This is a genomic window from Paenibacillus sp. BT-177, from assembly GCF_025846815.2.
Lineage (GTDB): Bacteria > Bacillota > Bacilli > Paenibacillales > Paenibacillaceae > Paenibacillus > Paenibacillus polymyxa_C.
This window is the reverse complement of the sequence record NZ_JAOYTP010000003.1, coordinates 576,073-633,743: the sequence shown is the minus strand read 5'-3', so window position 1 is coordinate 633,743 and position 57,671 is coordinate 576,073. Positions and strand designations below refer to the sequence as shown.

The 57,671-nt window shown below is 45.9% G+C and carries 50 protein-coding genes and 1 pseudogene (2 of these 51 only partly in view); 36 read left to right on the top strand and 15 right to left on the bottom strand.

Features of this window, described 5'->3' with window-relative positions; translation table 11 throughout:
- The 7 genes and pseudogenes from OIU26_RS13325 to OIU26_RS13295 all read left to right on the top strand — a co-directional run.
- On the top strand, nt 1-326 hold the final stretch of the coding sequence (locus tag OIU26_RS13325) for a hypothetical protein (protein WP_025679371.1). 331 nt of this gene lie to the left of the window's left edge; only the last 326 of its 657 coding nucleotides appear in the window; its start codon lies beyond the left edge, outside the window; the stop codon is at nt 324-326.
- 310 nt (nt 327-636) lie between these two features.
- Nucleotides 637-2,160, top strand: a complete 1,524-nt coding sequence (locus OIU26_RS13320) for a M23 family metallopeptidase (protein WP_264217100.1) — start codon at nt 637-639, stop codon at nt 2,158-2,160.
- A gap of 232 nt (nt 2,161-2,392) precedes the next feature.
- Nucleotides 2,393-3,124 (top strand): response regulator YycF, encoded by a 732-nt coding sequence (yycF, locus tag OIU26_RS13315; protein ID WP_264217099.1) that lies wholly within the window; start codon nt 2,393-2,395, stop codon nt 3,122-3,124.
- Nucleotides 3,121-4,881 (top strand): annotated as a pseudogene (walK, locus tag OIU26_RS13310) (cell wall metabolism sensor histidine kinase WalK); the annotation flags it as partial. The gene yycF and the pseudogene walK, both read left to right, overlap by 4 nt.
- Before the next feature lie 65 nt (nt 4,882-4,946).
- Complete coding sequence (locus OIU26_RS13305) at nt 4,947-6,287, top strand: YycH family regulatory protein (RefSeq protein ID WP_040102465.1); 1,341 nt, start codon at nt 4,947-4,949, stop codon at nt 6,285-6,287.
- Nucleotides 6,288-6,305: 18 nt separating this feature from the next.
- Nucleotides 6,306-7,070: a two-component system regulatory protein YycI gene (gene yycI / locus OIU26_RS13300; RefSeq protein WP_013373885.1), complete on the top strand. Its 765-nt coding sequence runs from the start codon at nt 6,306-6,308 to the stop codon at nt 7,068-7,070.
- Nucleotides 7,071-7,076: 6 nt separating this feature from the next.
- The gene (locus tag OIU26_RS13295) at nt 7,077-7,883 is read left to right on the top strand and encodes an MBL fold metallo-hydrolase (RefSeq protein ID WP_058712154.1); all 807 of its coding nucleotides are present in this window, start codon (nt 7,077-7,079) and stop codon (nt 7,881-7,883) included.
- Here OIU26_RS13295 and OIU26_RS13290 read toward each other — a convergent pair.
- A complete protein-coding gene (locus OIU26_RS13290) occupies nt 7,852-8,058 on the bottom strand; it encodes a hypothetical protein (RefSeq protein WP_013373883.1) in 207 nt (68 codons plus the stop codon). The genes OIU26_RS13295 and OIU26_RS13290 overlap by 32 nt on opposite strands.
- Before the next feature lie 503 nt (nt 8,059-8,561).
- Between OIU26_RS13290 and OIU26_RS13285 the strand changes: the two genes are divergently transcribed.
- Nucleotides 8,562-9,797: a S1C family serine protease gene (locus OIU26_RS13285; RefSeq protein ID WP_013373882.1), complete on the top strand. Its 1,236-nt coding sequence runs from the start codon at nt 8,562-8,564 to the stop codon at nt 9,795-9,797.
- A gap of 86 nt (nt 9,798-9,883) precedes the next feature.
- Here the strand turns inward: OIU26_RS13285 and OIU26_RS13280 are convergent, their stop codons facing one another.
- Nucleotides 9,884-11,605, bottom strand: coding sequence for a cellulase family glycosylhydrolase (locus OIU26_RS13280; protein ID WP_264217098.1), 1,722 nt, complete (start codon nt 11,603-11,605; stop codon nt 9,884-9,886).
- A gap of 206 nt (nt 11,606-11,811) precedes the next feature.
- On the opposite strand from OIU26_RS13280, the gene OIU26_RS13275 reads away from it, so the two are divergent.
- From OIU26_RS13275 to OIU26_RS13260, 4 genes are all read left to right on the top strand, one after another.
- Entirely contained in the window at nt 11,812-12,576 is a 765-nt protein-coding gene (locus tag OIU26_RS13275; RefSeq protein WP_165082253.1) for a class I SAM-dependent methyltransferase, read from the top strand.
- 105 nt (nt 12,577-12,681) lie between these two features.
- On the top strand, nt 12,682-12,849 hold the full coding sequence (locus OIU26_RS13270) for a CxxH/CxxC protein (RefSeq protein ID WP_013373879.1): 168 nt from the start codon (nt 12,682-12,684) through the stop codon (nt 12,847-12,849).
- A gap of 80 nt (nt 12,850-12,929) precedes the next feature.
- Entirely contained in the window at nt 12,930-13,838 is a 909-nt protein-coding gene (locus tag OIU26_RS13265; RefSeq protein WP_264217097.1) for a helix-turn-helix domain-containing protein, read from the top strand.
- Nucleotides 13,839-13,865: 27 nt separating this feature from the next.
- Nucleotides 13,866-14,354: a DinB family protein gene (locus OIU26_RS13260; RefSeq protein ID WP_264217096.1), complete on the top strand. Its 489-nt coding sequence runs from the start codon at nt 13,866-13,868 to the stop codon at nt 14,352-14,354.
- An 83-nt stretch (nt 14,355-14,437) separates the two neighbouring features.
- Here OIU26_RS13260 and OIU26_RS13255 read toward each other — a convergent pair whose 3' ends face one another.
- Both OIU26_RS13255 and OIU26_RS13250 read right to left on the bottom strand, forming a co-directional pair.
- Nucleotides 14,438-14,782 carry a helix-turn-helix domain-containing protein gene (locus OIU26_RS13255; protein WP_264217095.1) on the bottom strand — a complete coding sequence of 115 codons (345 nt, stop codon included), beginning with the start codon at nt 14,780-14,782 and terminating at the stop codon, nt 14,438-14,440.
- A gap of 57 nt (nt 14,783-14,839) precedes the next feature.
- On the bottom strand, nt 14,840-15,184 hold the full coding sequence (locus OIU26_RS13250; protein ID WP_264217094.1) for a helix-turn-helix domain-containing protein: 345 nt from the start codon (nt 15,182-15,184) through the stop codon (nt 14,840-14,842).
- Between the two features lie 165 nt (nt 15,185-15,349).
- On the opposite strand from OIU26_RS13250, the gene OIU26_RS13245 reads away from it, so the two are divergent.
- Both OIU26_RS13245 and rlmH read left to right on the top strand, forming a co-directional pair.
- The gene (locus OIU26_RS13245) at nt 15,350-16,168 is read left to right on the top strand and encodes a DNA-binding protein (protein WP_264217093.1); all 819 of its coding nucleotides are present in this window, start codon (nt 15,350-15,352) and stop codon (nt 16,166-16,168) included.
- Nucleotides 16,169-16,336: 168 nt separating this feature from the next.
- Nucleotides 16,337-16,816 carry a 23S rRNA (pseudouridine(1915)-N(3))-methyltransferase RlmH gene (gene rlmH / locus OIU26_RS13240; RefSeq protein ID WP_264217092.1) on the top strand — a complete coding sequence of 160 codons (480 nt, stop codon included), beginning with the start codon at nt 16,337-16,339 and terminating at the stop codon, nt 16,814-16,816.
- 117 nt (nt 16,817-16,933) lie between these two features.
- On the opposite strand, the gene OIU26_RS13235 is transcribed toward rlmH, so the two are convergent.
- A complete protein-coding gene (locus tag OIU26_RS13235) occupies nt 16,934-17,821 on the bottom strand; it encodes an NAD(P)H-binding protein (RefSeq protein WP_264217091.1) in 888 nt (295 codons plus the stop codon).
- A 148-nt stretch (nt 17,822-17,969) separates the two neighbouring features.
- On the opposite strand from OIU26_RS13235, the gene OIU26_RS13230 reads away from it, so the two are divergent.
- On the top strand, nt 17,970-18,515 hold the full coding sequence (locus OIU26_RS13230) for a TetR/AcrR family transcriptional regulator (RefSeq protein ID WP_064797525.1): 546 nt from the start codon (nt 17,970-17,972) through the stop codon (nt 18,513-18,515).
- Nucleotides 18,516-18,866: 351 nt separating this feature from the next.
- On the opposite strand, the gene OIU26_RS13225 is transcribed toward OIU26_RS13230, so the two are convergent.
- On the bottom strand, nt 18,867-19,469 hold the full coding sequence (locus OIU26_RS13225) for an isochorismatase family protein (RefSeq protein WP_264217090.1): 603 nt from the start codon (nt 19,467-19,469) through the stop codon (nt 18,867-18,869).
- 142 nt (nt 19,470-19,611) lie between these two features.
- On the opposite strand from OIU26_RS13225, the gene OIU26_RS13220 reads away from it, so the two are divergent.
- Nucleotides 19,612-20,451, top strand: a complete 840-nt coding sequence (locus OIU26_RS13220) for a helix-turn-helix transcriptional regulator (protein WP_264217089.1) — start codon at nt 19,612-19,614, stop codon at nt 20,449-20,451.
- 104 nt (nt 20,452-20,555) lie between these two features.
- Here OIU26_RS13220 and OIU26_RS13215 read toward each other — a convergent pair whose 3' ends face one another.
- Nucleotides 20,556-21,245, bottom strand: coding sequence for a DUF421 domain-containing protein (locus OIU26_RS13215; protein WP_264217088.1), 690 nt, complete (start codon nt 21,243-21,245; stop codon nt 20,556-20,558).
- 130 nt (nt 21,246-21,375) lie between these two features.
- Nucleotides 21,376-21,570, bottom strand: coding sequence for a hypothetical protein (locus OIU26_RS13210; protein WP_264217087.1), 195 nt, complete (start codon nt 21,568-21,570; stop codon nt 21,376-21,378).
- A 263-nt stretch (nt 21,571-21,833) separates the two neighbouring features.
- Here OIU26_RS13210 and OIU26_RS13205 point away from each other — a divergent pair, with 263 nt between their 5' ends.
- From OIU26_RS13205 to OIU26_RS13165, 9 genes are all read left to right on the top strand, one after another.
- Nucleotides 21,834-23,552: a HAMP domain-containing methyl-accepting chemotaxis protein gene (locus tag OIU26_RS13205; RefSeq protein WP_264217086.1), complete on the top strand. Its 1,719-nt coding sequence runs from the start codon at nt 21,834-21,836 to the stop codon at nt 23,550-23,552.
- 548 nt (nt 23,553-24,100) lie between these two features.
- Nucleotides 24,101-26,065 (top strand): elongation factor G, encoded by a 1,965-nt coding sequence (locus OIU26_RS13200; RefSeq protein ID WP_264217085.1) that lies wholly within the window; start codon nt 24,101-24,103, stop codon nt 26,063-26,065.
- Nucleotides 26,066-26,238: 173 nt separating this feature from the next.
- Nucleotides 26,239-27,618 (top strand): FAD-binding oxidoreductase, encoded by a 1,380-nt coding sequence (locus OIU26_RS13195; RefSeq protein WP_264217084.1) that lies wholly within the window; start codon nt 26,239-26,241, stop codon nt 27,616-27,618.
- A 673-nt stretch (nt 27,619-28,291) separates the two neighbouring features.
- Nucleotides 28,292-34,435 carry a DUF7601 domain-containing protein gene (locus OIU26_RS13190; protein WP_436449145.1) on the top strand — a complete coding sequence of 2,048 codons (6,144 nt, stop codon included), beginning with the start codon at nt 28,292-28,294 and terminating at the stop codon, nt 34,433-34,435.
- 19 nt (nt 34,436-34,454) lie between these two features.
- Nucleotides 34,455-35,234, top strand: coding sequence for a class B sortase (locus tag OIU26_RS13185; protein ID WP_165082203.1), 780 nt, complete (start codon nt 34,455-34,457; stop codon nt 35,232-35,234).
- A 203-nt stretch (nt 35,235-35,437) separates the two neighbouring features.
- Complete coding sequence (locus tag OIU26_RS13180) at nt 35,438-36,031, top strand: uracil-DNA glycosylase (protein WP_264217134.1); 594 nt, start codon at nt 35,438-35,440, stop codon at nt 36,029-36,031.
- Between the two features lie 176 nt (nt 36,032-36,207).
- The gene (locus OIU26_RS13175; protein ID WP_264217083.1) at nt 36,208-36,768 is read left to right on the top strand and encodes a DUF4303 domain-containing protein; all 561 of its coding nucleotides are present in this window, start codon (nt 36,208-36,210) and stop codon (nt 36,766-36,768) included.
- Nucleotides 36,769-36,801: 33 nt separating this feature from the next.
- A complete protein-coding gene (locus OIU26_RS13170; protein WP_264217082.1) occupies nt 36,802-37,443 on the top strand; it encodes a hypothetical protein in 642 nt (213 codons plus the stop codon).
- A 142-nt stretch (nt 37,444-37,585) separates the two neighbouring features.
- On the top strand, nt 37,586-38,122 hold the full coding sequence (locus tag OIU26_RS13165) for a hypothetical protein (protein WP_264217081.1): 537 nt from the start codon (nt 37,586-37,588) through the stop codon (nt 38,120-38,122).
- 67 nt (nt 38,123-38,189) lie between these two features.
- On the opposite strand, the gene OIU26_RS13160 is transcribed toward OIU26_RS13165, so the two are convergent.
- The 3 genes from OIU26_RS13160 to OIU26_RS13150 all read right to left on the bottom strand — a co-directional run bounded on the left by OIU26_RS13160 (nt 38,190) and on the right by OIU26_RS13150 (nt 42,028).
- Nucleotides 38,190-38,570 carry a hypothetical protein gene (locus OIU26_RS13160; RefSeq protein ID WP_264217080.1) on the bottom strand — a complete coding sequence of 127 codons (381 nt, stop codon included), beginning with the start codon at nt 38,568-38,570 and terminating at the stop codon, nt 38,190-38,192.
- A 207-nt stretch (nt 38,571-38,777) separates the two neighbouring features.
- Entirely contained in the window at nt 38,778-40,772 is a 1,995-nt protein-coding gene (locus OIU26_RS13155; RefSeq protein WP_264217079.1) for a serine hydrolase, read from the bottom strand.
- Between the two features lie 167 nt (nt 40,773-40,939).
- Nucleotides 40,940-42,028, bottom strand: coding sequence for a GntR family transcriptional regulator (locus OIU26_RS13150; protein WP_264217078.1), 1,089 nt, complete (start codon nt 42,026-42,028; stop codon nt 40,940-40,942).
- Nucleotides 42,029-42,318: 290 nt separating this feature from the next.
- Here OIU26_RS13150 and OIU26_RS13145 point away from each other — a divergent pair, with 290 nt between their 5' ends.
- The 5 genes from OIU26_RS13145 (at nt 42,319) to OIU26_RS13125 (ending at nt 48,788) form a co-directional block, all read left to right on the top strand.
- The gene (locus OIU26_RS13145) at nt 42,319-43,932 is read left to right on the top strand and encodes an FGGY-family carbohydrate kinase (RefSeq protein ID WP_264217077.1); all 1,614 of its coding nucleotides are present in this window, start codon (nt 42,319-42,321) and stop codon (nt 43,930-43,932) included.
- A gap of 1 nt (nt 43,933) precedes the next feature.
- Nucleotides 43,934-44,629, top strand: a complete 696-nt coding sequence (locus OIU26_RS13140; RefSeq protein ID WP_264217076.1) for an L-ribulose-5-phosphate 4-epimerase — start codon at nt 43,934-43,936, stop codon at nt 44,627-44,629.
- 41 nt (nt 44,630-44,670) lie between these two features.
- Nucleotides 44,671-46,095: an L-arabinose isomerase gene (araA, locus tag OIU26_RS13135; protein WP_016822498.1), complete on the top strand. Its 1,425-nt coding sequence runs from the start codon at nt 44,671-44,673 to the stop codon at nt 46,093-46,095.
- A gap of 95 nt (nt 46,096-46,190) precedes the next feature.
- The gene (locus OIU26_RS13130) at nt 46,191-47,054 is read left to right on the top strand and encodes a hypothetical protein (protein ID WP_264217075.1); all 864 of its coding nucleotides are present in this window, start codon (nt 46,191-46,193) and stop codon (nt 47,052-47,054) included.
- 156 nt (nt 47,055-47,210) lie between these two features.
- Nucleotides 47,211-48,788: a sigma-70 family RNA polymerase sigma factor gene (locus tag OIU26_RS13125; RefSeq protein WP_264217074.1), complete on the top strand. Its 1,578-nt coding sequence runs from the start codon at nt 47,211-47,213 to the stop codon at nt 48,786-48,788.
- 31 nt (nt 48,789-48,819) lie between these two features.
- Here the strand turns inward: OIU26_RS13125 and OIU26_RS13120 are convergent, their stop codons facing one another.
- On the bottom strand, nt 48,820-49,167 hold the full coding sequence (locus OIU26_RS13120; RefSeq protein ID WP_264217073.1) for a hypothetical protein: 348 nt from the start codon (nt 49,165-49,167) through the stop codon (nt 48,820-48,822).
- Nucleotides 49,168-49,722: 555 nt separating this feature from the next.
- Between OIU26_RS13120 and OIU26_RS13115 the strand changes: the two genes are divergently transcribed.
- The 5 genes from OIU26_RS13115 to OIU26_RS13095 all read left to right on the top strand — a co-directional run bounded on the left by OIU26_RS13115 (nt 49,723) and on the right by OIU26_RS13095 (nt 54,291).
- A complete protein-coding gene (locus tag OIU26_RS13115) occupies nt 49,723-51,222 on the top strand; it encodes a malate:quinone oxidoreductase (RefSeq protein WP_264217072.1) in 1,500 nt (499 codons plus the stop codon).
- Between the two features lie 369 nt (nt 51,223-51,591).
- On the top strand, nt 51,592-52,170 hold the full coding sequence (locus OIU26_RS13110; protein ID WP_264217071.1) for a TetR/AcrR family transcriptional regulator: 579 nt from the start codon (nt 51,592-51,594) through the stop codon (nt 52,168-52,170).
- An 80-nt stretch (nt 52,171-52,250) separates the two neighbouring features.
- The gene (locus OIU26_RS13105) at nt 52,251-52,811 is read left to right on the top strand and encodes an NAD(P)H-dependent oxidoreductase (protein ID WP_264217070.1); all 561 of its coding nucleotides are present in this window, start codon (nt 52,251-52,253) and stop codon (nt 52,809-52,811) included.
- A gap of 21 nt (nt 52,812-52,832) precedes the next feature.
- On the top strand, nt 52,833-53,543 hold the full coding sequence (locus tag OIU26_RS13100; protein WP_129548457.1) for an SDR family oxidoreductase: 711 nt from the start codon (nt 52,833-52,835) through the stop codon (nt 53,541-53,543).
- A 172-nt stretch (nt 53,544-53,715) separates the two neighbouring features.
- Nucleotides 53,716-54,291, top strand: a complete 576-nt coding sequence (locus OIU26_RS13095) for a histidine phosphatase family protein (RefSeq protein ID WP_013373844.1) — start codon at nt 53,716-53,718, stop codon at nt 54,289-54,291.
- A gap of 93 nt (nt 54,292-54,384) precedes the next feature.
- On the opposite strand, the gene OIU26_RS13090 is transcribed toward OIU26_RS13095, so the two are convergent.
- Nucleotides 54,385-55,449: a DUF4367 domain-containing protein gene (locus OIU26_RS13090; RefSeq protein WP_264217069.1), complete on the bottom strand. Its 1,065-nt coding sequence runs from the start codon at nt 55,447-55,449 to the stop codon at nt 54,385-54,387.
- Nucleotides 55,410-56,000 carry an RNA polymerase sigma factor gene (locus OIU26_RS13085; protein WP_090737581.1) on the bottom strand — a complete coding sequence of 197 codons (591 nt, stop codon included), beginning with the start codon at nt 55,998-56,000 and terminating at the stop codon, nt 55,410-55,412. The genes OIU26_RS13090 and OIU26_RS13085 overlap by 40 nt, the downstream gene beginning before the upstream one ends.
- A 271-nt stretch (nt 56,001-56,271) precedes the next feature.
- Here OIU26_RS13085 and OIU26_RS13080 point away from each other — a divergent pair, with 271 nt between their 5' ends.
- Nucleotides 56,272-57,063: an elongation factor G gene (locus OIU26_RS13080; protein ID WP_264217068.1), complete on the top strand. Its 792-nt coding sequence runs from the start codon at nt 56,272-56,274 to the stop codon at nt 57,061-57,063.
- Nucleotides 57,064-57,126: 63 nt separating this feature from the next.
- On the opposite strand, the gene OIU26_RS13075 is transcribed toward OIU26_RS13080, so the two are convergent.
- On the bottom strand, nt 57,127-57,671 hold the end of the coding sequence (locus tag OIU26_RS13075) for a DEAD/DEAH box helicase (protein ID WP_165082169.1). 901 nt of this gene lie beyond the right edge of the window; only the last 545 of its 1,446 coding nucleotides appear in the window; its start codon lies off the right edge, out of view — the gene reads right to left on this strand; it ends in the stop codon at nt 57,127-57,129.

Genomic DNA, 57,671 nt, shown 5'->3' with positions numbered 1-57,671 from the left:
AGGAAGGGGCCACATCGGTGGGAACACCAGGCAGCGAGTCGCGTCAGCAGGCAGAAGGTACAGCTACACCCGAAACGAGTATCGAAGGTCATGATTTGGTCATTACGCCCGACCATCTGACAGAGAAAAAGAACAATTTACCGGCGGCTCAGAAGCAGGAGATTTTTACGATTCTCATGAATAAACTACCGCCGGAGGAGATGCAGAAAATATCAGCCGCCATGGAAGGCGGTCTCACCGAGCAGGAGCTGCAAGATATTCAGCAGGTGCTTGCGAAGTATTTGACCAAAGAGGAATATAACAAGTTGATGGGTATGCTTAAATAATGCATAAATAAAACGCATGAAATGTATGGGCAATGTTAATGCTCAAAACAGGACTGTAGAATCCGCGCCAGGCGCGGATTTTTTTGCGTGTTAGGAAGTAATTGGGGTGTAGTTGAATTCTTTGTAAAAGCTATGTTAAAGTAAACTGTGTTGTGAAAAGGTTAAATTTTTGAAACCTTTTACGTAACTATGCAATGCTAGATAGCGACTATTATCATAGATAAGCTTGTAAAAGGGCTACTTTTATCATGTGAAAAAACAATAATGAACGCATTTAATAGAGATAGGATATGCTGAAAAGGAGAGAACCATGGAGGTTTCTAAGGGGAAGTTATCACCAGACCACAGGAGTGGAAATTCAAGTGTTGAGGGCAATTCTGCTGATAAAGCAGGGAAAATAGCAACATGGTGGAGCGGACGGAAAAGATGGTTAAGTTGGGCGGCAGGCGGCATTGTGATTGTTGGCGGTCTTATTTTTGCTAGCAATCAGTATGTTGGAGCCAATACAGTTCCTTATTATAAAGTGTATGTTAAAGGCGTTGAGGTCGGCAGTATCCTGAATGAGCAGCAGCTTAAGCAGCTGTATACAACGAAGAGCAAACAGTATAAAGACAAGTATCCTGACGTGGAAATGGTGCTCAATACGAGCGCAGTAACGACGAGCACGGAAAAGGCATATAAGGCGGATATCGATAGCGCAGCCACGCTGAAGAAGCTGGACGGCATGCTGACTGCCTATGCCAAAGGAGTAAAAGTGAAGGTCAACGGACAGATGGTTGGCATTGTAAAGGATAAAGCGACTGCACAAGCGGCTTTAAAGCAAGTGCAGAAGAAATACACACCTGCAGGTGAAGGTACGGCGACAGGCATCAAGGGGCTGGTTCGCAAAACATCCGTGGGGAGTAGTCATGCTAGCGCAAGCACTAAGGCGCCCAAGGCATGGTTGGAGTCTGCCAGCATCCGTGAAAAAATTGCGTATGAGCCGGTGAAAGCAGATCCGAACAAGGTGCTGACAGAGGCAGAAGCGGTTAAAGTACTAACCGAGGGGCGTGAAGCGCCTATAACGTATACAGTGCAGGAAGGCGATTCTTTGTCATCCATTGCTGCTAAATTCGATATGACGGCTTGGGAGATTAAGCAGAACAATCCTGGCTTGCGTGAATTGTATTTGCAAATTGGGGACGAATTAAAAGTCACGGCTCCAAAGGCACCTGTTACGGTACGAACGGTAGAAAAGGTCGTCGAGCAGATCGCCATCGAGCCTGAAATAGAGATTCGCCAGAGCGATGAATTGAAGGCAGGAGTTACGAAAGTCGTCAGACCGGGACAAGCAGGTCTTAAAGAGATGGACTATCGTTTGACCAAGGAGAACGGTGAGGTCGTGCAAGAGGAATGGCTTGGTCAAAAGGTGTTACAGCCTTCTGTTACCGAGGTGGTTCTGAGAGGAACGAAGGTCGTGGGAGAAGGTTCCGGACAGTTCGCTTGGCCGGTGTCTGGCGCTACGATGTCGAGTAGCTTTGGCGCACGCTGGGGACGTATGCATGAGGGCGTCGATTTGGTTGGCAGTCCTGATATTCACGCATCTGACGAAGGCGTAGTAACATTTGCAGGCCAGCAGAATGGATACGGCAATGTTATTATGATCGATCATCGCAACGGCTATCAGACGGTGTACGGGCATTTGAGCAGCATTGGCGTTCATGTAGGACAGGTTGTTCAACAAGGTGAGTCTATCGGAGTTATGGGGAGCACCGGACGCTCGACAGGAACGCATCTGCATTTTGAAATTCGCAAAGATAATACGGCACGCAATCCCATGACGTATTTAAGATAGATTTGATGCTTATATCGTTAGCTACATGATTGACGAAGAACAAGGAGAAAGGCCATGTTTTTCTGCATGCTTAACAGCAGGTGCAGGCATGGTTTTTTTCTGCGTAAAGAAAAGGGTCTGGAAAAGTAATGGAATAGCGTATGGGTATGATAGAATAGAATAAGCATCTTATGGGCGCTAACAAACGAAAGTTAATGATAGATGATGATCCGTGAGAAGAGGTGAACGCTGTATGCAGGGGACAATTCTAGTAGTGGATGATGAACAACCTATCGCTGATATTTTGAAATTTAATTTGGAAAAAGAGGGCTACCAGGTGATTTGTGCCTTCGATGGAATCAGCGCGGTGGATATCGCGGTTAAGCAACAGCCAGACCTGATTTTGCTGGACCTGATGTTGCCGGGCATGGACGGTATGGACGTATGCCGCGAGGTGCGGGGACATCAGCTCCAGACGCCCATTATTATGCTGACTGCCAAGGACGGGGAAATCGACAAAGTGCTAGGGCTGGAGCTGGGGGCGGACGATTATGTGACGAAGCCGTTCAGCACACGGGAATTGCTGGCACGGGTGAAGGCACAGATGCGTAGACAGCAACGCGGCGTGGCGGGCACGCCGGAAAGCCGCCCACAGGAGGATAAGCAGGGGCTGCGCGTAGGCGATCTCTTTTTTGATGCGGATATGTATACAGCCTATAAAAACGGAACTCCACTTGACCTGACGCATCGCGAGTATGAGCTTCTATATTATATGGCGAAAAATGCAGGCAAAGTCATGACTCGCGAGCATTTGCTTCAAGCAGTATGGGGATTTGAATACTACGGGGATGTGCGGACGGTAGACGTGACGATCCGGCGGCTGCGCGAGAAGATTGAGGAAAACCCGAGCAAGCCGGAGACCATTCTGACACGCCGTGGCCTCGGATATATCGTTAGCGGGGGCAAAGGTGGCCTGCGGGCATGAGATGGCTGTCTTTCTTTCGCACCATTCATGCCAAGTTGATTATTATCTATGTACTGCTTATTTTGGTGGCCATGCAGTTGATTGGAGTCTATTTTGTCAGCTCGATGAAGAACTCTTTGACGAGTAATTTTACGCAGGATTTGCAAGCACGGGCGGAAATGCTGTCCGTGCTGGCGGAGCAGGATCTGAGCGGCAGTGATGGCAAAATGGAAGAAGATAGCGTCGAAAGTCTGCGTGCACGCGTAAATAACTTGTTTGATTTCAGCGGCGCGGAAATTCAGGTGCTGGATGCCAGTGGTAAAGTACTGATTACTTCTCAAGGCTCCCACGCTGACTATGTCGGACGTAAAAATACGCAGACAGTGGTTAGCCGCGCACTTCAAGGAATCCGTGATAACGAGGAATATATGGTGGACGAGGATAACGTCCGCAAGAAGGTCGTCGCCAAGCCTGTCATCAGCCAAGGCAAAATCGTCGGTGCGGTGTACATCGCTGCTTCGATGGCTGAGCTGTACGATACGATGAAACGCATTAACAATGTGTTTCTCTCAGGTATGCTGATTGCACTCGCGTTGACGGCTGTGCTGGGCGTGGTATTGGCCCACACGATTACGCATCCGATCAAAGTGATGACACGTCATGCAACAGAGGTCGCTGAGGGCAAATTTGACCAGCAGATGCCGGTGTTTGGCGAAGATGAAATCGGTAGGCTGAGCGTGGCCTTTAACTATATGACAGGACGTCTGCGTGAGGCATTGTCGCAGAATGAGGAGGAGAAGGAAAAGCTCTCCTCCATCTTGACCAATATGAGCGACGGTGTGGTCGCTACTGACGATCATGGCCGGGTCATTCTGGTCAATCGCCGCGCCAGCGCCATGCTGGGCGTGAACGAGAATGAAATGACTGGCAGACATATTGCGGTACTACTGGGGATCGACCCCGAGGAAACTGAGGCTCTGTACAGCGGCTCGTCCGCTTCTACGCTCTTGCAGCTGGAGCCAGCCGGTCAGGATGAACCCATCGTCATCCGTGTGACCTTTACGCCGATTCATCGGCGTGAATTTGGCATTACGGGTACGATTGCCGTGCTCCAAGACGTGACAGAGCAGGAGGAAATGGAGACGACGCGGCGTGAATTTGTCGCTAATGTATCCCATGAGCTGCGCACACCGCTGACGACGATCCGCAGCTACGCTGAAGCGCTGGATGACGGCGCGATGGCTGAGCCGCAGCTCGCAGAGCGTTTTGTGGGTGTTATACGCAATGAGACGGAGCGTATGATCCGGTTGGTTACAGATTTGCTGCATCTGTCGCGGCTCGATTCCAATGAAGCGCCTTTGCGGATGCAGCCTGCCGATGTGATGGAGATGCTGGACGAGGTCGCGGATCGGTTTTCTTTTCAGATGAAGGAAAATCACATTCGCTCAGGCATGTTCGTAGAGCAGGGGATTGGCAAGGTCGTAATCGACCGCGATCAGATTGATCAGGTGCTGGACAATCTGATGTCCAATGCATTGAAATATACGCCAGAAGGTGGAAGTATTCGGATCGAAGCTCGCCGCAACAATGAGGGCATGCTGGCTATTTCGGTGCAGGATACTGGAATTGGCATACCAAAAAAAGATTTGGACCGGATTTTTGAACGGTTTTATCGTGTGGACAAGGCGAGATCGCGCAATATGGGTGGCACGGGACTGGGGCTGTCGATTGCCCGGGAAATTGTAAAGGCCCATGGAGGTCAGATTTTCCTGGAGTCCGAATATGGTCAGGGAACTTGTACGACTTTTACGCTGCCTATGTCGGGTGAAGGGAGGGAAGCACAGTGAAGGAACGTTTGAAGTCCTGGACGCTTGTTTTGCTGGTGGCTTCCAGCCTGGTTCAGACTTATTTTTTGATCTACCGTCTTCCGGGCAGTGATTCTGTAATCACCTCAGAAACGAACTATGTCAAAACCGAAAGCATGGGGCAGGAGAAAAAGATTGAAAATCTTGTATTCCCTGATAGGATGCTAATTCATCAAGGTGAGAAGAAACATACCGTTTTTTATCCGGGGGTTACTTTTTACGATTTAATTTATACACGGCTGGAAAGCCGAAGTTTTAACAATTTCCAACGTCGGAGTATCCAATCAGCGGACTGGGCACGGATTCGCAGTGAGAATGAGGGGATCGAACTATCATTTTCAGGCGGAGTTCCGGTTTCATTACTGGAACGGGTTATGCGTCTGACGCCGGATTCGGTGTTTCAGGGAGAGACGATTAACCGCATCTGGATCTATATCGACGAAAAGAATGCCAAGCCGCACGCGCTCTTTTTTAGTGCTAGAGGCGATGTGGTGTATGAGGCGAACCAGTTCGATATGACGGTAGAAGACATTCGGCAGCATGTGAATTTTGGGAAAAATGCTCCGTTGTACAAGCTGGTGAATAATCAGTACTACATTCCCGTGAATGACCTGGAGACTGTACAGCCTGTGGTATATGCCGGGTTGTTTACGACGGAACAGATGCAGCGAAATTTATTTTTCGATCCAGGCATTACGCGCAATATTCAGGAAAAAGATGGTTCCCAAATTTATACAGATAGCAAGCGTAGTCTACAGATCAAGCAGGATCAACGTTGGATGAGCTATACCGATCCCAGTGCACCAGGGGCAGATGGAAGCAGTCCGATTAGGGACGTATTGGCCGCAGTTGATTTTGTAAATCAGCATGGCGGTTGGGATGCTTCATATCAGATGAAATTGAGGAGCAGCGATGAAAATCGCACAAGTGTGATGTTCCAGCAGTATTATGGTGCTTACCCGGTGCTGGACACGCCATCGTTCCGCTTTGGTACGATTTCATTGCAAATCCAGCAGGAGACGGCATCTGTCTATGATCGTTCGCTGCTATATCTCAAGGGCGGGGAGCAATCCTCGAGAAAGGTGTTGCTGCCAGGTGGCGAAGCCTTGGAGAAGCAACTGCAAATGGTAGGCGATGGCAAGTCGATTAGGGATCTGACTCCTGTATATCAGCCGGAGCTGATCAATGACGGATTGAAGCTTGTCCCTGAGTGGCGTGTTACGTTCAGCGATGGTTCTGCGGCAGAGATTCATGCTGTTCCTGTAACGACAGCATCCAATACAACACCAACGAAATCAGACCAAGAGACAAAGCGATGATAGGAAGGGGGAATGGGAATGGATTGGAGCCGCGCTAAAAACGTACTGATCTGTACATTTTTGCTGCTCAATGTGGTATTGGGTTATCAACTGTGGCATGATGCGCAGGAAACGGCCGGGCCGAATCTGGATTTTACTTCACTGGATGAAAACACGCAGCGTTTAATGGAAGAGAAAAGCATTCAGGTGTTGGCTCCGATTCCCGGAGATACCCCGCAGCTGCCCAAGCTGTCTTACACCTATGTCCATAGTGGAGAGAAGGATGAACTTGTGCAGTTGCTGAGACCGGTGGACAGCAAGCTGGTATTCACTCATGATGCGCTAGTGGAGGCACTGGAGCCGCAAATCAAGGACATCGATAGCTACCAGTACGATCCGCTGGATGTTCAGGAGGAGCTCGTATCTGGACAGGCAGATGCTTTTGTGCTACATCCGTTGGTACAGGGCAAGTGGCCGCTCTTTAATGTGAAGCTGGCTCTGTTTTACAGCAATCAGAAGATTACAGGGTATCGCAAAATTCAGGTGGAGCTCCAGCCCTCGGATGAGGCAAAGAAAATGCTGCCTGCGTCCAAAGCATTGGCGAGGTTGATCGACGGCTATTTGCCGCGTGACTCCGTAGTGAAGGATATCCGGCTAGGGTATTACGGACAGACCTTTAACTCCGATAGCCAGGTGGCTGCCCCGGTGTGGCGGTTTATGCTGGACAACGGAAAAGGTGTGTATTATGTACAGATGAACGGAGATGTCATTAGTCCAAAGACAGAACATACAGAAGGGTCTTGAACAGATATGGGGATTTCTTTTACCGTGCTGTCGAGCGGTTCGACCGGCAACGCTACCGTTGTGCGGAACGAAGACACGACATTGCTCATCGATGCAGGTCTCAGCGCAAAGCGTATTGACGAATTGCTGAAAGAACGCGATCTGAGCGGAGAAGAGTTGGATGGTATTTTGGTCACACATGAGCATTCCGATCATGTTAAAGGACTAGGCGCCATGGCGCGTAAATATAATTTACCTATATATGCTAACGAGAAGACATGGTTTGCCATTAGCAACGCTGTTGGGCAAATTGCGGATGATAACCGCAGAATATTGGAGACAGGCGCGACAAGGGAATTTGAGTCATTGCGTGTAGAGTCTTTTGGCATCTCCCATGATGCGGCTGAGCCCGTAGGGTACAGCTTTTATGATGGGGCAGAGAAGCTTAGCGTAGCAACCGATCTCGGCTATGTCAGTGATAAGGTAAAACAAGCGATATCAGACGCAGATGTATTGGTGCTGGAGGCTAATCATGATGTAGAAATGCTGCGTATGGGTCGTTATCCTTGGAACATCAAGCGCCGTATTCTCAGTGATATCGGCCATTTATCCAATGAGATGGCAGGAGCGATTCTTAGCGAGCTGTTGACCGGACGGACAAAGCGAACGTATCTGGCACACTTGAGCCGCGACCACAATATGATGGAACTTGCGAAGATGACTGTACGCGATGCGATGGAAGACCGCGGCTGTTTTTACAAGGATAGTGAGTTTCGATTGTGTGATACGTATTATGATCGTCCTACACCTTGGGATAAGGTAAGTGAGCCATAAAGCTGTCCAGCTCGGCGGCTTTGCGCTCGACCTCTTCACGGGTCACTATGCCTTTGTCCACCAGTAGTTCAATCAATGTACTTAGCGCCAGTGTATTCCGGTAGTGCTCGTCTTTCAAATCCGCAAGCTTGGCTGCCATGCGAACTTCATCCATAGCGGAACGATGGGAGTTCATCTTATATTCCTCCTGTAAAAATATTTTTAAAATGGCGTGCAATAAGCTTGGTTCTGCCTGTGGTTTTGCCAGGTGCTGTGATACAATAAAGCTAACAACAGAAAGCTTTCTGAAGGAAGGCTCTCATCGAAAGTATAGGCTGCTTTAAGCGGACGGGAACAAGCCAGAACGTCTCTATGAGACGATCATTTTGTAATAGAATAGAAGACTTGTTACTATTGTAGTCCATTGGTTTGGAAATCATTCCTCTTTTTCCCTCTATTCGGGGTCAAATTTGGCGTGTATGCTAATTTATGAGATTTGGTTGCTTAGGAAAGTGCTATTTGTGGTGATTAATAAGTAGACCGAAACGATTAGTTGCTGAATTCCGATGGTGGGGGATATTCAATCCATTTGTGATGTTCAACGGAGCAGGTTCTCTGTAGCATAGGTTGGCGCAAGCCCGAATAGCCCTAATTTTTTAGTGAGTGTCGGTGCATGACAACGAAGGGGAGAGGATTAGCATGGGCTTGTTTGAAGATGATTTTTATTCAACGAAGGTGTCCACACGTGCGGCTAAAAAAACAGCATTTAAAGCACGTCGCGGAGGACGGGGACGTTGGCCGCACAGGAATCGCCGGGTAAGTCCGGTGCAGGCTGCTGTCATCAGCGGTGCGGTTAGTGCAGTGGTTGCAGTGCTGCTGTTCAGCTTTATTACAGGTCTCCCCTCCACTACAGCAGTAACCGGAGCAAGTCATTATCCCTTGCGGCAAGCAGCGGGCGATCCGTATGACCGGATTGTGCAAGCGGCAGCCAAGATACGCCCAGCTGTCGTCAGCATCGTAAACCTGAAAGGGGAAGACGGTAACAGTACGGAACAATCAGCGCTTGGATCGGGCGTCATTTTCCGTGTGAGCTCAGGCAAAGCCTTTATTATGACGAACAACCATGTCATCGAGGGATCGGATGATCTGGATATTGTAACCGTAGACGGTGTCAGAAAAGAGGCGAAGCTGGTCGGAAAGGATCGCATTAGTGATATCGCTGTACTGGCCGTTGATGATAAAGGCATTAGCACAGTAGCGGATATCGGGGACTCCAGCAAACTTCGTCTGGGCGAGACGGTCATTGCGATTGGCAATCCACTCGGATTGGGAGACACGCTGACCTCTGGCATTGTGAGCTATACGAATCGAATTATTCCGATTTCCATCAATCAGGATGGCGTATATGATTGGGAGCAGCATGTGATTCAGACCGATGCAGCGATTAATGAAGGAAACAGCGGTGGAGCGCTGGTCGATCTGGACGGACGCGTGATTGGCATCAATACGATGAAAATCGCCGATACAGGTGTGGAAGGATTGGGCTTTGCCATTCCCGCCAATGAAGTAATGAAGACGGTGAATGAACTGGTTGAGGACGGCAAGATCACCCGCCCTTATCTGGGGGTGTACACGGTGGATCTTAATAATGAATATGCACCGCTGGATGAAACTCAGCGCAAGGAACTCAAGCTGCCTGACAGCGTGAAAGATGGGGCCGTTGTTCTGGAGGCCCATGGTCCTGCCAAGGAGGGCGGCTTGAAGCTGAACGATGTCATTACGGCGTTTGATGGCGAACCGATTAACTCTACGCTTGATTTGCGTCGCTACCTGTACGATAACAAGAAGATTGGCGATGAGCTGAAAGTTACCTTTTACCGGGCAGGCAAGGAAGAGTCGGTGACGTTAAAATTAACAGATAAGCCGGAAGGCTAAGGTTGAATGATAGGCTTAACTATAAAGAAGGCGCTCTCCGGCTTATTTCCGGGAACGCCTTTTTTCGATTTCTGCTGTGCCTTAGATTAAGACGTCACGCCTGTCACACGGGTTCCGCTCTTGGTGATTTTGTATGTCACCACATCTCCGCTCCAGAAGTGGAACTTCAGTGTGACTTCGCCATCTTTCACACTGTTGAAGAATTCAGGCAGCAGCTTGATGCCATGGGTATCATAGGCAGGGGCAAAAGTATTGCCAAATTCTTTATAAGGTGTCCAATCCTGTGGACCGGCATTTCCACCATTCGTATACACGGCTTCCATCGTCGCAAGCTGGCTACCACGGAAGTCTGTTGGAATGGTAAAGGCTTGAGTAGTCCCTTCGACAGCACTTAATTTTGGTGTATCATACACAACGACTCTAAAATTCCAATCCGCCCCCTTATTAAACTTGGCGGTCATTACGGCATTCTCACCATATTTACCGGAAGTTATTAGGCTGGTGAGCAAGCTGGCTTTGAAGGTTAATGTGTCTCCACTCAGCGTGTAGTCGGTCCCCTGTTTCAGTTGCTTGCTGTTGGCATGGAGTGATTTTGACTGGTTGCCATTCAGGTTTAGAGTGACCTTGGTTTCCTGAACAGGAGAGCCTTTCTTCAAATGAATGAGATCACTAGCTGCATTGGAGGAACGTCCTTTCAGGCTGGCCTTAATAACATTAAAGAGTTCAGGATCAGACCACTTGTACGTTGTCCGGTTTAGGTGCTGGCCGTTATCCCAGAGCATACCTGTTACTTTCTTCTCTTTCATGTAATGGGTCACAAACTCAAAAAATTTTAGCTTTTCGCCCTGTTCAATAACACCTGTATGCTTATCGAAGCCGAGCAGGCCATATTCACCGACAATAACCGGAATTCCCTTGGCTACAAAGGTGTTATAGACATTATCAAATGTTTGAATAATATCATCTTGGGCAACTTTATCAAATGTTGTATTCCCGGCAATGTTTACACTGAAAGGCCAAAAGCCATAATAGTGAACGGTCGCAATCAGATTGGGATCGTTCAGCCCAGTAATTGTGTTGTAAAGCTGGCTAATCTTGGCTTGGGCAGGTGAAGCATCCAGACCGGATAGAACAAGAGGACGAGTGGCATTCTTACCACCGGAGGCACGAACGATTTTGTGGAAGGATACATTTAGCTCATGAAGCATCTGATTCATTTTCGCTTCATCCGTTGTTCCCCCTTCAGAAAACCGGGGCTCGTTAATACTTTCGAACATCAACTTGTGAGGCTGATTTTTAAAGCGGTCGGCAATTTGTGTCCATAATGCGTTATAGCGAGCTAACACTTCATCATGCTTGGGCTCCATACTGCTTACCCACGTCCATGAATCATGATGGACATTAATCATGACATACAGATTGGCATCCAGTGCCCAGCGAACTACCTCTTCCACACGGTTCATGTAGGCAGACTCAACCGTATAGTTTGGTGCGGCTCCAATATGCTTATCCCAGGTGACGGGAATGCGAATACTTTTGTACCCTTGGGCAGCAATTTGCTGAATCAAAGCTTGGGTAATGCGCGGATTGCCCCAGGCGGTCTCGTCCGCCCCGACAGCATCCAGCGAATTTCCCAAATTCCATCCGGGCTGCATGGCTTCCACATATGACTGCATATTGCCGATGGCAGCGGCTGGCTGTGCTTGTCCGTCCGTTTCAGCAGCAGCGGCAACGGATGCGAACGTGGATAACAATAAGGTAATGGCAAGCGTCAACGACAGCAATGAAATGGGTCTTCGTTTTAACATAACAGGCCCCTTTACAAAGTTATTTTTGAAAGCGCTTTCTATTAAACACTATCATATTATTTTAATATGGAATACCTGTATAATTCATGTAAAAATCATGTGCTAATTAGATATTTTAATTTTGTAAGCGTTATTATTGAAAAAATACAGAAATGAGTGTAGAATCTATGGCCCCCTCAAATACCAAAAGAAAGAAGGAGATGAATATGAATAAGTGGAACACCGAAGAGGCCATTCGACGCTGGAACATGCATGCAGAAAACTTTACTGCCAAGTACACCGAAGAAGGGGATCGGTCTCGTGAAGTGCTGCTAAATCCTGCTTTGCAAGAGTGTATGGGACTGATCGCAGGTAAAAAAGTGCTTGATGCCGGGTGTGGCGAAGGTTACCTGAGCCGGAAAATGGTTCAGGAGGGCGCGTTGGTGGAAGCTGTCGATTACTCGACAGAGATGCTGAAGCTTGCAAGAGAGCGGACACCGTCAGCAATGGGAATTACATATCACCACGGCAATCTGGAGAGGCTGGAGATGTTCGAAGACCAGAGTTTTGATCTGATCGTATCCAATATGGTCATTCAGGATTTGGCTCATTATGAGCTGGCGATTGCCGAAATGCGGCGGTTATTAGTTCCAGGGGGCAACTTTATTTTTTCTATTCTGCATCCGTGCTTTCTGACACCGCAGAGTGGATGGGTGAAGGATGAGACAGGGAAAAAGCTGTATTGGAAAGTGGATCAGTATTTCAACGAAGGTCCCCTGGAGCAAGCGATTCCTTATGATCAGGAGGAAAAACTTTTGTATTTTCACCGTACGCTGGGCAGCTATGTACAGACCATTGTGGAGGCGGGTTTGTTGTTGGAAGGGATGATCGAACCGAAGCCGTCTGCTGGTATGCTGGAGAAATATCCCCATTTCCGTGAAGACCTGAACGTCAGTAATTTCCTCATTTTTAAGACCAAACGTCAGGGATAGTGGGCAAGCCCTTTCCTTTCCGCGTCAAGTGTGGTAGAACAAAAGAAGGCGGTTTTGACACACCTACAACAGGAAGAGCTTCAAACGGAAAGGGATGCAACTGGAATGTACGTGGTATGTAAAGAGCATGTGGAACTGGCAATTGATATGTTCGTCGATGAATACGAGGATGCACCGGATGTCGTCGATCTCAAAGAAACGAAATTTTCGGATTGGGACCCTCCAGTGAAGTGCAAGGAATGTGAGAAGAAAGCAGAGTTTTTGGTCGTCTAAAAAACAAGCACGGGCGTTTCGGGGAGAAACGTCCTTTTTGTATTTATTCCTACCACATCTGAGACAGGAGTGAACGATGGATGGACCCTTTGCTGCATTCACTGTTTCGTCCGCTTCAAGTCAATGGAAGTGACCCCTATACATATTATATTGAGCAAAAACCGTCTGCTGCGCTGAGAGCCTACGTAGCCTGTTATTGGGAGTCTGGCCCGGTTACTAAAGAAGTCCCTGAAGGGAATATGAGAGTATCGGGTAGAGAGGCAGTGGACCGAGTATTACCTGACGGTTGTACGGATATTCTATTAGAATACGACCCGGTGAGTAAGCATCAGGAACTCTCATATTGCGGGACATTTACGCATCCGTTCGTGTCTACCAGACAAGCAGGGTCCGAGACACGTATTTTTGCAGTAAGATTTTTCCCCGGTGGAGCACATTATTTTCATGGGATGCCGACTTATTTGTTTACAGGTGGTAATTATCGCTTGGAAGAGATATGGCCTGAAAATGTCGAGATCATAGGTGAGCGTATTTTGGAGGCACGAGACTTTAATGAGCGGGTGCGTATAATGGATCAGTATCTTAATCAGCTGCTACTGAGTCGTAGGAAAAGCAATTGTGACCTGATGAAAAACCTGCTGCATCACATCTTTGTGAGCGGTGGGAGTGTGGGGATTAAGGAGCTTGCGGAGCGTGAGGCGATCAGTGAAAGACAACTCAACCGCAAATTTGGACAATGGATCGGGATTAGCCCCAAGAAGTTCAGTGAAGTCGTCCGCTTCCAGAGCGTTCTCCACAGTATTCAGAGTGGTGGTTCCGTCGATTGGACGGGGCTGGCATTAAAGCACAGCTTTTTTGACCAAGCGCATCTGATCCGTGGTTTTCGCAAATTTTATGGAGCTTCCCCGCTTACTGCGGCTAAGGACTTTCGGAAGTTGTCCGATTTTTACAATACACGTTCGGGGACCTCGACTATACTCAAAATATGAGGAAATAGGCAAAGGAGAGATGAGTATATGAGTGGAACACTGCAAGTTCGCGATCATCTGCTGAATGAACTGGAGACCGGGGTACGGACGGGGGAAGCCTTAATACGTAAAATACGCCCAGAGGATTGGAGCTTTCGCCCACAGGACAATTTCCGCTCGTTGCTGGAGTTAGTGCATCATTTTGTGCTTATTCCGGCTTCGGATCTTGCGATTATGCAGGAGAAGTCCGAGGCTGAAGTAGGGGAGATTGAAAAGAGCCTGTCCGGGGTGGAAGATCCTGAGCGCTTAGCTGCGACTTTCAGGCAAAATTTTGAGGCTTATAAGGCTTACATTCTTTCGCTTAGCGAAGACGATTATCTGAATCGTTCGACGAAGGCCTTTTATATGGAGCATGGGCATCTACAGGTTCAGTGGCAGATTGAGACCGTGACCCACGTATTCCATCACCGCTCGCAGATCTATAATTATCTAAAGCAACTGGGACATGAAGTGAGCTTTTTTATGTTGTATGCTTGAGTATTTTTATATAAAAAGGTTTGGAGGGCGCCTGTTGGGTGCTCTTTTTTGGTTTTATTCAAGGCTTTTTAGGGTGAAATGACTTAGTCGAACGCGCGTGAAACTTCTTTACTAACACGTCTAAGAATGCTGATCTGCTCATCATTTAATCTGCTGGTCAACACTACAAACTCATCTATCGCCTCTTGCCGAATCATTTCGTCTGTAGTCATATGTTCTTCGGAAAACATCAACTCACTGATAGACACGTTTAAGGCGGTTAGCACTTTCTCCAGAGTATCAATCGAAAAGTTTCTTTCTCCACGCTCTAGTGATCCGATATATGCATCATCTAATCCTGAAAGCTCCGCAAGTTGTTGCTGTGTTAGTCCCTTAGCCTTCCGAATTGCTCTAATTCTTTCTCCAACCGAATTCCGTAATTTTGTCATATTAACCACCTTAACAAGCTTATAGAAGAGGAAGTGTAAAAATTAGAAGGGAATAGTTCAGTTCTTTTTTTGCTGAAGCTCAACTAAACCAACAATGTTTCTAGTTATAGTAGTAAGAATTTCGAGTTCTGTTGTTTCTCTTGAATTTATGAGTAGCATAAGTTCATTTATGATTTGTTTTCGATCCGTTGGTTCATCGAATTGAAAAAGTTCAAAGGCTGGAACTTTTAACGCTGAAATTATTTTTTCTAACGTCTCCAATGAAATATTTCGATCCCCACGTTCTACTCCGCCAATATAACTGTAATGAAGTCCTGCGGCTTCTGCCAGTTGTTCCTGTGTCCATCCTTTAGCCTTTCTTAGCTCCCGTATCCGATTTCCAACACTTTCTGGTAAACTCATGTAATCACCTCCACTTAAGGTTAGAAGAGGAGAGAATATCGTTACAGACCATCTTATACAAAATAAAAACACATAAAATCGTACTTTTAAGTACTTTTTATATTGACCTCCTTTTTCACTTTCTATACAATTGGATGTAAATGGAAATATAAGGAGAGGCTACTCTTGGAAACTTCTATCCTGAAATCACTCAAACCGGATATTATTGTTGAAATGTTGGAGATGGCTGTGGCTTTTCAAAATTGGAAAAAGGTGATGGAGACGGCGGATATTTTGTATCAATGTGTCCAGCGTATCTACGAAGAACGGCAGTATCATAAAGCAATGAAATTACCCATCCCGCATGTCAATTTAGAGCGTCCGTTGGTATATTATTTTGGGCTCAGTCACCTGATGTGTGGAATGGCACACCAGAACCAAGGTGCATATGAGCAGGCAAGGGAGTACATTTATAAGTATGCTGAGCTAGGGTGGATGGAGGATTTAGAGGAAGAAGACAATCAGGTTGTCGAGGAATTCAGGTTTTTAGCTAAGACTAATTTATATGCAGTGGATATTTTGTCTGGAAATATAGAGCTGATTGAGGAATATGTAGCCTTTTTGCAGGATAATCTAGAGGAAATATTACCGGGGCTCAATACCATATTACAGGCAGCGCTTATGTATCATTTGGATGTGGCAGATATCTTACATACGTTTGCAGAGCAGATTGATGAATTCGAGAGTTATGAAGACGCAGAGAACATATCTTACTATTATAGCTACTGCTATCACTTGGCTTTGTACTATCGGAAGTACGATAGATTACAGGATGCAGTGGGACTTACTTTACAGGCGATGCAACTAGCTGATCAGTCGGGTAACGATCGTAATTTCAAGAAATGTACAGCATTGTTTGAATCATTACGGGAGTCAGCGACAGCGGAGCAAATCAGCGAATATCGACAGATGCTAATACAGTGTCTTGATGAATACAGAGCTTAGAGCATTCCATTGTGATGATCTGAACTAGGGATAGGCTCTTATCGGAGAGGAAATAGATAGGTAAGAGGCGTTTCAGGTGCTAAAATAACTATGTTACAGGTATGTTTTTAGTTCGGAATCGTAAATACGATTTTACATTATCATTCGACATAGATAGGGGTATGGAATTTGTTTATTCAACTTATAGGTGTTGGCAAGTTAAAAGAGAAATATTTGGTCATGGGCATTCAGGAATATGCTAAACGGCTGGGGCCATACATCAAATTTCAAATGATCGAAGTAGCCGATGAAAAGGCTCCTGACACACTGAGCGAGACGGAGGTTCGGCAGGTCAAGGAGCGAGAGGGAGAGCGCATTCTTGCTCACGTGAAAAGTGAAGCACATGTCATTGTACTCGCCATCGACGGCAAACTGTGGAGTTCGGAAGAACTCGCAGAGGAATTGGACAAGCTCGGCACCTACGGTACAAGCCATGTTGTCTTCGTCATTGGCGGCAGCCATGGTCTCTCTGACGAAGTCCTCCGTCGAGCCCAGCAAAAGCTGAGCTTCGGAAGGATGACCTTGCCACATCAGCTGATGCGATTGGTACTGGTGGAACAGATTTATCGGGCGGTGAAGATTAATCGGGGGGAACCGTACCATAAATAAGGGCAAGTTTTTGTGGAGGTATTAAGACGGTTTGTAATCCAAAATAAAAATTAGCTGTTAACGAAAGAAAAAACGCGCTATGGCGCGTTTTCTTACTTAAACAGTCTCCAAAATGGTTTAAACTGATTTTTTATATACATCTGCAAAAACCTTTGCAAAGTCTCCAATCTTGACTTTGCCGAGGTGGTAGTCGGTGGCACGGAGGCTGGCGTAGAATTCGTCGGCGTTTTCACCCGCGCGGTACAATTGGGCGAAGCCGTTGGCGGTATTTTCATGGAAGCCGATTTTCTTCATATTTTCAGCGAGAGCTTCGACGGGAATTTGTTGGAATTTGGCTTCGACATCATTTTCAGCAAGAGCATTTAGCCAGTCGTTGCTTGTGGCCCAATCGCTTACTACGAATTTCGTGCTTTTTCCCACTGGGGTGTGAGAAATCAGAGCGTAAGCGACGTCCGCGATATCAACTGGGCTGACCCACCCTTGCGGGATGTCGGCTGAAATTGGACTGAAGAGGATTCGCTGGGCTTTGAGGCTTTGCATGTCGGCAAAAAGATTGCTGTAAAAGCCGACAGGGCGGATATGAACAACGTTCACGCCTTCGAGCGAGTTGAGCGCGTCTTCTGCAAAATGATAGCTGTAAAGGATGCCGGCGTTGGGGTTGTCAGCGCCGACTGAGCTGAGGTTGATGACGTTTTTCACGCCTGAGTTTAGAACGGCAGTCTTGTAATCTTCAGAAAGCTCGATGGAGGTCTGCCACATATCCGTGCCAGTGGCAAAATTGATGCCAGAAATCATGAGGTAAACGACGTCGCTGCCTGTGAAAGCCTTGGTGAGGAAGTCGACGTCACGGTTTGAGCCGACAGCAGCCTTGGCGCCGAGCGCTTCGATGTCGGCGATCCGATCTTTGGAGCTTGTGATGACGGTGACATCGTGACCGTCTGCGATGAGGCGTGGAAGGTAGACACGATTGATATTGCCGAGTGAGCCGAGAACTGTGATTTTCATTGTGTTCTCTCCTTCTTTTTGATAAAGTGATGTCAGTGACTGACATTCGAGATCATTATGCGCTTGCTGGATACTGTTGTCAATAAAAAATGTCAGTTACTGACATTTTTGATAAATTGTAAAAAACTACAAAAATAGGAATGGTAAAATGAATAGTAAAGAGAAACTGCAGGCGGCGGCCACGAAATTATTTATGGAAAAAGGCTATGAAAATACGACGGTGCAAGAGATTGCAAGCCTTGTAGGTGTGACGGAGAGAACCTTTTTCCGGCAATTCAAGGACAAGTCTGACGTGCTTTTTGACACAAGAAATGAGATGGGGCAGCAAGTCGCGGCTTTTATCACGGACCATTTTGACGTCGAGCAAAAGCCGCTGAAGCTTGCGGTTGATGGCTTTGCCTCGGTTTTTAGTTTTTTTGATGGCGAGCGGGAGAGGGTGCTGGCGCGGAATCAAATTATTCAAAGTAACCCTGATTTGCAGGAGCGTGAGCTGCTAAAAAGCCAGGCGCTGATTGAGTCTGTCACAAACGTCTTGTCTGTCAAATATGATAGCGAGCTGTCAGAGCTTGCCGCACGATTTGCGGTTGAAATTTTTCACATGGCTTTTATCAAATGGATTGAAAGTGCCGAGAAAGGCTTTGTGGAGCAGGTGCTAGCAGTTTATGAGGTGTATCAAAAACTCTGTCAGTACTGACAGAGTTTTTGATTATTGCGGCGCCGAAAGTCAGGTGACAAGAACATTGCCCAAATGAAGTCCTCATATCGAAGGCTTTTTTAATTATCGGATCAAATTCTTGTCATGTCCGCCGTGCAGCTCGATAACCCCGAGGAATAAGAGAGACAAAAAACTTGCCGTTACAGAAAGTGCGGAGAACCCTATCACAAATGATGCAATTTCGCTTCACACTCGACCTCATACTGTGACGGAGTAGGTTGGTGTGAACTTGGTGAATAAATGGCACAAAATATGGCTAGCCATAGCCAACCATATTTTTAAAAGCATTTTTTGATTTTAGACACAATCAGGTTTCCCTTTAAAACGAACCTAAATCCCTTCTAGGATCTCTTCCGTTGTGCGAATCCGGCCAATCCTCGGAAAAATAACGTTCCGCACATGCTCATGTTCGGCCTTGGTGAACCCAGTCATGGCGTCAATTGCAAAAATAAGTTGATAGCCGTGCTGAAATGCCTCTCTTGCGGTTGTATCGACTCCGATACCTGAGGATATACCGCATAAAACGATCGTATCAATATTTCGGCGGCGCAGCTGCAGATCAAGGTCTGTTCCATGGAAAGCCCCCCATTGTTTTTTGGAGATGATATGGTCTGTCTCGGTCACTCCGAGCTCGGGAACAAATTCATCCCAGCCCTCTATCAGGTTCAGTCTAGGTACCGTGGTATCGAGCTTGGGAGAAGGTATATCCTTGAAGTCTTTACTGGATACGTGTACAAGATTCACAAAAGCCCCCTTGTTACGAAAAAGATTGGCCAGCTTAGCTGAATTTGCAATGACCATCTCGGCAGAATAAGGAGCATACTGACTGCTAATCCATTTTTGGAGGTCAATGACGACCAGAGAAGTCTTGTTCCAATCCAATAACGGTGCTCGTTCCTCACCCTTCAAAAGATTGCCATTTAGTTGATTCATATAGAATCTCCTCCTAACCTTATCTTGTAATAAAATGATGACTACGTCAGTATATAATCGATGATATAGAATAACGAGAGAGGGAATTAACCTAGGAGCGTTACTCCCAGAATACAAAGAAATACTGAAGGGATGAGATGAAATGCAGGAGGAACGCGGAAAGACCGGAGAATTAGCTGAATTTCTCCGTACCCGACGGGCCCGTCTGACTCCGGAGCAGGTAGGTTTGCCTTCCGGTGAAAGACGGCGGACACCTGGTCTTAGAAGGGCAGAGGTTGCCATACTCGCTGGTATCAGTGTGGATTGGTATACATGGCTGGAGCAGGGTAGAGACATTCAGGTATCTATCCAGGTGCTTGATAGCTTGTCCCGTGCGCTGCGAATGAACGACATTGAGCGAAAACATCTCTTCTTGCTCGCTGCAGGACACTTACCCTCGAGTAATCAAGCGCCACAGAACAAGGTAAGCCGGCTACTGCAGGATTTTTTGGACAGACAGGGGGAAAGCCCTGCCTTTGTGGTAAATTCAAGGTGGGATGTCGTAGCCTGGAACCAGGCCGCAATTCTCGTTTTTGGAGATTACGAAGCAATGTCGGCAAGAGATAGAAATTCGATATGGCGCCTATTCACTACGAATAATGCGAAGCGGATGCTGGGTGACAGTTGGGAAGCGAACGCCAAACATCGGTTAGCCCAGTTTCGGGCCAACTATGCAAATACAGTCGGGGATCCTTGGTGGGGAGAGTTTATTGAGGACCTGCACCAGCAAAGTAAGGAGTTCCGGGAATGGTGGCCGTTGCATCAAGTTATAAATGTGCCGGAAGGTGAAAAGCTGCTTAATCATCCTGCTGTCGGTTCCCTTCGTTTTGGTCATCTTTCCTTTCAGGCTATGGACTCCGTTGACCTCCAGGTTACAGTTAATATTCCTTTGGATACCCCAACAATTGAAAAAATGAGAAAACTTCTTTCTGCGGTTATTTGATAATTCAGCATTTGCCACGTCCGTTGAAGTTATTCCATTTTGTTATGACCAGGTTAACTTCAATCTCCTCGTTCTCTACAGCCATAAATGAAATTCTCCTTAGGCTAGTGATGAACAGGAGGAAAGTTTGTAAGATCGCTATCCATATATTTTGTAATAGATACACGATGCAGATCGTCAACTGTCGCTAGAAAGACTTCATTGATCTGAATCTGCTGTGCCGCTAATTGGGTATCAACCCAAAGTTCGTTTATTCCCAGTTCGCGGAGGATTCGTTTCTCGATTTTCCCTTCCCGAACAATGGGATAAGATATGGTGGAGGAGCTTGAACGATTGGCCTTTTCGAGAATGCTCAATTTTCCATTTGCCTCAATGACTGCAATTTCTACGCGAGTGACATCAAAAATCTTTTCCTCTCTTAACATTTGCAGGATGTTATCTATGGAATATTTCGTTTTTCTAATGTTTTTAGCTATGAACTTACCTTTAGATATAACGATGATAGGCTCGAACGTTACCAATTTGCCGAACCAGCGAAATTTAAGTACCCCAACTGAGAAAATCTTTTGAACGATCCCGATACTAACGATAGCGAAGGCTGTTGGGATGTGGCGAATATCAGGGTCGGCTATATCTGCTCCAACAAGAGCTCCCAAAATTAAAATAACTAAAAAATCAAAAACAGGAAGTTCCCCAATGGCCTTTCTCCCCATAAATAAAGTGACAAACAACATGAGCGGGATCATGGTAATGATTCTCCCTGCGACCAGCCCCAAATCTTTAATTATTTCCATTTTGGCAGGTGACCTTTCTTTAGCGGGATGGAATAATGAACGAACATCGTGGTGTTAGTATGATTCCAATTTGTGAAAAAAATGCAAGTGGGTGAGTTGTGGATATGGCTAAAATCGTCAGCGCATGGACCTAGCCAAACGTAACGGTCGTCTCATGGTTCGGATTAATGACTCGCAGGATTGCTCTAAAGTGGTTGTTTAAGCGAGACACTGTAAACAGACCCTTTTTATTTGCCGTTAGATCGATACGGTGAACCGTATCAATACACCATTTTTTAATCGCTGACCCTTCTGCGATCCATGCAGAGGGGTCCTTTGCTGTCAAAATGAAGCGAAGGATGAAGGGGCAGAGTATGTCGATTGTGATTTAAAAATTAAGCATTCCCTCCATAGGGAGAATGGGGGTTGGAAACGTAATCCCATGTGTGTGACTCTTGGTTTCTAACAATTTCACGATTTCGTCATAACTCTGCTGTATAGAAAGGTGTTTAGCAAACCATGTCGAATATTATTTGTCGAATATTATTTAATGTTACCTCGAGAGGGACTAGATGGGAGTGAGGCATAATGAGAGGTAGGAAGTTCACGATGACGATCAGGAACAAGGTAATTCTAACGATCGTCGTTACTGTAATCACTAGCCTTGTGATCGGAGGCGTTGGGATTTACAATCTGAAGCGGGTACAATCCTCGCTTGAGGAGAGCCTTAGTATTAGGGCGGAAGTCATTGATCTCATTCGTACAGCAGATATCGACCTATATCAGATGCTGTTGGCAGAACGATCGCTGTACAGTTATGAACCAGGGTCGGAGCAATTTTCGAAACAACTGGAGGATTACGGAAAACAAAAGGAGTCGGCAAAGAAGAAGCTTAATAAGTATAAGTCAATTGGAACAATTTTTGATAATGAGGAAAAGTTGATTCAAGACTACGAAGCAACGGTTGCAGCGTATGATTTGGTCTCCAAGAAAGTGATTGACGGATTATCGTCAAAGGATTCCACTGTCCGTGAAAGGGCGAATCTTCTTTCTTATCAGGAGGGCAGCGAAAAGTTTGATCAGATGGAGGACGCTTTGGATCACATAGGTGATCTGTACTACGATGATAATCAAATCATGTTGGACAGCACACAAAAACAATACAGCTTCCTGAGATTGGTCAGTATCCTCTTAACATTGGCAGGCTTGATCGCTTCATCGTTGCTTGGTTATTTGATCATCCGATCCATCCATCATCCAATCCGTTATTTGCGCGGACGTGTGCGAGAGATTGCGGAGGGCAATCTGGCCGTCGATATACGTACCTTCTCCCAGGATGAGCTTGGGCAATTAACCGCTGATTTTAATATAATGGTATCTCGTATGAAAGAACTCATTTCGACAGTAAGCCAATCGATTGGCCATGTAAATACTTCTGCTCATGAACTTACCTTTATCGCGGAACAAACAACGGCAACCGGCGAGGAAATGACGTCAGGCATTAATGAAATTGCAGTTGGTGCTTCTGAGCAAGCGTCCTTGACAGAGGCAACGAGCCGTGAAACGATGGCGCTATCGGACACGATTGAAAAGGTAAATGTAAGGAACAAAAAAATGACCAGCTTGTCTTCGGAAGCGGAAATCGTCTTAAGAGGCGGCATGGATAAAGTAAAGAAATTACAGGATCACAATCTCCAAACGACAGAAGCAAACCAACTGGTCGTACAACATATTGAAGGCCTGGCAGAACAGATGCTTACGATTTCCACAATCGTACAAACGATTAATGAAGTATCAGAGCAAACGAAGCTCCTCGCATTAAATGCGAGCATAGAAGCGGCGCGTGCCGGCGAATCCGGAAAAGGATTTGCAGTTGTCGCTACAGAGATTCGCAAGCTGTCGACCATGACTTATGAATCAACAGAGAGAATTAACACAACTATTGCACGCCTCAAGTCAGAAGTTTCTCAAACGTTGCAGGTCATGAATCAGACAGAGGTGGTTATCTCCGAACAATCTCTTATTGTTCAGGAGTCGGGAACGGTATTTGAATCGATTATGGATATGCTTAAGGAAATCATTAGCTCGATTCAAGAGATGGATGGGGATATAGGGCAGATGAATGTTAGCAGGGAACAGGTTATCTCATCCATTATCAAGATATCCGATGTAGCTCGAGACGCAGCTTCTGCCACAGAAGAGATAAGTTCGGCTTCTAACGATCAGAGTCAAGCGTATTCCCATCTGCATAGTGCAGCTGAACAATTGAAACAATCAAGCCAACAAGTGAGCGAAATGATCAGCAGATTTCGAATTGTACAAGAATGATTAGTACTGAGAATAAGAAAGGGAGCTATCCGAATACGGATGGCTCCTTTTCTAACCTCGTTGATGAAAAGCGTGCGTACCGTCTCACGGGGTGATGCATATGATTACCAATGCTTTTATTCAGCTTTAGTTGCTTGTATACGTAGCACAGTATGCGCCAGAAGATGAGATCGAAAGGGTTATGGACCATTTCCTTAAAATCTTGATAAAGAGGTCGGAGACTATCCCTGTTTTGAAAAAAACTTCAACAAGTCGAGAAACAGTATCAGGATATGCCAGAAGCATTTAGGGGGCATTTTACCTTTAATGAATACGGAAAGGCAGTTCAATTGAGAAATCCAAACGAAACGAAGCAAATGATTGAACGCTTTTTCGCATCCCAGCACCGTTACTAATCAGCCGAACGAGGTAATTCGTTATGATTTATCACAGTCAGATAAGTCCCCAATCTTCTCCGATTTTAATTGGAGTGTTCCTACCCACGCTCCCGATTTCTATGCTTTAATAAAATGAGCAGTATTAACAAGAAGCGTTGAAAGTGGGGTTCTATGAAGCGACTAACGATTGGCCTGTTCGCCCATGTGGATGCAGGTAAGACAACTTTTGCGGAACAGCTGCTGTACCATACGAACAGTATCCGGTCCCGGGGGCGGGTGGATCATCAGGATGCGTTTCTGGACAGCCACGACATCGAGCGGGCAAGAGGTATTACGGTGTTCGCAGATCAGGCGGTAATAGAATATAAGGGAGATAGCTATTACATAATAGACACGCCCGGACACATCGATTTCTCCCCGGAGATGGAGCGGGCGATTCAGGTCATTGATTATGCCATCCTGATTGTAAGCGCAGTTGAAGGTGTCCAGGGTCATACGGAGACGGTCTGGCAGCTGCTGCGCAAGCATCGGATTCCGACGTTCTTCTTTATCAACAAGACAGATCGGATCGGCGCGGATGCAGGCAGAACCGAGGCAGATATCCGACAGCAGTTGACGAGGGAAGTATGTTGCATTACACAGAGCTTCGCTGACGGCATAGTCGGCGAGCCGCTGCGGGAGGCCATGGCGGAGCGGGACGAAGCCTTGCTGGAAGCATTCCTGGAGGGGGGAGAGGATTCCGGCTTCTGGCTGGAGGCCTTGCAGAGGATGATAGCGGCGGGTCTTCTCTTCCCCTGTGCTTACGGCTCTGCGCTTCAGGATACGGGCGTCATTGAATTTCTGGATCAGCTGCATCTGCTGACGACATCCACTTATGACGAGAATGCCTTGTTCCAGGGGCGGGTTTATAAAATTCGGCACGATGCAGGTGGAGCGAGACTCACGTTCATTAAGGCGTTGGGTGGTCGGCTGAAGGTGAGAGAACAGCTTAGTTACGAGAGCGGCGGGGTTCAGTATGACGAAAAAATTACGCGGCTCTTCTTGTTTAACGGCCTTAAATCGCAGCCGGTGGAACAAGTAGAAGCCGGCGATTTGTTTGCGGTTACCGGATTGTCCGCCGCCGAGGCCGGACAAGGCATGGGGTCGATATCAGACAAGTTAGCTTACGATTCGGAGCCGACGTTACAATCGAAGGTATTATTCGACAATTCGATACATGTACAGAAGGTGCTCGGTGTTTTTCGCACGTTGGAGGCGGAGGAGCCGTCTCTAAACGTCGTTTGGGATGAAAAATTGCAGGAGATTTCTATCCGCGTCATGGGATTGATTCAACTGGAAGTGCTGGAGCAGCTTGTTAGAGAGCGGTTTGGCTTGGCTATCTCTTTTGGACAACCGGAAATCTTGTATAAGGAAACGATTCAATCGGCTGTGAAAGGGTACGGCCACTTCGAACCGCTCAGGCATTATGCGGAAGTGCATCTGCTGATTGAACCGGGAGAAAGGGGCAGCGGCATCATGTTCGATAGCAGATGTCATGCCGATGATCTGAATGTCAGCTATCAAAATCTGATTCGGAATCATCTCTACGAACGGGAGCATCACGGACTGTTGACCGGCGTGCCGGTCACCGACGTGAACATTACGCTTCTGAAGGGCCGCGCGCATAAAGAACATACCCATGGCGGCGATTTTCGTGAGGCTGCCTTTCGAGCACTACGGCAGGGTCTGGAGAAGGCGGACAACGTGCTGCTGGAGCCTTATTACGATTTCAAAATCAAAGTCACTATCGATGAAATGGGCAGAGTACTGTCCGATATTCAGCGTGCTTCAGGTATTTTTAATCCGCCGCAGACAATCGGAACGCAAGCGGTGGTCACGGGCAGGGTGCCTGTATCGACTTTCATGAACTACAGTGCCGAATTCGCATCCTTTACGCATGGACGAGGCAGTATCCGCTGCGTGTTCAGCGGCTACGACCGCTGCCATAATACGGAGGAAGTTATAGAGCGGATGGGCTACTGCAAAGGGGCAGACCCACTGTATACATCCTCCTCCATCTTTTGCGCCAAGGGGGCAGGTTACTCGGTGCCATGGGATGAGGCGGAAGCCAAGATGCACCTTGAATTAGAACCTTGAGTGATCTTTATTAGGAAACTTAGCAACTAAGAAATTATCGTGAGTAGTAAATCTAATACTGTGCTACTTTTACGATTCAAACTGGGCAGTTGCCGTTACTAGGACAGGTGTCCCTACATAGAAATAAGCTGATGAGAAAGGCTTATGTCATGAGCAGGGATGGTGTAAAGTAGATGGCACAAAAGTTGCAAAAGAAAAGTACACGATTAACCGGAAGGATCGTACTTCCGGGTAATCCGTCATACAATACGGCCAGAATGGAGTTCAATAGGCGCTTTTCCAAATTTCCAAGGGTCATTGTTTTTTGCCAACGAACTCAGGATGTGATCAACGCAGTCAAATGGGCTCGTGAGCGAGGCATACGGCTGCGAGTGCGCAGCGGACGACATAGCTATGAAGGCTTCTCAACTGTAAATGGCGGTATTATTATCGATGTGAGCGAGATGAATAAGGTTAAGGTTGATCGCAAAAATAGAGAGGCCATTGTCCAAACGGGAAATCCACTTGCCCGTGTGTACAAGAAGCTGTGGAATAAGCGTGTGGCAATTCCGGCGGGGACTGCGCCCGACGTAGGCACAGCTGGGCTCACCCTGGGAGGAGGCATTGGACTTCTTTCCCGCAAATATGGACTTACGTGCGATAACTTGAAACAAGTGAAGATGGTCGTAGCTTCGGGGCGGTATGGGGCAAAGACGATTGTGGCAAACAGCAAGAAACATTCCGATCTGTTGTGGGCATCACGAGGTGGAGGGGGAGGGAACTTTGGTGTTGCTACAGAATATACATTTCGGGTTAGACCGATTTCATCGGTTTCTATATACAGTATTACGTGGAAATGGAGTGATCTTGAGAAGGTGTTACCGGTTTGGCAGCGCTGGGCCCCATCTGTCACGAACCGCTTAACCTCAACCATTGAGGTGGCTGCCAAGCAGGTAGGAACCATTGTATCTACTGGGCAATTGCTTGGCGGTGCAGAGGAGCTGCGTCGATTGATTAGACCGCTCTTGCGAGCAGGCACTCCGGTGAAGGTGATGGTGAAGACAGTACCTTTTATTGAAGCAACCCATTTTTTTGCTGAATCGGACCTGAATTTAGAACCAAAGTTTAAAATAACCGGGGCCTACGGATTCCAACCTTTGCCGCCTGAAGGAGTACGGATTATACGCGACTTTTTAGCCAAAGCACCCAACCGGCATTCTAGCGTGTGGGGTCAGAGCTTAGGTGGTACAGGAAGCGCGGTAAGTCGAGTATCGCCTACTGCAACGGCCTATCCTCATCGGAAGGCTGAGATAATCTACGAACTGTCAGCCCGCTGGAGAAACAACGGGGAGCAGGAGCGGAATATTCAGTGGGTAGAAAGGTTCCGCAGAGCGTTGCGTCCCTTTGTTAAAGGGGATTATGTGAATTTCCCCGATCTGCAGATTAAGAACTGGCCCAAAGCGTATTATGGCGTGAACTTTGGCAGATTGAAGCAGGTGAAACGAAAGTACGATCCTCATAATGTGTTTCGTTTTGCTCAGAGTATTCCGGTGGGTAAACAGGTCAGAAAATAACAATACGCACACCAGATCGAATTAAAACAAGGAGCTGCCGGCGGCAGCTCCTTTAGCAATTTAGCTGATAGCGACGATAAGCTGAACCGTTCCTAAGAGACGCCGAAAAAGTTGAACTTTCGCAAGCGATTTTAGACTCCTTTGGTATGTGAAAAAGTAATTTCCCAATACACTTACCAACTTAGAAGGAAGATTACATAGTTTGTATATGATAAATGTATTTATGTTTTATTTACAGATTTTTTGAATGAGGACTCTTAGTCAAGAGTGTTGCTTTTAGCCAATGTATAGAGCCTTGAACTTAAAAACATTAAATTTTAATAAATAAAAATCCGATAAATAAGAATGGTCAATCTTACCATGCGCAGTCTATTAAAAATCTCATAGTACTGGTGGATCCAGCATCAGTGGGAGGTAATATGAGAAATGAAGAAGGGAGGAATCCATGTCTAGCTTACTATGTATAGTTCCTTAGACTTGTATCAAATCGGGTCTAAAGTCTGGCAATTGTTTAGAATTTGTCTAGGTCTCTATATTATAATGATCGGACACGTCATATAAATATGGCGAATTTGGTAACTTTCTGTTGTAAGCGGCGAAGATGACCAAAGATGAAGGGAAAAAGTTACTGGCCGCTCCCAAATTTTTTTTAGAAATGGAGGAGATTTTCGTATTGAAACAAAAAAGCAGTTTAGGTAAAACTATGCTATCTTTCTGCCTGGCAGTTTTGCTTGTCTTGCAGACAGTGGTATTCCCTGCTGCTGCATATGCGGATGACGAATCCGGCTCGCAGAATGCGGCTGAATCGCCTTCGGTATCTGAGGCGGTGTACGGCACGCCAGACCAACCGTCGTCAGCACCTGAGGCGGTGTACGCTCCGCTGTTCACTTTCGCGGCGATGACGGCAAATCTGACGGACAAAACGGCGGTGCTGGCGAACGCCAATCCGACGTTCAAGCTCACAGTGAAGCAGGGTAACCCTGAAGCTGTGGTTCCTGCAGGGGGCGAGATTAACGGCCGGGAGAATTTTACCCTTGAACTGGATAGTATCGCTGTGCCGACCAAGGGCGACGATCTCAATGCTCCGCCCGAAAGTGTGATTCAGCAGGGGGATTATGCCGTCCTGGATAAGGCGACCTACTTCCCTGGTGTGAATTTGGCGCCTACAGCTCCTATGCCAATCAATCAGGGCGGACTGAAAATTGCTACCGTCCAATTTTTTGCCGATTCAATCAAAATTACGTTTGACGGCACAGGAGTATATGACGGCAGTAGACGCGACGTCAAAATCGGCTTTTCCGCTGCTGCTAGAGCAGCAGATCAGACCCCTGGCGGTGGCGGGGATACGACCATTTTCGGAGATGGCTATAAGTTTAAAAACTCTGATTTGGTGCCCGAGTATACCATTACTGTAAGCTCCTTAAGCAACGGCGGCTATGACAGTGGGATTAACAGCCCTTCTTTTCAAGAGGGTACCATTACGTGGCGAGCGGTAGTAACTGCCACTGACACGGACGATAAGACCATCCCCATGCGGCTGGATGGGTTGACTTTCTCTGATGAGCTTGCGAACGTCGGTGTATATGTACCTGGGTCCCTCACTGTGGATGGAAATGTGGCAGATCCTGATTATGCTGCTGATCGTACACTTTTCTACAAGTTCCCAGACGTATCCACTGTAGATAACGTCAAAAGCACGGCGACTATTACTTTCAAAACGTGGATTCCTAAGAGTAGTTATTACTATGAAAAGAACGGCAATTTTGCTGATCAGTATGGATGGAACCGCATTGATAATACCGCAAAGCTTTTGGGTGACGCTACCGATGTAAAGGCTTTATCAAATACCCATCGGATTGCTATACGCCCCAACTGGATTGCGGCGAGCGGCAAGCCGGGCAAGAGTGGGAACGATACGCTCATCACGTGGACGGTTGAGGTCAACAAGAGGATTAACAATAACGGTGTACTGTCCAGAACCGGCTTGCAAAACGTTAAGATTACAGACGTCCTGCCCGACGGGACGGAGTTTGTTTCCGCAACCTATAAGAATGGGGACAGCGGTACGGATACCCCAATTACCCGTAACGCCGCAGGGGAGTACGAGATCGGAACCGCCATCGGCGGGAATCTGGACGGGCCCCTCTATATGACAGTTGTGACGAAGGTGACAGACAGCAGCAAGTCAATCTTCGATTACAAAGCGCGCGCAAACTGGGAATTGGATGTGAAGGATGAAGGAACTGCCATCCAGAACAACGATGCAACCGGCTGGGTCGCTCCTGCTGCCGTTGTGGACACTGCACAGGTTAGAATTGGCGCACATGCCTTCACGAAAAGTGCGACCACAACCACCGCGCTGCACAACGTCGCAGGCACCAAGTGGACGATAAACTTGACGCTGCAGTACAATCTGGATGCTCCAGTCGTCTATGATTTGCTGGTTCACGGCGATTCTCTCGATGTACTGAATAATCTGGATGCCAATCCTAAGGTAACGTCGACAACTCTGGATGCAATCAAGAGCCAGATCGACACCAAGCAGCTTTGGCAAAAATACCGTGAGAATACGTTGACTGTGAGCAATGGGTTGAATGGTGAAGTGATCCCCTTGACGGTGAACGGCGAGCGGGTGGCGGACCTTATCAAAGTTACCGGGTACAAAGGAGATGTACCAGGGAGCGTTTCCTTTGAGTCTGTCACTACCAACCCGGATAACCTGTTCCGCCAGGATAACGCTGGAAACACATGGAGCAACCGGGGACTGCTCTTCGACGGTGACGATTATGTGAGTCGCGCCGAAGCCAACACCTCGAACCTTGTGCGGATGCTGAACAAGGAGATGCTGTATGCGAACACGGCGGGTTTAGAGGGGGTTGCAGCCGATTGGAACCGAAACTATTCAGGCCAATGGAGCGACAGCATATGGAAAAGAACGCCCGTGGCCAGCGACCCGAATTGGTATATGGACAACTCCCGTCCTGACAATTACGTCTTGGCAGGCTATGACCGCAAGGATAGAACGGTCACCTTCCGGCTGGCAGTAAACATGCCAGGCTTCAATACGGAGGAGATGGCCAAGGATGGCGGCACCCGTGTAGCCAGCGACATCAAGCTGGTGGATGTATTGCCGGAAGGCTGGGAGTTTGTAGATTATGCTCCGGGCGAGGCTTATAGACTTTATAAAGGTGGTACCGGCTATAGAACCGATGGTAAAGGCGGAAGTGGTAGATATGCACAGGCCATTTCAGTCATTGCGCCGGGTACGCCTCAGCATGTGGTGAGCTTTACCAAGGATGGCAATGAAGGAACCTTCACCTTTTCCAAGCTGGAGAGCCCCTACGTCATTCTGGTGAAGGCGCGTCCAACCAATGCTGCGCTTGCCTCCTACAAGCTAGGCAACAATAACGCTGGGGAGAATCAGGCTGTGTTCTCCATGAAATGGGGAGACAAGCCGTATAGTGCTACCGAAGCTCACAGAATCATTGTGCCTGTGCAGTCTCTGAGCAAGACGGTGCAAAAGCCTGTTTCTGGTGTACAGGAATGGACGGTGAATTACACACCTCCGTTCGAGATGAAGCCGGGCGTTTATCTGCTGGATACTCTCGCCAAAGGTCTGAAGCTGCGCCAAAATGCGGAGGGTGGCCTATCCCTCGAACCTTCCGACATCGCTGTCTATCCCGGCAAGTTGAAGCCGGATGGCACTTTAGAGCGTAACGGAGGACCGCTGAATCTTGCGGATCCGAATAGTGAGGTGAAAGTCACCGCAGGCACAGACCCGGCAACCGGGGGATCGACGCTTAGGTTTGATTTTGTCGATCCGAACAAGTTCTATCAGATCGTTTACCAGACCGAATCCCAGGGCATGCAGCCGGGAACGGCTGGGAATTCCATCAAGCTGATGGGTGATGATTTCCTTCCGCCGATCGGAGCGCAGAGCAGTATTATGCTGGACGCGAACGATGTAGCGGGAAGTGCCAATGAAAACGGCCTGCTCTTCCTCAAGAAGGTCGGTCCCGACGGTACAACACCGCTGAAGGATGTAAAGTTTCAGTTGCTCAATCCTGACGGTACACCGGCCAGGGATAAAGAAAATAATGTAATGGTGGAAAAAATGACGGGCACGGACGGCAAAACGAATTTCATTATTCAGGTGCCAGGGGATTATTTGCTCAAACAGACATATATTGATCTCCTCACTTACTTGCCTACGACTACGATATACCGGGTACGTGTCATCGATGCGCCCGGCAAGCCTGTCCTTGTTGATGGACAGAAGGTGGAATCGAACAATCCGCTGATCGTTCCTACACCGGCCGAAGGCAAGCTGACCATCAGCAATAAGGTGGAAGGCAACGGCAGCGACCCGGACAAAGAGTTTGAGTACACCGTGACCTTCAACGGCGAAGGCAAGGACGGAGAGTACACCTATAAGAGGCCAGATAATACGTATGGCAAGATCAAAAGCGGTGACAAGATTACCCTCAAGCACGGACAAACTGCGATGCTGCCGATATTGCCTGCGGGTCTGGTTTATACCGTAACCGAGGGCGATTATACGACCGTTGACGGCTACACGACTGATCCGGAGACGAGAGAATGGTCCGGAACAATTGTGAATAAAGGTGACCACAAGGCGGACTTTGTTAATGAACGGGTTGTCAACAAGCTGACCATCAGCAATACGGTCATGGGCAACGGCGGCGACAAGGCAAAAGAGTTCGAATACACCGTCAGCTTTGCGGGTGTAGGTAAGGATGAAAGCTACTCTTACGTGAAGTCGGACGGCGACAAAGGTTCGATCAAGTCCGGCGGTACCCTCCGGCTCAAGGATGGAGAGACACTGGATGTTTTGGACCTGCCTAAGAATCTAACTTACACAGTTACCCAGAAAGACTACACAACCGATGAATACATGACTACTCCTGGGGAGCGTTACTATACCGGAGTCATGAAGGGTAAGGATGAAGTTGCCCCATTCAAGAACATGCGAGTCATGACGGGGAGCCTGCTAATCAGCAACAAGGTTCAAGGTAATGGTGGTAACAAAACGAAGGCGTTCAAGTACAAGGTCACCTTCACAGGCGAGGGAGCAAACGGCTCCTACTCCTATGAGAAGTCGGACGGCAGTAAGGGCACCATCAAAAGCGGGGATACCTTTGAGCTTAAAGATGAGGAATTGTTCATTGTGGAAGGACTTCCTACGTATCTCCAATATACGGTGACCGAAGATAATTACACGGACGACGGTTATGTGACAGATCCTGCTAGTCTCATTCGCACGGGTACCATTCCGGTGAAAAGCGCGGCTGAAGCACACTTTGTGAATACCCGCCAGCTTCCAGTTCTGGAAGGCGTGCTGCGTGACAACAACACAAGAGAAGTCATTCCGAATGCGTCCATCACAGTGACCAATCTGAAGACAGGCGAGAAGCAGACGATTCAGACGAATGAGAAGGGTGAGTATTCGGTCATTGCCGAGGCAGCTACCGACTACACGATCACATTTACGAAGTGGTATCCGGTAGGCGGAAAGGATGTGCCTGTCGAGTTCACGCAAAAAGCAAATGTGGACAGCAGTGTGACGGACGAGACCGTTCCGGCTGATATTACGGCGGTAGGTATTGTGCTTCTGAAGCAGCCTGAAGGGCAGACTTCGCTGCTGGACAGCAAGCTCGCTGGCAAGATGCACATCTACTTGCGGGATGCCAGCAACCAGTATGTAGTGGATAAGAATGGCGCTCCCAAAGCGTTCAACCTAGAGTCGAACGGCGTCTTCTCAGCGGACGGTTTAGCCGCGAAGACTTACAAAATGGAAGTGCGCTACGAAGTGGCGCCAGGTCAAGAATTAACGGTCCTTCAAGCGGATCTGGATGTGAAGGCCAACGGGGAATTGAATATTTCCCAGGGGCTCGTTGACCCGTATGGCATCATTACGGATGCAACAACCGGCATGGTGATTGAAGGCGCTGAAGTGACGCTATATTATGCTGATACGCCAGGAAACACAGCGAGCGGCATCGTGCCGGGCACGAAAGTAACGCTGCCAGCGATTCCGGGCTTTGCACCGAATGATAACGCCAGCCCAAGTCAGAACAGTGACGCAAACGGCGCATATGCATACATGGTATTCCCGAACACGGATTACTATCTGGTTGTAACCAAAGCCGGGTATGATGCGTACACAAGCCCAACTATCTCGGTCGGAAGCGACATCGTACGCCACGATATACAGTTGAAGCCGATAAGTTCCGGCGGCGGTGGTGGCGGCAATAGCGGCGGCAGTGGCGGCGGAACTGGGTCCGGCAGTGGCAGTAGCGGTACCGATAACAGCGACGACGGAGCAGGCAACGTGAACAACGGGGCAAGCAACGTGAACAACGGAGCGAGCAACGTCGACAACGGAGCAAGCAACGTCGACAACGGAGCAAGCAACGTGAACAACGGAGCAAGCAACGTGAACAACGGAGCAAGCAACGTGAACAACGGAGCAAGCAAGGTTAACAGTGGAGCAAGCAACGTCGACAACGGAGCAGGCAACGTGAACAACGGAGCAAGCAACGTCGACAACGGAGCAAGCAACGTTAATAACGGAGCAGGCAACGTGAACAACGAAATCAACAAAGGCAACAAAGGCAACAACGCAAGCGGTAGCGTCGACAATGAAGTCGCCAATGGCGATTACGAGCTGGACGATGCTCCGAAAACAGGGGATAGCAGTCCATCGCCAATCTTCTATATGGTTTTGGCGCTGATATCCTTGATTACGATTGGTTTCTGTTTACTCAGCGGCAAGAAGAAAAAGCATATTCAGTAACCGGAAAGGCGGTAAGAAAATGAGTAAAACTAAAAAAGTTCTTATCGCCGTTTCCTTCCTTGTATTGGTATTCTCTCTCGCCAATATAGCGAGAATTTTCCTGTGGGGTTATGCCGATCAAGTGAAAATCGAAGAGTTAGCAAAAGTTTGGGAGGAACAATCGGACAAAGGAGGAGGGGAGACGATCCCCTCCCCTTTGATTACGAAAGCGAATGAGCCGGTCATGCTTCCCGAATTTCGAGAGCTTTACGAGAGAAACCCGGACATCGTCGGTTGGCTGAAGATTAACGGCACCCGAATTGAGTACCCGGTTATGCAGAATCCACAAGATGAGCAGTACTATCTCGATCATGATTTCGATAAAAAGAAGAGCAAACTCGGTCTCCCCTTTTTGGACGAGCACAGCCGAATCAACGGTTCCGATATTTTACTGATTCACGGACATCATATGAAAAACGGCTGGATGTTCAAAGATTTGATGAAGTATAAGCAAGAAAGCTTCTATAAGGAGCATGCTACGTTCCAGTTCAGTACACTTTATGAAAAGGAAGAGTATGAGGTTGTTGCCGTTATTCTGTCACAGGTTTATCGCAAATCAGATGATGTATTTAAATACTACCAGATTGAGAAAGTAAGTACGCCCGTCGAGTTCGATTCGTATGTTCAGAACATCCAAAAACTTGCTCTATATGAAACGGGTATAACCCCCCGTTATGGCGACAAGCTTATTGTACTGTCTACGTGTGAGTACTCGACCGAAAACGGTCGGTTAGCGGTGGTTGCCCGAAAGCTTAAATGACGATGTTGAAACATGGAGCCAAGCCTGGTTTATATCGCGTTCTCCCCTGGAGGACGCGATTTTTTTTACGCTTCTTTTGATCCAGTTTAGGTGCCCTTACTTTTTCCGATGGACCCGTTATGCTGAACCTTAGGCAAATTTTTGCTTGAGGTGGGCATAATAGATTCATTGTGTGTGAAAGGAAGGGGCTACACGACAAGGAAATGGATCTTCCCTATGTAATTTTACCTGAAGAACAAGCACCCAATGGTATAGAGCATTGTGAAATTTGCGAGCTATCCAAGCAGCGGAATCGTGTCATCTGGGGTGAAGGAAATCCGAAAGCTCCACTTATGATGATTCTGGATAATCCCGGAGCCCGGGAGGATCGGGAAGGAAATTCGTTTTTATGCGGTACCCGAGAAACACTACAATACGGCATGAGAGAGGCTGGGATAGACGTAAATGATGTTTATGTCACCTATTTGCTAAAATGCCGACCGATGCGTGCCTATAATAAACCCGAGGCTAGAGCGGCGTGTCTCCCTCATCTACAGATACAGCTTTTTCAGAAGCAGCCGCTTGTATTATTTGGATTTGGTAATGTCGTAGCGGGAGCCATATTTACAAATAAGGAGGGTGCCAGTGTCAAGGAGTTACGAGGCAGCTGGTATGAGTTGCAGGGTACGCCCATCAGCTTCACCTATCACCCGCTTGCAGTAAGAAGACGACCCAATTTACTTAGGTTCTTCGTAGAAGATTTGAAAGCTTTGAAGGAGAAGTGGAAAGAGATTCAGCTCAAGCAGGATATAGATTGACGAGAGCATTATAGAAGAGGGGCTGGTTGTGCCAGCCCCTCTTTCATTTCCTTTTCTCCAACTCTGTTTTTAAGCGCTTATTTCCAGGATTCAGGCAAGAAGTAGGTAGATTTAGGATGGACAGTCTTTATAATGGAAATAAGATGTATATTTTATAGGGCTAAGGGGCGATAGTCATGAAACCGACGCAAGAGATAGAGGCGCTGACGGCAGAGATTGCCGATGTGGCTAGGACGTCCTTTCGCACTCTGTTTGAAAATGGCGAACGTTACTATTACTGCACGCTATTTACGACTGGAGAGGGACATGCGCCAAGCATCTCTGCCTGGTCATGGGAGGCCTTGGAGAGGGAAGCGGCCAGGCAAGGAGACGAAAGCGACACGCCGGGATCAACGATGGCGGAACTCATCAAATGGTCCTATGCCGATTCACCCTATTGTTGTTTTAGAGATGAGAACTTCGATGATGTTAAACAATCGTTTATGGAGCGTCCTTCCATTGCGGAGCTTGAGGCTGACGAATGGAATCGTGAATTTGATTCGAGGTTGAAGGCCATGGAGCTAGCGATGAAAAGGCTCGATGATGAAGGCGTATTTGCCTTGAATCAACCGCGAGAGTCTGTATGCGTCCTTGTCGAGGTCATGCCGCCAGATGAGATCAATACCGAAATCGCCCTACGTTTGAATCGGGCGGAGTCTCCGGCTATGCAAGCATGGCTGGCGGAAGCGGCAGAGTAAGGGTATTCGCGTTTCTTGAGGGAGAGTTGTAAAATGCCTAATGAAAACCAAAAGAATATTTTAGTTGAGAGAACAAATTGCATTCTTTATTATGCGGGATCGACCCTATTGAACGAACATAGTGCAGGCTGGATCGGTGGGAATGCACCTGAATTTTTTGATGATCAAGAAGACCTCATCCAAGAAGGTAACCCAAAATATGTTTTTTACTTGAGCCTCGTCCATCCCTTTAAACCGGAGAGCATGATTTCGGTCTTCATCCCTGAAGACTATGAGGAGTATTTGGAAAATAACATTTATCCTAATTGCTCGATCAAGGTGATTGAGCATCCCATTTCGACTGAAAGCGTCAAAGATATGTTTACTAACCCGGGTCTTATAAAGCATGCAATTTCAAACGGGGAACTAAGCCATGACGAAAAATCGATGGATCAGCCTTTTTTGATCAAAGTAGGCGGAAACCCAAGACTTATTCAAAATGAAGACTATTATTTTGCGAAGCTGAAGGAGGAATCATTCTCTTTTTTATTTCAGGTAGATGAAGATGGCTACCCGGAAACGTTGCTTCAGGAGGATAACAATTATCCTTTTGGTTTTGGATCACTATATATTTTCGCCAAAATGGGGACGACTGAGATACAACATCCAGTAGCAGGTTTTTGGCAATTCTCTTGATATAGCGTAGGGACCCTCGGGAGGACTTGAACGGCGGTGAGCCCATCAAACGATTTTCGGCGTGCGTATGCCCCATTCGCACAAGCAGGCAGCCCGCCCCTGGCGTAAACTGAATTATAATCAGTGAGCGAGGTGAACTTCCATGGCACAATCCAAAGAGATGCGTGCACGGGCTAAGAAGTTTCAAGGCCGTCCGGTCTGTGTCACCCTGCACAACGGAGAGACTTACGTCGGCTACATCACTGACGTTAATCGTGGCGGGTTGGTACTTGCGAGTGCTGGAGCTCCCCCACGTGCTTCTTTCGGGAAGCAAGATTCCCGATCTCTCAAACGCAGAGCTGGTGCGCATGCCCCAGGCGTCCGTCTCGGCAACCGGAGAAGCGGCGCACGCAAACCATCTGGCCGTTCGCGCTCCCGCAAGCCGGATGCCAAGGTGTCGGCATTCCTACCGATGATGGGCTCGCTGTTCGGCGGACTTGGTGGACTTGGCGGTGCCACTGCGGGCGCAGGAGGGCTTGGAGGTATGCTCGGCGGCGGCCTACGGCTGTTCGGTATGATCCAGAAATTTGTCCCTGTTGTGAAGATGGGCTACGGTATGATCAAGTCCATTCGCCCATTTCTCGGCGCCGTTAAAGGCTTGATGCCCTCGGCTAGTCCGACCACGCCGAATAACGAATAATCGTTAACCTGTGGGCTTTAAGCTCCCTTTGGGTGGTCAGAGGGGGCTAGTCCACAAACCATTACGACTACCACTGTCTAATCCAGATTGGCTTGAACTCGCAATAACCCATTTCTTTTAGTAAATCCCAGGCATGATCCAGAACTTGAGGTCTCCCCTGAATCCAAAGCTCTTGTCGTTTTGCCATCAAGTAAGAGATGATTTCAGCGATATGCTTGGGTTTACCCAGATGAATGACAGTTTCCATTCCATTAATTTGTGCTGAAATGTCATAAAAGGACCAAGAAGTGTGAGGCTCTTCTTCAGGAGGGGCTGCCTGGAAGATTAACGTAATTTTGATGTTTTTATTCTCTTTCGGAGATAGGTTTAGGATGAAGCGAGACCCGCCTGAGTACCAATAAACGAATGCATAACCGTCAACCGTAATATTTCTTAATTGGCTTTTCATTATTTTCCCCCTCACTATATGTTGGTTAAAAGATGATCGGCACCTGCGACTCACCTTTGATTTAATTATGGCGTGGCAGAGCCTGAACATTCCGAAATCGAATTTACGAGGAATCCGAAAAATGTAAAACGCTACTGATGTTCCGTTGTCAGTAGCGTTTTTGTATATTAGGAGTATTATTTTACTTTTTCTATTTAATCTTTTGAATTAGTGACTGATTGGCAACGTATAGTAATTAAATGCTTGATCCAACAAGGCACTGGCTTCTTGACGCTTCAAAAGCTGTTTGGAGCGGAAGTCTATGGAGCCGTCTAAATTGATCTTGGTATTCGGGTCCATGATACCCTGGGAAACAAGAGCTGTGACTGCTTTAACTGCCCAAGCATCCGTTTCGCCACTCAATTTAACCTTAATTCCAGGCTCAACCTGTTTCAGGTTCTGGATCATTACCGCCGCCATTTGTCTAGTGATAGGAGAATTAGGCTGATAATTACGTAGTCCAGCCATCATCTGCTTCTTATTCGGTTCAATCATGAAAGGTTGTTTATACCACCCGTGGGCGCGCAGTAGCACTTCTGAGAATTCTCTCTGAGTCATCGTTCCTTTCGGATCGAAGAGGTTGGCTGACTTTCCGCTCATGACTTCCAAAGCATTAAGGTTGTTTATATATGAAATATATTTACTATCCGCAGGTACATCAGAAAATGGTGAATCAATGTTTATTTTTTGCGCATAAGCAACGAGGTCTGGGAGCTGCATGTAATACAAATATGCAATATGGCCTGCTTTATTTTTATTAAACGTCAATTTATTACCTGATTCATCTTCAAATAATAAAGGGTGAATCATTTTTAGTGTATGTTTGCCTGATGTTCCTGTCTCCATTATTAGTTTCCCGTCCGAATACGAAACCTTCGTCCTTAAGGCAGCGATACGCGTGTTTTGGTATAATCCCACGTAGTCTTGGGCCTGCTGCTCACTTAATGTCGCGTAGGTTGACTTTGGAACCTCTGATTTCCTCGGATAATAATGATTCATAAATTCTTCATACACGTCAAGACTCATCATGGAGTCGTTATTGTAGGACATGTACATCGCTGTATTCTTCTCAGGCAGAATAACAATCAAGGAAGAATGCCCTGTAACATTCCCTCCTTTTAGAATCACATGCTGATTATTCATCTTCTCTTTGAAGTAGCCTTCGAATCCAATTGTTGTAACCGGGAACTCCTTGTCAGGGAATAATTGGTATGTGTGCATTTGCTCTATGCTCTTTGGACTCACCACTTCTTTACCTTTGTACTTGCCCTTGTTCAGGTGCATAATGAGGTACTTTGCCATGTCATCTGCTGTTGAAACGATACCGCCTTCAGGTTTTTCCGTTGGTTTAAACCCGTCCAAGGGAATCAGTTCACCTGTTGGTCCATAGTGAGCAGCCATTCTGCTTAACAATTGGGGGGTAAACCGCACACTCGTCGAATTCATGCCTAACGGTTTGAAAATATTCTTTTCCATATATTTGGAATATGACATACCGGTTACGTTTGCTACTGCATATCCCGCTAACATGAAACCAAAATTGTCATAAGTGTACGCTTCTCCTGGAGACCTGACCACAGTTGGCATATTTGATGCAATGTACTTCTTCATTGGAAAATATTTGTCCGCGTATTCTGGATGCATTTCCATGAGAATATCTGGTTCATCAAATCCACTTGAATATGTAAGTAGATCAAACATCGTCAGTTTTTTTCCTGTTTTATTCGGAACCTTTATTCCTCCTAAATACTCTTGGATATCGTGTTTTAAATCCATTTTCCCTTTATCGACCAACTGCATAGCTGCCAATGCAGTGAATGACTTTGTAACAGAGCCGATTTGAAAAACGGTATTTTTATCAACAGGGATTTTTTTGCCCTTGTCGGCATACCCGTAACCTTTGCTTAGTATCACTTTCCCACCTGCGACGACCACAAAATTAGAACCAACGGTATTAAACTTTTTCATTTTGTCCGCAAAGACACCATCTGCAAAAGCCTCTAGTTCCTTGGCATCTCGCGGCCCCTCCAAGCTAGCCTTTTCAGATGCAACTGGTATGTTAACGGGTGCGGCAACTGACGCGCCGTTGGGTGCCATACATGCGGTAGTTATCGTAGTAGATAATAGTAGAACCGCGAGAATGGTGTAAATCATTTTTTCCATGAATGGTTTCTCCTTGAAATGTATTTTTGCCTTATCGTCCGGCAAAACCAAGTATGGCAAAGGATTTGTCATACCAACAAGTTACATTTCGTCACCCACCATACCAAATCACTCCAAAGTGTCATATGACAATTAGGCACTAGGTTTTAAAGGGGCTATGAACCCCTTCACTTCAATTTCTTCTTTACCGTCTCTCCTTCAATTAACACGGGCTGATAATAGGTTTGGTTGCTTAGATCCTTCTTCCCTTGTAGTTTCTTAATAACCCAGTCGGCGGCATCACGGCCCATTTGTTCCTGTGGGTGTGTCAATGTTGTTAGTTTGATGTTTGCATTTTTGGAAATATAGGAATTGTCTTGGCCAATAATGGACAAATCTTCGGGAACGGATATACCAAGTTGTCTGCATACATGTACAACTTCTAGTCCGACCTCGTCGTTATAGCAGACAATTGCGGTTAAATCGTCTCTTTGTTCGGTCAGAAATTTCTTCAAGTTGGTGGATAGGTCCTGCTTCGTTTCTGTATAGAATGAGAGCACTTGCTCGGGGTGAAACCGTAATTTGGCTTCTCCAAGCGCTTTGATATAGCCCTTCATTCGATACTTTCCTTGTAAATCGTCCATTTTGGCAATGATGCCAATCTGTGTGTGTCCGTTAGCGATCAATTCTTTGGTTGCCAGATAGCTGGATTGTACGTCATCGAGACAGAAGTAGGGAACCTCCAACTCTTCATAATAGGCATTAATCATGATGAATGGAACATCCTGTTCCTTGAACGTCAGATAGTAAGCGATATTGGGATTATATAGATTGCTCTTCGTAGGCTCAATGATCAAACCATCGACACCAAAGGACAGCATCATCTCCAAAGCTTTCTTTTCCTGTGCGACATCATTATTGGTACTGGCTAATAGTAATGAATAATTATCTTCGTTCAATCTGGCTTCAATCCCGCGAATAATAGAGGGAAAGATGTAATCAGAGATGTAGGTTGTGATGACTCCGATGGTTTTATTGCTGGAATTGCCACCGGTTTTTGACCGAAATTGGTTGCTGACATAGGTGCCAGATCCTTTTTCACTTCTTAAGAAACCTTCGTTGGATAGTTCCAAAATAGCCTTCCGAACCGTCTGGCGACTAACTTTATACTTATCCTGCAAAGCCAATTCCGTTGGAATTTGTTCTCCTACGCTGTATGCTCCTGAAAGAATGTTGCTTTTTATATCCTCAAGGATAACCTGATACTTTGGTTTCACTTTATTCCTTCTTTCCAAGTTGTTCTAATACTAATTGATGCATCCATAATATTTGTATGTACATATTTTAGCATAATTATGAGTTTATTATAATCTATTGTCCTATCTGTATAAATACTAAAGATAAAATAGAAAAATACTCGGTTCGTCAAAGTATTTGTAAGTATAACTATGGTTTTTTGTTGACAAATGTACGCACAAAAAATATACTAATGCTGTAAACAAAAGAAAGCGCCTTCTTTCAATTATTGCGATTATAACAGTTGTTCAGAGAGAGGAGTAACGTGAGCATGGATCAAGACATTAAACAAGCGATTACTAAGGGAGAAACCTCACTTGGTATCGAATTTGGATCCACACGTATCAAGGCAGTGCTGATTGATCATCGTTTTGAAACAATCGCATCTGGAAGCTATGAGTGGGAAAACCTCTTGGTAGATGGATATTGGACATACAACTTAGAGAGCATTATTACAGGTCTACAAGAGGCTTATCGTGAAATGAAACAAGAGGTTGAACAAAAATACGGAATCACCCTTCATACGGTTGATTCTATAGGATTCTCTGCAATGATGCACGGCTATATGGCTTTTGACAGCAAAGGTGAATTACTTGTTCCGTTCCGGACTTGGCGGAATGCGACGACCGGTGCTGCAGCAAAAGCTTTAACTGATAAATTCCAATTCAACATTCCTGAGCGATGGAGTATTGCTCACTTGTATCAAGCGATATTGAACGAAGAACAACATGTTCCTCATATTGATTTTATTACGACGTTGGCTGGATATATTCACTGGCTGCTGACTGGCAACAAAGCCATTGGCATCGGAGACGCTTCGGGGATCTTCCCAATTGATGAGACTACACACGATTATAACGAGTCGATGGTTAAGCAATTTGATGAACTCATTGCAGCCAAAGGCTACGATTGGAAATTACAAGACATTATTCCTAAAGTTCATATCTCGGGCGAGCAGGCAGGTGTACTAACCGCAGCGGGAGCCAAAATCTTAGATAAATCTGGCGATTTACAACCAGGTATTCCGCTTTGTCCTCCAGAAGGTGATGCGGGAACAGGAATGGTCGCTACGAATAGTGTGAGAAAACGTACTGGCAACGTGTCTGTGGGAACCTCGGTTTTTGCGATGATTGTATTAGAGAAGGACCTTTCAGCGGTATATCCGGAAATTGATCTGGTGACCACACCGAATGGTAATCCGGTCGGCATGGTTCATGCCAACAACTGTTCAAGTGATCTCAATGCTTGGCTGGGCTTGTTCCGTGAATTTTATGAGGCCATGGGGCAAAAGGCAGACCCGAATCAATTATTCAGTGTGTTGCTGAACAAGGCTTTGGAAGCAGACCCAGATGGCGGCGGCTTACTTAGCTACGGCTATTTGTCAGGAGAAAACATCACCGGAATAGAGAAAGGCCGGCCATTGTTTGTCCGTTCTCCTGAGAGCCGTTTCAATTTGGCCAATTTCATGCGCACTCATCTGTTCACTGCGTTTGCTGCTTTGAAAATCGGGATGGATATTTTGACGAAGAAAGAAAATGTCGCAATTGACAGCATTCTGGCCCACGGTGGTTTATTCAAAACCCCTATCGTTGGACAAAAAATTGTCGCGGCAGCTATGGATGTTCCGGTATCCGTGATGGCAACAGCTGGAGAAGGCGGAGCGTGGGGTATGGCTATTCTGGCTTCTTACATGATGAACAAGGATCAGCAAGAAAGTCTGGAAGACTTCCTCGACCAAAAAGTATTCAGAGATGTTGAGGGACAAGAAATTCATCCCAACGGTTCCGATGTTAAGGGATTCGAAACATTCCTAGAACGCTACACACAAGGCCTGGCGATTGAGCAGGCTGCAGTAGATAATCTAGTGGAAAACTGGAGGAATTGACGTGTTAGAGCAGCTGAAAGAAGAAGTATTTCAAGCCAATCTGGATTTGCCTAAACATGGACTCGTGAAATACACCTGGGGTAATGTAAGTGCGGTTGATCGTGAGCGTAGCTTATTCGTTATCAAACCAAGTGGTGTTAGCTATGACACGATGAAACCTAGCGATATGGTAGTTGTTGATTTTGACGGCAATGTTGTTGAAGGAGAGATGAGACCTTCATCGGATACACCGACTCATGCCGTACTTTACAAGCACTACGCAGAGATCGGAGGTATCGTGCACACGCATTCGACCTGGGCGACGATTTGGGCTCAAGCAGGCCTGGATGTACCTGTAATGGGGACTACTCATGCAGACACCTTCTATGGTTCTGTTCCCTGTGCTCGTTTCCTGACACAAGAGGAGATTGATCGTGGCTACGAAGCCGAAACCGGCCGTGTCATCATCGAAACTTTTGAGCAGCGCGGGCTGGATGTTTTAGCAGTGCCAGGTGTCCTGCTTAAGGGTCACGCTCCCTTCACTTGGGGGAAAGATGCGAAATCCGCAGTTATGAATAGCGTCGTGTTGGAAGAAGTTTCGAAAATGAACTTATTCGCACGGGAATTGAATCATTTTGCTGAAGAATTGCCGCAGCGTATTCTAGATAAACACTATTTGCGCAAACATGGGAAAGACGCTTACTACGGACAAAAATAAGACCAACTAAACTAACAAACGAAGAAAAGAGGATGAATGTTATGTCAACAGTAGGTACAAAACAGTTCTGGTTTGTCGTAGGTTCACAACATCTGTATGGAGAAGAAGCATTAGCAGAAGTCAAAGCACACGCACAAGAAATGACCGATGCCCTAAATAAGAGCGGCGTTCTGCCTTATCCGCTTGTATTGCAGGATCTGGCAGTTAGTGCAGACAAAATCACCAGCCTTATGAAAGAAGTCAACTATCGCGACGAGGTTGCTGGTGTCATCACGTGGATGCATACCTTCTCACCTGCAAAAATGTGGATTCGCGGTACCAAATTGCTGCAAAAACCGCTGCTTCATTTGGCTACTCAGTATAATGAAAGCATTCCTTGGGCTACAATTGACATGGACTTCATGAACCTCAACCAGGCAGCTCATGGTGACCGTGAATATGGATTTATCAATGCCCGCTTGAAGAAACAGAATAAAGTGGTTGTAGGTTATTGGGAACGTGCGGAAGTGCAAAAGCAAATCGCCGAGTGGATGGATGTAGCGGTTGCTTATAACGAAAGCTTCAATATCAAAGTTGCCCGTTTTGGCGACAATATGCGTAACGTTGGTGTTACGGAGGGTGATAAAGTCGAAGCCCAAATCCAATTTGGATGGACCGTTGACTACTTCGGAATTGGCGACCTTGTTCAGTACGTCAATGCTGTGAAGGAAGAAGAAATTGATGCTTTGTTCGCAGAATACTCCGAACTCTATGAATTTGATTATGGTACTTACAGCAAGGAAGCTTGGGAATCCAGCGTAAGAGTGCAAGCAAGCTATGAAATTGCTATTAAGCGATTCCTGGATGATGGCGGCTATACTGCCTTCACAACAAACTTTGAAGACCTCTACGGTATGAAACAGCTCCCTGGTCTTGCCGTTCAACGTCTGATGGCACAAGGATACGGATTCGCTGGTGAAGGAGACTGGAAGACTGCAGCGCTCGATCGCTTGCTTAAAGTCATGAGCCATAACCAATCCACTGGCTTTATGGAAGACTACACCTATGAATTAGCAGCGGGTCAGGAGTCGATCCTTCAATCCCACATGCTTGAAGTTGACCCAACGTTGGCAAGCAACAAGCCTAAAATCATCGTGTCTCCGTTAGGTATCGGCGATCGTGAAGATCCAGCCCGTCTGGTATTTGACGGTAAGGCAGGAGACGGTGTAGTTGTTTCCATGGCTGACTTTGGGACACATTATAAACTGTTGATCAATGAGGTTACTGCATTTGAACCAACAGTTCCTGCTCCAAAACTCCCAGTGGCTCGTGTACTGTGGAATGTAAAGCCAAACTTCCAAGATGGAGTCAAAGCGTGGATTGAAAACGGTGGTGGTCACCATACTGTGGTTTCCTTGAATCTAACTACAGACCAAATTGTTGCTTATGCCAAACTGGTTAACCTGGAATACGTAATTATTAAGTAATTATAGTTCATCTATACAAGCATTGGGTCAGTCCTCAAGACCCAATGCTTTTTATTGTTTCTCAGAGGATTTTTAATTCATGAGGATGTGATACTATGGCGAATTTACCATCTGCGGCAACAAAATTGGTTATGGTTGAAGGTATACCTGGCTCTGGAAAATCTACATTATCCCAATATATACAGGACACCTTAAACACGCATCGAATAGAATCAGAGCTATTTTTAGAAGGGAACTTACGACATCCCGCTGATTATGAATCGGTTGCATGTGTACCGAATGAGGAACTTGATAGGCTCCGGTCTAGCTATGCCGATGTATTTCATGATATTGATCCGTTTGTATCTCTAAACGGTAACGACTCTTTAATCGCATACGCGCTTGCGCAGCAATCAGCCCAAAATCAAATTCCCTCTAGTTTGTATGAGGAAATCAGGCGCTATGAAATTTACGATGGAATACCCGTAGAAAAATATTGCGAGTTGATGGTTCAACGTTGGAGTTCTTTTGCTAAAGAACAGCGAGAAAAGGATAAGCTAGTCATACTTGAATGTTGTTTTTTACAGAACCCAGGGTGTGCATTACTCGCTCGACATGATGCTGGAAATGATCGATTTATTCAGCATGTATTACAGATTGCGGGACAAATTCAGGACCTAAATCCAATTTTGTTTTATTTGAAGCAACCTAATGTTCGTGAGACGATTGAACGAGTGAAAACGATGAGGTCTCAAGAGTGGCTAGATTTTGCGATTTGGTACCATACGGAGCAGGATTATGGAAAGAATAAGGGATTGCACGGATACGAAGGATATATCCAGTTCCTTGAGCATCGACGAGAGCTAGAATTGCGCATTATTGAGCAGCTTCCTTTTCAATCTTTTATAATTGAAAACTCCGATTATGATTGGGAAAATCAACAACGGACTGTTTCGAACATCATGATGAAGTGTTTATAATCCCGGGAAACGATAGTTTAATTAGAGAGGGCCATCCTATAAGGGATGGCTCTAAACTTGCTATAAGTTTTTCACAACCACAATCGTAACAAAGTAACCATTTGCAGCAATACTGGCACTTATATATAGAATTTACATACAGAGGAGGTGCAAGAGGTGCAGCGTTGGATTGAGGAAGCTCGGCTAGGCGATCAAATCGCATGGGAGCAAATTGTACAGCATTTCAGTGGGATGGCTTTTTCAGTAGCATATACGAGGTTGGGGGATTGGGGTCTGGTTGAGGATACAGTTCAGGAGGCGTTCGCTGAGGCCTTTGCCAATCTCCATAAATTACAGGAAGCAGAGGCATTCCCTGGATGGTTCAAGATCATCGTCGAACGCCAATGTCATCGTCTTCTGCGCCGGAAGAAGCCCACGATGATGCCGTTGGACGAAGCTATAGTAATGGATGTAGAGAAATATGATGTGGAACTTATCGCAGAGAGAAGGGAATGGCATCAAAAGCTCCATCAATCCGTCGAGGGTTTATCTAACAAGTTAAAACTGGCAGTTCAGCTATACTATTTTCAGGGGTATTCGATCGGTGAAATATCAAGCTATCTAAGCGTATCTCCATCCGTGCTGAAAAAACGGTTGTTTGATGCCCGCAATAAGCTGAGAGCTTCGCTACTTGTCACCGACTTTGTATCCATGTTTAACGATATTTATGAAGGAGGAGAGTCAGTGCTACATATAGTTAACGGAGATCATGTCGGTGACAAGCTGAGGAAAGGGAACATTCGTGGAGATATCTTGGTCTGGAGAGAAGTGTATCCGGTAGGTCCAGTTTCCCTTGAAATGAGTGAGCACTCATCGAGAGCAGCTAGAGTGGAATATTTAGAGAAAACTCTCGGTATCCCAGGGGAAGACTATGTGTCCAATTGCAAGACTCAGGAGCAGGTTCTGCATAACTTTCATAAGTATGACGAAGTCGTGCTATGGTTCGAGCACGATTTGTTCGACCAGCTGATGCTAAGCTACTTGTTGCACTGGTTTTCGACGCAGACCCTAGGTCAAACCAAACTGAGCTTGCTGTGTATCGGCAACTACCCAGGTATTGATCCGTTTAGGGGTTTGGGACAGTTTACAACGAAGCAGTTAGAAAAATTGTCAGGCACGTGGCAGCAGATCGGTCAGCAGGAGCTTGAGACGGGCAAAAAAATCTGGGAGGCATATACTTCCCCGGATATAACGCGGCATACTGACATTTTGCATGAAGACACATCTGCCCTGCCTTTTGCTCATGTGGCACTTGAACTGCACCTATCTCGTCTACCTTCCACCATGAATGGGCTGGGCATCGTAGAGCAGACAACCCTGGAACTCATCCAGCAAGGAGTGAACTCTCCACAAGAGCTGTTTAAGCAGATCGGGAACCGAATGAGTGGTCTAGGAATGGGTGATTTGGAGTTTTGGTATCGTTTAAGGAATATGTCGGAACAACCACATGCACTATTAGAGATTCAAGGGCCCCACTCAATTCCTGATCATCAAAAGAAAACAACTCCATCCTTTGACCAATGTGTTGTTGCATTAACGGAAGTAGGGAGAAATATAACGGCGGGGGCACATGACTGGGTGAAGATGAAGGGAATAGACGAGTGGTATGGCGGCTTGTGGCTGCAAGGTGATTTAGCATGGCGCTGGGATTCAGAGAGAAACCAGTTGGTGTATACGGAACCGTATCATAAATGACAACAAGTTCTGGATGTAGAGCGGGCTTAGTTTATATCAAAAGCCCGGTCACATCCTGATACCCCATACTAACCAACAATTCATTACCATTTAGCTCATGCACTTTCTTCACTGTCACATCTAACTCCATACCAAGTATATACTGCAACACTTCAGCAACATACTTAGGTTGGTTAAGATTAATAGAATATTGTTTACCCTCTTTCATCACCCGTAATCCCTCATTCAAAGGGCTACCAGTGACAATTGTATCTTTAGTAGTAAACAGAATTATAAATTTTATATCTTTATTTTCAGAAATAATAGTCAACTTGGATCTACAGTAAATATCTCTGACCGTTCTATAATTCCACAAATACGTATTTCCACTAACTACCATTCTCCTCATAGCACTCTAGTCTCCATTCCTACAAGGATGGCAGAATCATTGCGGATTCTGCTTCTTTAGCATTTCAGTCCGGAAGCCGTTCTTACCTGACAAAAAGAAAATGTTTCAAAAATAGTCTAGGTCATGGGGGATCTTCGCCACCTGTCCCTTATTTTACTTGATTTCTACGCATTGTACAGTTGGCGTACAGGCCCTAGATGAATCACGTGTTAATTCTTGAAATCCTACATAACAATTCCTGGTTATTCATATACATGAACTGTTGATTTAATTATTGGGAAGCTGTAATCCACGGGAGTAACAAAATCAGCTATGTTTCTTATAAAAAAACTGAGTTCAATTCTTATTTTCGCGAAGAAAATTCTCACTTTTTAGCAGAAATGATTTATAATTATCAGATAAAAGTAGATATAATTTTTAAATGATTATATTTAAGTTATAATGGAGATAGAAAAGGTATGTTCCTGAGTGGAGCCTTGCTTCTTGAGTCAGTTAAGCAGGAGGGCCTGCTCTTTTTTGCAAATATAAGAGATAAGGAAGGTTTTTATGAATAGTATTCAGAAAAATACAGACGTTATCTTAATTGGTGCCGGGGTCATGAGCGCGACTCTGGGATCATTGCTGAAAGAGTTAGCACCGGAATGGGAAATTAAAGTGTTTGAGAAACTGGCAAGTGCAGGAGAAGAAAGCTCTAACGAATGGAATAATGCAGGCACGGGTCATGCTGCACTGTGCGAGCTGAACTACACATCCGAAAAATCAGACGGATCCGTAGATATTCGTAAAGCGGTTAATATCAACGAACAGTTTCAGCTCTCAAGACAGTTTTGGTCTTTTCTTGTCAACAGTAATTTGATTCGTAATCCACAGGACTTTATCAGGCCAATACCCCATATGAGTTTGGTAATGGGTGAAAAAAACGTATCTTTTTTAAAAAAACGCTTTAAAGCGCTTTCAAGTGTTTCCCTGTTTCAAGGCATGGAATTTTCCGATGACCCTGAAAAGCTAAAGGAATGGATTCCGCTGATTATGGAAGGTCGTACATTGAATGAACCGATTGCGGCAACCAAAATCGACTCTGGAACAGATGTCAACTTTGGTGCTTTAACACGCATGTTGTTTGACCATTTAAAAAGCAAAAATGTCGAGATTAAATACAAGCATAGTGTAAGGGATATTAAACGTACGAGCGACGGCTCGTGGAGAGTCAAAGTGCATAATCTGGATAACGGAAAAATCGAATATCATACTGCCAAATTCGTTTTTATCGGTGGTGGTGGCGGAAGTCTACCTTTACTGCAAAGAACCGGCATTCCTGAGTCCAAATATATCGGGGGATTCCCGGTAAGTGGACTATTTATGGTATGTAACAATCCTAAAGTGGTCGCCCAACATCATGCAAAAGTATACGGTAAAGCGAAGGTTGGTGCTCCTCCCATGTCTGTCCCGCATCTGGATACAAGATACATCGGTAACCAAAAAGCACTGCTGTTTGGCCCGTTTGCCGGCTTCTCACCAAAGTTCTTGAAAACGGGTTCAAACTTGGACCTGATTGGTTCCGTAAAACCCAATAACCTCATTACGATGTTGGCGGCAGGGGCCAAAGAAATGGCATTGACCAAATACCTGATCCAGCAAGTGATGCTATCGAATGAAAAACGCCTGGAAGAATTACGTGAGTTTATTCCAAACGCTAAAATCGAGGACTGGGAGATCGTGGTGGCTGGCCAACGTGTGCAAGTGATCAAAGATACGGAGGGCGGTAAAGGAACCCTTCAATTTGGTACGGAAGTGGTGAGTTCGGCTGACGGCTCGGTAGCTGCATTGCTCGGTGCTTCTCCGGGCGCTTCCACTGCTGTGCACGTTATGCTGGAAGTATTAGAAAAATGCTTCCCACAGCATATGGACGAGTGGGAACCGAAAATAAAAGAGATGATCCCTTCTTATGGGATGTCACTAGCTGAAAACCCAGAGCTTTACCAAGAAATTTATAATACCACTACAGAGGTGCTGGGTCTGGGCGAAAAAGAACCGCTGCATCATTAATTTTACATGGCTAGTAACTCGATCATTCAAATTATTGTAATAAATTGCACAGTAATCTTACGATACGTATTCAAGTCGCATAAGTAACAATCTGAAGCGGTGGGGATCTCCCCACCGCTAATATGCTTGCCTTCGAGTGCAAATCCTATGTAATGCTTCGGTGTTTATTAGTGTGTGCGATGGTGATTACAGTAACTATGGACGGACAATAAAGAGAAAAAAATAATTCTTTACCGATCGTTCCCAATATGTTAGGATAAAGCCAGACAGAGAAGAAAAACATATGTGGTGACTAATGTAGAACGATCGTTTCCAAAAGGTCGATCCATTTAATCCAGACATATTCCAAATGGTCAGGGGGTAGATAGAATGGCCAGGAGCAAAGAATTTGAAGAAAACGCTGTTCTGGAAAAGGCCATGAAGCTGTTCTGGGAGCAGGGGTATGAGAAAACCTCGATGAATGATCTTGTTGAACATATGGGGATTCATCGAAGAAGTATCTATGATACCTTTACCGACAAGCACACCTTGTTCCTCAAAGTGATGGACCGATTCGGAGAACGCATTAACGGTAGGTGGGCAGCAGGCATCAAGCAATCTCGGACGGCTAAGCAGGCACTTCAGTTCATTTTTGACTCCATCATTAACGGTGAAGAGGACGTACCGCCCGGCTGCATGTTCGTGAATTCGGCTGTTGAATTAGCGATTCGGGATGAGGACATTGACGAGATAGCGACGAAGGCCTTTACAAAATCGGAGAAAATGCTTGCAGAAATCGTAACGTGGGGACAGCAGAACGGCGAGTTTACACAACAGTACGAAGTGAAGGAGTTGGCTGAATATCTGCAAAATGCCTTAGCGGGGCTTAGGGTTATGGTGCGGACTTCTGTTCCAAAAGAAAAGCTGCAACGGATTGCTGAGTTAAATCTACGTATTTTAGAGACATAGACGATAACTGAAAACAAATTTTTTTCACAATTTTAGAACGATCGTTCTCGTAAACTTTGAAATAACAAAGGAGAGTTAGTATGAAAACATTAATCATCGTTGCTCACCCGGATTTGCAAAGTTCCCGAGTTAATCGAGCCTGGACGGAAACCATGAGGCAGCAGCCTGAAACGACCGTACATGTGCTGTATGAAGCCTATCCTGATCATCAGATTAATATCACCCATGAACAGGCTTTGCTGGACAGCCATGACCGAATCATTTTCCAGTACCCGCTCTATTGGTATAGTACACCGCCTTTGTTAAAGCAGTGGTTCGATGAAGTGCTGGCATTTGGCTGGGCGTTTGGTCCCGACGGAGAGCATTTGAAAGGTAAGGAAATCGGCATCGCCATCTCGACGGCAGGAACTGCCGCCTCGTATCAGCCCGGCGGCTACAACCTGTTCACGATTCGGGATATCGCGAAGCCGATGGAGGCGCTGGCTAACTATGTGAGTGCCCACTATCTGCCGCCTTTTGCTATCCATAATGCGAACCATGTGACGGATGAGCAGATTACCGCGAGCCAGGCTGCATATGTTCAGCATCTGGCGACCGTGCGTCATGTCCAAACGTCTGATTTGATCACAATCAATAAATAAAAAACGAGGAGGAAATGAATCATGACAAATAAAATCGCATTAATTACCGGAGCAAGCAAAGGAATCGGACTGGAGGTTGCTAGACAACTGGGGCAGCAAGGTATAACGGTATTAGTCGCTGCACGTACGAAAACAGCAGCAGATGAAGCAGCCGCCGGGTTGTTGCAAGAAGGCATTCAGGCAGTCGGCGTGAAGCTCGAGGTGACGAATTCTGCACATATCGCAGAATTGGCCCAATTCATCGAAGATACTTACGGACGGCTGGACATATTGGTCAACAATGCGGGCATTTTGGCAGAAAAAGCGGGTTATGACGGGGATGCTTTCAGAGATACTTTTGAGGTGAACACGTTCGCACCCTATTTGATTACCGAAGCACTGTTGCCGTTACTGCTAAAGAGCAAAGCAGGCAGAATCGTCAACCAAAGCAGCGCTATAGGCTCGATTCAGTTCCAGTTGACCAATGAACGGGTGCAGCGTCTTGCTACCCCGGCTTATGCGGCATCTAAAGCAGCTTTGAATATGCTGACGGCCTACTGGGCGCAAAAAAATAGCGGGACACATCTGAAGGTCAATTCCGTACACCCCGGCTTAGTCAAAACGCAAATGGGTGGGGAAAAGGCGGAGCTGTCGGTGGAGGATGGAGCAAAAACGGCGATCCGACTGGCAACCCTGCCGGAAGAGGGTCCAACAGGCGGATTCTATTACATGGATGATCAGCTTCCGTGGTAAAGCTTTATTTATTGAAAGAAAAAGATTTATATGACATCGTAACAGCAATTATCAATTCGTGTATGGTGAGTGCAGACTGATTGGTCATACCGAAAGATTTGCTCTAGAATTATAATTAATGGGAGGTTTCAGGAATTACGAGAACAAAACGATATCCTTTAAGGAGGCTATTTTGGAAACTTTCATTTACATGGTGAGACATGGCGAGTCACCAAAGACGGAAGGAAATGAAAGAACAAGAGGTTTAACGGATAAAGGTAAATCAGATGCTTATCGAATAACTGAATTATTGAAGGGAGAGGGGATCGAGGTTTTCGTTTCAAGTCCATATCAACGAGCAATTCTGACCATTCAAGAGCTGGCTCGGCGTTCAGGACAAGAAGTTTTGGTATTCGAAGATCTTAAAGAAAGGATCTTTTTGAATGAAGACCACCGAATGCCCGATGCGGAATTATTTCCTTTGTTAGATAAGTCATTTTCTGATCCAAACTTTGCTTTACAGGGAGGAGAGTCTAATACGGTTTGTCAGAACCGAAGTATAGCAGTTCTAAAAGAATTGTTAAAAACCTATCGAGGACAGAAAGTTGCATTAGGCACTCATGGGGCGATAATGACGTTGATGATGGGGTATTATGACAAGCAGTACGACTTGAATTTTCTACTACACACATCCAAACCAGATGTATACAGAATGAAGTTCAACGGTCAGGAGTTAATAGAAGTTAAAAGATTGTGGTATACGCCGTAATGTTACGAGAGAAATAGGTACGAAAACGTTGCTCAAAGAGAGACCGTCCTTAGTACAGGATAGTCTCTCTTCAAAACCTTTCTGTAACATCTATTACGATGAAGCATTAAGCAAATCCTCAGCTATTTTAACCAAATCATCTTTGGTCAGCGGGCTGTCCTGGTTATCGGATATGTTGTAGTGTAAATGTCTTTTTTCATCGAGCCATCCCAGTCGGTTTTTTCCTGCTTCCAAGGGCCTGCTTGCTTCACTTGCCCTGATGTAATAGACCTTGGTTCCTTTGATTGTCAATTGCTCAGCCGAATCTTGTTCATTTTGCATGATGGTTGTCTTTGTGACTTCAGGAGTGTATTTGGTGACGGTAATGTTTACATAGTCGTTTCCTCTCGCATACCGGGCAAAGGAGGAGTCTGATTTGTTCCATCTCAGCTTTTGAATAAACAGATTTTCACCCTTCGGTGCAGCTTTGGCCTGTTGCATCAGTTTATCGGTTAAAGCTCGATATTCCTTTTTATCCATCATCCCAGGATATGCAGCGATTGGATAGACGTATCCAAATTCAAACTGATAGCCATCCGGTAGATGAGTGAGGTTGCTGAATAATGGAGCCTCAGTACGCTTGATTTCATCTTGTAAGCTGTTGAAACTTGAAAGTTCTGCCGGTTTGTACGCAAACAGGGCCAGATTAGATAGGTTGTTTTGATTCATAGAATCGTCTTTGACGTAATAAGCGGCATACTCTCCTGGTTGCAAACGGTTCTTCACCTCTTCGTTCCACCGTGTGTAGGTGGAGGAATACGTTTTGGAGGCGTCCGTTTCGGCAGGTGTTTTGGCGGTATTTAATACAACGTCGCCCTTACTGTTGCGGAATTCAAGATATTGTGAAGCTGCGTATCCGGTCACAGAGGCACCTACAACAAAAAGCAAAATCATGATGGGGACGGTGATGCGAGGCTGGAAATGGATTTTTCCTATATTCCCCTTTTTGGGCGTCGCCTTTTGGTAGACCTGTTCCATCACTTTGTCAGAGACGTCAAAAGCCTGGATTTTTAAGGCATTCTCTGGCTCGGTTAGCTTGTCCATATTTTTGAATCCCCTGTCTTGCAGATCGGTGTATTTCAGGCTTTGTTTTTGAGTTCTGTTTTGTAACTCACGCATTTGTGGTCCTCCTTTAGGGGCTCCATTATTTTTTTGAGCTTTGTTTTTGTTCTGCCGTATTTTTTCTTGATAGCTTCCTCGCTTTTGTTCATGATTTCCCCGATTTCTCCAAACGTTCTCTCTTCAAAAATGCGCAGCACCAGCAGGTTACGCTCCTCCGCGCTCAGTTGGTCCAACGCCCGGCTCAGCGGTTCACTGAAAAGCTGACGTTCCATAACCTGTGCTGCACTGTCTGAAGTCATGTTAGTTGAGGTGAACAGGCTAAGTTTAAATTTGCGCTGTAGATTCTTCCTGCGAATCAGGTTCAGGCAGCGATGATAGGCCATTTTATACAGCCAGGAGGAGAAGCCCACTGTCGGCTTGTACCTGCTAATTTTCTCAAAAGCATTGACGAAAATATCCTGCACAGCCTCTTCCGCCTCCTGCTCACTTCCTAATAGCCTCCAGCAGTACACAAAAATCTGACGCTGATACTCCTTTACAATGTAGGCGTAATCCTGGATCTCGCCAGCTTGAACTTGTTTGATTCTGTACTCGATTTCCTCATTCAAAGATGTAGGCACCCCCTCTGATCAAAAAGAAAATTATATCAGTATAACAAACGAAGATGACCGAAAGGGACACTTTGTCTAAAATTTTTTTAAGTGTTCTATCAACTCTCTAAGAGAATACGATAAAGCAGAACAATTATCACCCACGTGGTTAGTTTTATAGAGTTAAAGGTATATTGTGGAAGTGAGGGGATGGTAAAATGAAATTAAGATATTCCAAATAGTTTTTATAGGAACGGATTACTTGCATCTAAAGAAAATCGCTGATTTTATGAAAAGACAAGACATTAAACTGGATATCAAAGACACCTGTATACTCTATAGAGAATGTACTGCTGACTTGAATATAAATTTAAAAGGCAATCATTCCAGAATAACAAGTTTAAATGACTTATTTGCAGGAGTTGAAATTCATATTGATCATTTAGAGGCTGGAATGGGATATCAATATGAAAATAAACAAGTGAAAGAAGATATTATTCATTATTGCTGTCATAAAGACGATGAGGAAGGTAAGGAGCTTGGATACCAATTATTTGTAAAATCGTTGGATTACTTCTCCAAGAAATTATTAGCTGAAGGTTTTGTATTAGGGTATCCTGCTGTAGATTCAAAAATTAAAATAATGAAGGCCTCTTGTTCAATGTGTTTTTATCGAGATTATTATTACATTAATGGAGCACATGCATCGCTCGAAACCGCTATGCTTGAGGCAGATTGGCAAATATGCGAACCATTGATGCAGGTCCATATGACCTGTAACAAGCTATATTTTAAAGGAAATTCCTTTTTTAGTGGGGTAGAAAATCTATGTATACTCGACGAGGACGAAGATAATTTTAAATTATCATTTAAATCTATACTTTCCACAATCATTGATATTCCAAAAGAGATGTATAACCAAAAAAAAGATGTTTCGGACTTCCATATGGAATTGGACAGCTATGTGCCAGTTGAAGATGTTACTCAGTTAAAAGAGAAATTCAAAGTGATTTATAATATCGATAAATGGAAAGATGAATTAGAGGAGCAAGAGATGAACTCGGCCATCCCGCCTGTATAGCTTACGAAAGCCATCGGCCGTACTGAACGGGATTGCCTCACTCTTTTTTATACAGCGTACCTTCTACTTATGACCTTTGCGTACCTTTAAAAGCTTGCCCTTTACGGTAGTATTCTTCATAATCTCAAGCACCAGTGGGCCCTTGCCATTCAGAATCTCAACATCTGTCACATTATCCAGAATCGTAATGATCCCGATATCATCTGCCGTTACCCCATCCAGCTTAGCGATGGTGCCCACAAAGTCGACAGCTCTAAGTTTTTTCTTCTTACCGCCATTAAAATTGAGCTTCATAATTTGTTGGTTTAATTGCTCGCGCTTGTCGTTTTTGAGTACAGTTTTTACATGTAGTTTCCGCTCAAAATCTTCTCTGTGAAGATCAACAGCCTCTTCTGAGGGAGCCTTTATTTGCGGAATTGCAAATCCAATATATGCTTCGATATCAGCTAATCGCTTGCTATCTTTAGGAGTGATTAGAGTAATGGCTTTCCCCGTTTTGCCAGCTCGTCCTGTACGTCCTGTACGATGAACATAGCTTTCTTTTTCAAGGGGAATATCGTAGTTGATGACATGGGTGATATTCGTGATATCAATCCCTCTGGCGGCTA

What these genes read in the sequence shown, in the direction of transcription:
- OIU26_RS13320 (WP_264217100.1), top strand. Translation starts at nt 637, where the DNA reads ATGGAGGTTTCTAAGGGGAAGTTATCACCAGACCACAGGAGTGGAAAT.
- yycF (WP_264217099.1), top strand. Translation starts at nt 2,393, where the DNA reads ATGCAGGGGACAATTCTAGTAGTGGATGATGAACAACCTATCGCTGAT.
- yycI (WP_013373885.1), top strand. Translation starts at nt 6,306, where the DNA reads ATGGATTGGAGCCGCGCTAAAAACGTACTGATCTGTACATTTTTGCTG.
- OIU26_RS13295 (WP_058712154.1), top strand. Translation starts at nt 7,077, where the DNA reads ATGGGGATTTCTTTTACCGTGCTGTCGAGCGGTTCGACCGGCAACGCT.
- OIU26_RS13290 (WP_013373883.1), bottom strand. Translation starts at nt 8,058, where the DNA reads ATGAACTCCCATCGTTCCGCTATGGATGAAGTTCGCATGGCAGCCAAG.
- OIU26_RS13285 (WP_013373882.1), top strand. Translation starts at nt 8,562, where the DNA reads ATGGGCTTGTTTGAAGATGATTTTTATTCAACGAAGGTGTCCACACGT.
- OIU26_RS13280 (WP_264217098.1), bottom strand. Translation starts at nt 11,605, where the DNA reads ATGTTAAAACGAAGACCCATTTCATTGCTGTCGTTGACGCTTGCCATT.
- OIU26_RS13275 (WP_165082253.1), top strand. Translation starts at nt 11,812, where the DNA reads ATGAATAAGTGGAACACCGAAGAGGCCATTCGACGCTGGAACATGCAT.
- OIU26_RS13270 (WP_013373879.1), top strand. Translation starts at nt 12,682, where the DNA reads ATGTACGTGGTATGTAAAGAGCATGTGGAACTGGCAATTGATATGTTC.
- OIU26_RS13265 (WP_264217097.1), top strand. Translation starts at nt 12,930, where the DNA reads ATGGACCCTTTGCTGCATTCACTGTTTCGTCCGCTTCAAGTCAATGGA.
- OIU26_RS13260 (WP_264217096.1), top strand. Translation starts at nt 13,866, where the DNA reads ATGAGTGGAACACTGCAAGTTCGCGATCATCTGCTGAATGAACTGGAG.
- OIU26_RS13255 (WP_264217095.1), bottom strand. Translation starts at nt 14,782, where the DNA reads ATGACAAAATTACGGAATTCGGTTGGAGAAAGAATTAGAGCAATTCGG.
- OIU26_RS13250 (WP_264217094.1), bottom strand. Translation starts at nt 15,184, where the DNA reads ATGAGTTTACCAGAAAGTGTTGGAAATCGGATACGGGAGCTAAGAAAG.
- OIU26_RS13235 (WP_264217091.1), bottom strand. Translation starts at nt 17,821, where the DNA reads ATGAAAATCACAGTTCTCGGCTCACTCGGCAATATCAATCGTGTCTAC.
- OIU26_RS13230 (WP_064797525.1), top strand. Translation starts at nt 17,970, where the DNA reads ATGAATAGTAAAGAGAAACTGCAGGCGGCGGCCACGAAATTATTTATG.
- OIU26_RS13225 (WP_264217090.1), bottom strand. Translation starts at nt 19,469, where the DNA reads ATGAATCAACTAAATGGCAATCTTTTGAAGGGTGAGGAACGAGCACCG.
- OIU26_RS13220 (WP_264217089.1), top strand. Translation starts at nt 19,612, where the DNA reads ATGCAGGAGGAACGCGGAAAGACCGGAGAATTAGCTGAATTTCTCCGT.
- OIU26_RS13215 (WP_264217088.1), bottom strand. Translation starts at nt 21,245, where the DNA reads ATGGAAATAATTAAAGATTTGGGGCTGGTCGCAGGGAGAATCATTACC.
- OIU26_RS13205 (WP_264217086.1), top strand. Translation starts at nt 21,834, where the DNA reads ATGACGATCAGGAACAAGGTAATTCTAACGATCGTCGTTACTGTAATC.
- OIU26_RS13200 (WP_264217085.1), top strand. Translation starts at nt 24,101, where the DNA reads ATGAAGCGACTAACGATTGGCCTGTTCGCCCATGTGGATGCAGGTAAG.
- OIU26_RS13195 (WP_264217084.1), top strand. Translation starts at nt 26,239, where the DNA reads ATGGCACAAAAGTTGCAAAAGAAAAGTACACGATTAACCGGAAGGATC.
- OIU26_RS13185 (WP_165082203.1), top strand. Translation starts at nt 34,455, where the DNA reads ATGAGTAAAACTAAAAAAGTTCTTATCGCCGTTTCCTTCCTTGTATTG.
- OIU26_RS13180 (WP_264217134.1), top strand. Translation starts at nt 35,438, where the DNA reads ATGGATCTTCCCTATGTAATTTTACCTGAAGAACAAGCACCCAATGGT.
- OIU26_RS13175 (WP_264217083.1), top strand. Translation starts at nt 36,208, where the DNA reads ATGAAACCGACGCAAGAGATAGAGGCGCTGACGGCAGAGATTGCCGAT.
- OIU26_RS13170 (WP_264217082.1), top strand. Translation starts at nt 36,802, where the DNA reads ATGCCTAATGAAAACCAAAAGAATATTTTAGTTGAGAGAACAAATTGC.
- OIU26_RS13165 (WP_264217081.1), top strand. Translation starts at nt 37,586, where the DNA reads ATGGCACAATCCAAAGAGATGCGTGCACGGGCTAAGAAGTTTCAAGGC.
- OIU26_RS13160 (WP_264217080.1), bottom strand. Translation starts at nt 38,570, where the DNA reads ATGAAAAGCCAATTAAGAAATATTACGGTTGACGGTTATGCATTCGTT.
- OIU26_RS13155 (WP_264217079.1), bottom strand. Translation starts at nt 40,772, where the DNA reads ATGGAAAAAATGATTTACACCATTCTCGCGGTTCTACTATTATCTACT.
- OIU26_RS13145 (WP_264217077.1), top strand. Translation starts at nt 42,319, where the DNA reads ATGGATCAAGACATTAAACAAGCGATTACTAAGGGAGAAACCTCACTT.
- araA (WP_016822498.1), top strand. Translation starts at nt 44,671, where the DNA reads ATGTCAACAGTAGGTACAAAACAGTTCTGGTTTGTCGTAGGTTCACAA.
- OIU26_RS13130 (WP_264217075.1), top strand. Translation starts at nt 46,191, where the DNA reads ATGGCGAATTTACCATCTGCGGCAACAAAATTGGTTATGGTTGAAGGT.
- OIU26_RS13120 (WP_264217073.1), bottom strand. Translation starts at nt 49,167, where the DNA reads ATGGTAGTTAGTGGAAATACGTATTTGTGGAATTATAGAACGGTCAGA.
- OIU26_RS13115 (WP_264217072.1), top strand. Translation starts at nt 49,723, where the DNA reads ATGAATAGTATTCAGAAAAATACAGACGTTATCTTAATTGGTGCCGGG.
- OIU26_RS13110 (WP_264217071.1), top strand. Translation starts at nt 51,592, where the DNA reads ATGGCCAGGAGCAAAGAATTTGAAGAAAACGCTGTTCTGGAAAAGGCC.
- OIU26_RS13105 (WP_264217070.1), top strand. Translation starts at nt 52,251, where the DNA reads ATGAAAACATTAATCATCGTTGCTCACCCGGATTTGCAAAGTTCCCGA.
- OIU26_RS13100 (WP_129548457.1), top strand. Translation starts at nt 52,833, where the DNA reads ATGACAAATAAAATCGCATTAATTACCGGAGCAAGCAAAGGAATCGGA.
- OIU26_RS13090 (WP_264217069.1), bottom strand. Translation starts at nt 55,449, where the DNA reads ATGCGTGAGTTACAAAACAGAACTCAAAAACAAAGCCTGAAATACACC.
- OIU26_RS13080 (WP_264217068.1), top strand. Translation starts at nt 56,272, where the DNA reads ATGAAAAGACAAGACATTAAACTGGATATCAAAGACACCTGTATACTC.